Raw genomic sequence first — 57,671 nt, 5'->3', positions numbered from 1 at the left:
ACTTCGTCGCCGAATCGAAGACGGTCTGTCGAGTACTCCACGCTGTTGAGGGTAATGTTCATTGGCCAGCTCTTGCCCAGCGTGTACATCTGGCCGAGTTCGGCTTTGTCTCCGGAAAGCTGCTTCGTGCCGAGTACCACCCTCTTGGTGGGTTTGGCGGCGGGTTTTCTGGGTTTGGGCGCCGCGTAAGCACATGTTCCGACTGAAATCGCGATGAGGAGCATCGCGAACGGGACGTTACGACGTGACATCACTCTTTCTCCTTGCGAATGGGGCGCTCTACAGGCACGGGACTCCGGCGAGGTATTCGTCTATCCCGCGATGACGCGCCCGAATAGAATATGAGACCGAGGCAAACCGGCAGCCGGCCGACCAACTGAAACAGGACGATCCCTGGCCGGCCACTCTCCGGCTAACAATCACTTGACGGCGCTGGTGTCAAAGACGTAGGTTCGCGAATCGCCGCCCGACGACATGGCGACTTTGGCAACCTGCTGGTCACCGCCTACTTTCACGGGAAAACGAACCTTCACATCCTTGCCAAGCGCAAGCCGTGTGTTGAAATCCGCATCGCGGGAAGCGGCCAGCATTCTCTGCGGGAACGAGATACGCCCCCCATCCTGATCGGTGCATTTGATCGGGATGGTGTCAAACCGTAGCAGCTGCTCTCGCGGCTGCGCGTTCTTCGCCGTGACCGTGATAATGAAATTGCGCTCCCCCGCCCTGAGCTGCTGGTTCTTAAGCGCCGTGGTGGAATACTCTACGCCATCGACGGTGACGTCGAAGACGCCCATCTGGTATGTCTTGCCGATCTCCGCAGGCACTTCGGAGAGTGCCGTGGCGCCGTCGTTCGCGGCGGGATCCAATGCCGGCCCGGTGAGTGGCTTGACCTTCCCCTTCAGATCATATCGAAGGACCAAGTTGTCCCTCGATTTCACGATGAGTTTCGGGACGGTGCCTTTGGCGGGAACGCGGATAAACGTGTATGCGTCGATCTTCTGTCCGGGCTTCAGGCGGACACCGAGATCCATTTGCGTCGATTCTACACCGACCCCCTGGCGCGCCTCATGGTTGGTATCGGTATCATCCACGGCGGTGAAGGCGAACGAATCGAAGCGGACGAGCTGCTCGCTGCTCTGCGGGTTGTGATAGGTGAATCGAATGAGCAGGAGTTTTTCGGCTGCAGTCGGATAATGGATCTGCTCGCCGATGCGAACGCGGTCGGTTGTATACTCCGCGCTATTCAGTTTGAAGTTCATCGGCCACCCTTTACCGAGGGTATACTCCTGGCCGGGTACCGCCTGGTCGCCGGAGAGCTGCTTTGTGCCCAGCACGACTCTCTTTGCGGGCGGTTTGGGCTTGGGGGCCGGTTTGGGTTTCGGCGCGGCAAGCGCGACGGTGGCGGCAAGCATTGCGATGGGGGCGAATGAGATTCGGTTCAGACGGAAATACATCAACTCTTCCTCCTTGCATCTACGGCGGGTGACCGTTACGACGACGGCGTGTCGAGATGTGCCCGATCGTCCGGGAATCGCTTGCCGGCCACGAGACCTTCAGGTTACCGACCGAAATGGCGTACCGGCGTCATTTCGGTGCCCTTTCCAGTGCGCCGGCAGGTAAAGGGCTCCGGCGCGGTAATCGCTGCCACAATGACATGCGGGCCAGTCAAGAACGAGGGGTCCGCGCTAAGATTATGGGTAAGTTAGGCATGAGGGTTCAGGGTGCGGCGCTGCAGGATCGAAAAATGCCCTGAGCGTATGCTCGGTGTCACACCATAAGGACCATGGACACGCCGTTGACCAGGAGGTCTATATGAACGAGAAACAGGAAACGCCGCAGGAAACACCACCGGAAACACCGGCTAATGTGCCTATGAATCGCGCGGAACGCCGTCACATGGCGAAGAACGCGAACTCGACGGACAAGCTGAATGACTTCCGTGCCCAGCAGGCGCAGCATGCCTCGCCGATGAACGGCGCGGGGCGCGGCACGATGCAGAAACGCGGAGCCGTCCACCGAAAGACCGGGAGTTAGAACGCGGAGGCTCATCCCGGAGGCGGACATCTGTAAAAACCTCCGGGTTGAGCCGGTGCGACCGAAGTCGCGCGCGGTCGGTCCGCGCTATGCGGGCGCGTCTGGGTTCAGGAAAGTGCCTGCCTGAATCTGTTCAAACGCGTGCTGCAGTTGTTCCTGCGTGTTCATCACGACCGGCCCGTACCAGGCAACGGGCTCCTTAAGAGGCTGCCCCGAAACCAGCAGGAAACGGATACCCTCCTCCCCCGCCTGAACCACCACTTCGTCTCCGCTGTCGAATAGGATAAGAGAACGGTTATCCGCTTCAGTCGGCAGATTCGTGTCATACCACCCTATGGATTCGGTGGGCACCGCGAGCGGTTGGGACGCGTTACAGAATTTACCGGATCCGGCCACGACGTATGCGAACGCATGCCTCGTCGTCTCCACCGGGAAGCTTTTGCGTTTTCCGGACGTTACGGAAACGTCGAGGTAGATCGGGTCGGCCGCTATCCCGTTCACCGGACCCCTGGTTCCCCAGATTGAGCCACATATCACGCGCACGTGTGCTCCGTCTTCGACGGCCTCCGGGATCTCCGGCGCCTTCACGTCCTGGTAATGTGGCGCTGTCATCTTGAGTGATGCCGGGAGGTTGGCCCATAACTGGAAGCCGTGCATCCGGCCGGCAGCGTCGCCCTTGGGCATTTCCTGGTGAACGATCCCCCGCCCCGCCGTCATCCATTGGACGTCGCCGGCGCCGATGGAACCGTGGTTTCCCATGCTGTCGCCGTGTTCCACATGGCCTGCAAGCACGTAGGTGATCGTCTCAATCCCGCGGTGAGGATGCCACGGGAAGCCCGCAAGGTAGTCGTCCGGGATGTCGCTGCGAAAATCGTCAAGCAACAGGAATGGGTCGGTATCGGAAGTATCGCCAAATCCGAAAGCGCGGCGCAGGTGAACGCCTGCCCCTTCGATGGTGGGTTTGGCCCTGCTGAGGCGTTTGATCGGTCGGATAGACATGCCGTATCTCCCTTCGGGGCCGGTGGCCCGGCAATTTCGGAAGCCGTCGGTCCTGTTCCAATCTTAGCGACACCGCTGACGAGCGGCCCAACCGCTCCGGCCTTGGGCACGCATGCACGCCTGTTTGCCTGCCGTATCCGAGGAACACGGCCAACCTGGCCAGTGTTACTGGAGGGTGGGTGCGGAAACCCGCGGGTGATTCGGATCGTCCGAATCATGTGGGCAACCTCGGATATGAATAGAGTAATCGTACCAAATGGCGTGTTGATACTGGCGTTACTGCTGCCGATTTCAGGCATCGGCTGTAGTAATACCGTTTCGTCGTCGGTTTCCCCCGGCGCTTATCCGTACGGCAGCGCTGCGTTCCATCGTTTCGTTCAGGATTCCTATGAAGCCACCGGAAAAGGTGACCCGAAAGGATTTCACCAGTGGATGGACGGCGTCGCCCCCATCAGCGGCAAAGCCGTTGACAAGACTCACTCCACCTCCTGGACCGACAAACTGGAGGCCCAGCGGAAACAGCGAAGCCGCCTGCGGTCGGTACGTTTGCGGGCGGATGCCGAACGCAGGGAGACGGCGGAGCTTCACCGCTGGGAAAAGAAAGCCATCCCCCGCTTCAGCCTGGACCACGGGTTCGAATTTCCCGCCGTCGTAAGCCTGGGCGAACGGCAATGCCTGCTCCAATCGGTGCTGCTGGCTTCCATGCTGCAGAAATCCGGGATTGACGCCGGCGCTGTGATGGTCTTCCGGAACGGCGCGGGCGGGGAAAGCAATATCGGCCACGTGGTGACCATCGTGAAGCTGTCCGACGGGCGTGACGTTCTGGCGGATGCCTCCCATGGGGAGCCGTTTGTACGCCACAACGGCCTTTTCGTTTCGGTCAAAGGCGTGGGCTACAGGTTCGTGGCGCCGGTATTCGTTCCGGGCTCCTCCGAGATTAGAGCTTACCGCCTGGCGGATTCGGGGCGAATGCTGTCGGTCAAACAGGTGACGGGCCTTGATACCGGCTTCCTACGCTCGCAGTTCGCTTACTACCGGGGCGAACGCACGCCGGGCGGCATCCTGTATCGCCGCACGACGGCTTCGGGACTTCAGAGCCAATCCAAGTGGTTCCGGCAGAGCCTGGCACAGTGCCCGTCGAATCCGATTTCGGCGTACATGCTGGGGCGCGTGTGCCTGCAAACCGGCCGCATCGCGGAAGCCGATACCCTGCTGGACCGCGCGTACAACCTCTATCGCACCGCCGGATGGGTGCCCCCGGACGTGAGCCAGATCCGGCAGCACGCGCACTCGGTAGCCGTTTCCAGGACGATGCGGGGCGCCGGGTAACCGCCGGGGCTCGCCGCACAAAGGTGCGACGTGCAAAAGGCCGCGCAGCTCCCCGGGAGCAGCACGGCCTCTCTTCATCTGGTGGGCGGTACAGGATTTGAACCTGTGACCTCTTCCGTGTCAAGGAAGCGCGCTCCCACTGCGCCAACCGCCCCCGTTCTCAAGCTTGAACCGACCGCCGCCCCGCCGCCCCCCGTTTTGACACGGCGAAACCGGCGCCGGGATTTGGTCGCTCAACGGCATTATAGGGGTCAACCCCTGCTCAGGTCGAGCGATGGTTCAAAAATCTGCAGGGGCGCAGAAGGACTCACTTGGCATGTGGGGCCCGATACGCCGGGAAGAAATCTGAAGTGGCGTTCCCATCGCACAGCTCAGCATATGCCACCGAGTCGCAAACGATCTCGTGGGTGTAATAGGTTGTTGTGCGATTTGAGAAGCCGCGCTTGAACATTTCCAAGCTATCGCCGGCGTATACCCCAGCGCCGAGATGGAGAGGTAGGCTCAAATCCGAAGACAAGCTCGCCATCCCCTTGATAGTATTCTTGCCAGGTGATGTCCGTACATACGCATCCAGCGTACCCGCCAGATAATAGTGCAGATAGTCATCGCTTTGAACCGCGATTGAGGCCGATGCGATCGATCCGCCCGGAGCGTATGTTAACACGAGCCAAGCTAGCGGTGACGACAGCACTGTGCGGAAGTATTCTGACGAGAAGAAGTACCGCTGCGACGCCGAGTCCCGGATCATAGTTTCGTGGTAGGCGTGCTCAAAGCCCGCCAACTGCGTGTGTGAAACGTCCTTGCCCGGTACCGTAACAGTGTAGAATCCCTGCCGAACGTTGCGGTTGATGTTTCGGCGATGATCCTCGCGGAATCGGTTTGGTATAGCTGGGTCGATGACACAGACCTCCGCCCGATCTGTCCCACCGGGGATAGTGGGCGTGGCGCCCACTCTATCTCGAACGAATATGGAGACCAGTGGAAGGCTGCTCCAGTTGATCGTTGCATGGGTCATTCCATCATCGATAACGCGGAAACCCGGGTAGCCGTACGGTGATACAGCATCCATCTTCGAGGTTCCTGGAACAGACCGGACAACCAGAGGAGCGGCAGCAACTTCGCGGCCATCGCAATACAGAACGAGCGAATGTGTCACCGCCTCAGCAATGCAATGCTCGCGCGTCCGAAAATAGTCTTCAGACTGGGCGGCTTGTCCGCAGTCAGCTAGCAAGACTGGCTCAATCGCGCTGTGTACGATCATTCCCCATATCCCCCTACTCCCTCGTCCTTGCCCACTCATCTCTGAGTAGTCCGTAAACTGCGACGTCCAGAAGGCGGCCGTTGCGCTTGACGTGAGCACGGAGCAACCCCTCCTCACGAAATCCGATCTTCTCGTATAGCGACCGCGCGCCCGCGTTATCGGCCAAGACCGTGAGGCTGACCCGATGCGCTCCGAAGTCGTCAAACGCCATGCGGAGTGTGCCTTGCGTTGCAGCCAGCCCGATACCGCGGCCCCAACAGGCGTTATCGCCGATAAGGATGGCGAACTCCGGCGCAACATCGCCGCTAACGCCGTAAAGGGCCGTGAAGCCGATGGGATCTGATTCAGCCTGCGGTACAATTGCCCATTTGCGATCCGCCGAGGAATCGTCCATCGCGCGCTGAACCCAAGCTCGCGCATCCTCCACGGTGAATTGCTCCCGGCGCGCAACAAGCCGACTCACTGCCTCCTCGTTGTTGAACCAACGATGAACGTGGAAGCAGTCGGTCTCTACAAACGATCGCAAGACCGGCCGGGGCGATGCATCGTTTCCAGAGGCGTCAGACATGGGTTGAGACGTCGTCAATGCCATAGAGCAGTTTCCGGTCCGGCCGGACAGCCTTCGGTGTGAGAAACAGGACCTTGAGATCCAGCCACACGGACCAGTGGTCCACGTACCACACGTCCAGCTTGATCCGTTCATCCCAGGGTATGCTGTTGCGACCGTTCACCTGCGCCCAACCCGTGAGGCCGGGCCTCATCTCCAGCCGGCGGCGCTGGAAATCGGTGTAGCGCTCCACCTGGCCGGGGACCGTGGGGCGCGGGCCTACGAGGCTCATCTCACCGCGCAGCACGTTGATCAACTGGGGAAACTCATCGAGGCTGGTGTTGCGCAGCAGGTGGCCGACCCGCGTGATGCGGTCGTCATCCGGCACCACCTCCAGGCCCAGGCCCTTGTGCTCCGCGCCATCGCACATCGTGCGGAACTTGAACACGCGGAACGTCCTGCCGCCGCGCCCTACCCTGGACTGGCGGAAGAACACCGGGCCGCGCGAGGTGGCCTTGATGACGACGGCGATGACCGCGAACAGCGGTGCGCACAGGGCCAGCAGAAGCGCCGCGCAGACGCCGTCGACGATGGATTTGACGGGCCTCATACGCTTAATGCCTCTTCGGGACACGGCAGCCCCGCTGCGAGCCGAAGAACCGCGTCCAACTGCCCGACCAGTTTCGCCCGGTCGTATTGGTCTTCGGCCAGTTTCCGGGCGTTCAGGCCCATCTGCCGGCAACGTTCGGGATCATCACGAAAGGCGATGAGAGCATCCGCAAGGGTCGCCGGGTCGCTCGGGTCCACAGCAAGCCCGGCCCCGGACGACTGTAGCGCCTCCGCCTGCCACCCCCCATAGTTCACCAGCACCGGAAGCCCTGCCGCAAGAAAATCGAAGAATTTGTTGGCTGAGTTCGCCTCGAGCCCGGGGAGGCGAGCCACTGTTACGATTCCCGCGTCCGCCGCGCTGAGCAGATCCGGCATATCGCTCTTCCTGATCGATTCGTATATCTTCGCGGAATGAATGGACTCCCCAGCTATCCTGGATTCGAGATGCTGCTTCTCGACGCCATCGCCGATAATAGCAATCAGGATGTCGTTCCGCATCCGGCGGTCTAGAACCCTTGCCGCATCCAGGAGGTAGTCCAACCCGTTGATACGCCCCATCGCCCCCGGGTGCACACAAACGAACAGGTCCTGCCAGGTCCGCTCCGCCCTCACGTAATCCCGATGTGCCGCCCCACCGAAGGATTCCGTATCGCTGCAGTTGGAGATCACGTCCACGCGATCTGAGGGCACTCCCCAAGCAAGAACGCCCGCCTTCATTCCTGTCGACAATGCGACGACGCGATCCGCTGCCCGGTAAACACGCCGGGCCATCCGTCCCGCTGCCAGTCTCAGAACAGGGTTGCGGAGAGCGCCCATCACGATCGGTATCTCGGGCCATAAATCCCGCACTTCGAATACGAATTTGCACTTGTGGTGTGCGCTCACTACACGTCCCACTTCGCCAATTGTGAGCGGCGTTGAGGACGCGAAAACGACGTCGGGCCGTGGCAGCGAACACCCCCGGCGCACCGCCCACCGCATGAACCGCCGAAACGCCAAGAGGCGGGCGATGTAGGACATCCCCTGCCCATACCACACCGGCGATACGTGCATCCGAACTCCAAGCGCCTCCGCCGCCGCAACGTCTTCTTGAGCCATGCGGTCGTAGGTGCCGCAGAGCACAGTGACCTCATGGCCCATTCCGGCGAGGCGTGTAGCGTTCTCAAACGGCCGGGATCCGGAGTTGCCGGACGGGCCTGAGAAGTGCTGAACTATGTAGAGAATCTTCATGTGAGATCGCACTCTGCAGGTAAGTCGCCGTTCACAGCCATGCCGCCCTCCATACGCTTCTTGATGATCCTGCACGGATTTCCCACCGCGACACTCCACTCCGGAATATCCTTCGCAACTACCGAACCGGCCCCCACTATTGTCCCTCGTCCGATGCGTACGCCAGGCAAAATGATGACCCGCTGACCGATCCAGACGTCGTCTTCGACAATGACCGGCCGGTATTCCTCATAGCCCTGTTCGCATATGGGTATCGCGGTGTCCGAGAATTTGTGATTCCGGGTCAGGATGACAACCTCGGGCCCCATCATTACGAAATCGCCAATTGAGACATATGGCCCTATGTGTGCGCGGACACCGATGCCGGACTTTCTGCCGAGACGTACTCCCCTGCCCCTGCCATGAAATGACGCTCCATACTCGATGTTCGCACCCTCCCCGCAGTGTTCCAGAAATCCGCGGGCAACGAAACGCCGGAAGGATTGTCCAACGTTCGATGATCTGATTGGCAGGTTTGGGACATACTTTATGATCACGAAGAGGATATATGATAGTGTCCGGGTGATATGTTTCAACGAAATCACGTGATCTCCCTTGATCTAGAACACAAACCAGTGTCTGCTTTGGCGGGCGACGCGATGTAGGCGAAGTCGCATCGCATATACGCGCCTACTTGTCATGCCGGGCCTTGGCATGGCCCGCGAGAACCCGACCATAAACATCTTCCATAATCGTTACGCTGTCGCTCCACTCATACCTCTTCATCACCATTTTACGGCCAGCATCACCGAGGCGACGCCGCATGCCCTCATCGAGGACAAGCCGCTCGATAGCAGCGGAGGCATCAGCCGCGTCCTCGTTATTGACGATCAGCCCGGTCGAACCGTCCTCTACGACCTCGGGGAATCCTCCAACATCAGAAACGATCACAGGTACCGCACAGGAAGACGCCTCAAGGATTGCTACGCCGAAACTCTCCTGGCATCTGCTCAACGCGACATAGACGTCAATCTGCCCAAGGTGCTTAGGGACATCCTCGTTCGGAACGCGCCCAACGAATTCCGTGGAATCCACAATTGAGAGCTCCGCAGCCAATCCTTGCAGGGCAGTGCGCTCGCTGCCGCTGCCGACAATCTTCAGGCGGAGGTCGAGTTCCGGGCTTTTCCGAGCTATCGACGTTTTGGCTGAGGCGAATGCCTTTAACAAGATGTCGATGCCGTAAATGCTCTCCAGTTTCTTCACCGTGCCAACGGTAACCACCCGGCGGCTGGCTGCCCTCGGCGTGGGCGCAAATCGGTTCGTATCGATGCCGAATGGCGTGATGCTCAGGTTGGATATGCCGGGGCTGATCTCCAATGTCCGCCCCGCCATGGCGTTGCTTGTGGAGCATACCCAGTCCGCGGCGCGCAAGTTGGCTTTCAGCAGTCGCCGGTGCCACCGAGATCTGTCCGGAAACTCATAGACATCGCTGCCCCAGACCGAAAGCACGTATGGGTGAGCGCCGGACCACCTGCCCATGGTTCCGTAGCCGCTTGCGTAATGCGCGTGAACGACGTCGGGACGCAACAGGCGCGAGAGCGTTCGAACCCATGGCGTGTTTGCCCAGTAGCCCACCTGTGATCGTATCGGTAGGTTTATCACAGGGCACTGGTAGGACGACGCGTCTGCGTTATGGTCTAGTGTGGCAACGTGCACATTATGCCCACGTTGGGCCATCGCGTTAGCCCAATTCAGCGAGAACTGGGACTCAGCATTGACGAGGTAAAGGAGCTTCATTTGGCACCCAATACAGAATCGCGCCGGTTCACGCTGTCGCGGAACTGGGCCGGCAGACCACGCCGGACCGTGATCAATGTGTGCAGGTGCTCTCGTGCCCGTTCTGACGGCGCAAACGCGCAGACGAGACGAAGCTTAAAGACTCGGAGGATGACTTGCCAGTAGAGCAATTGGAACACCAAATCTCGCTCCAAATTGCCGGCATGCTTCTTGTAGAAGAGAATCCGGCTAGAGTACTGCTTCATGGTCACGTACGACGGGTTTGTCTTCTCACTCTGTCCTTTGATGTGCATCACCCGTGCTTTGCGGACGACGCGCACTTGATAGCCGGCTTCACGCGCCCGGACACAGAAATCGGAGTCCTCGCAACTGTGCATCTGCCCATCCAGAAGGCCGATGCTGTCAAATACAGATCGCCGGGCCACGAGGCACGCGCCGGACACCACCTGGACACGTTCGTCCGGGAAGTCTCTGCGCAAGAGACCCGTTAGCCGGAATGTATGAATGATCTCCAGGGCAAGGCTCGGTTTCCAGAGATTCACGTACACCTTACCATCCTGGTCAACCAATTCCGGCCCGCAGATTCCGCAGCCCGGGTGCTGGTCCATGTAGTCTACGATCGCCCGAAACGCGCCCGGATGGACTACTGTATCGGGATTTATGAGCATCACATACCGGCCCCCGGCTAGCCGGATCGCCTGGTTGTTCGCCCCGGGAAACCCTGCGTTGAAGTCGTTTGCGATGACATTGACCATAGGGAAATCACGCCTGATTACATCCAAAGTATCGTCGGAGGAATTGTTGTCCACAACAAAAACCTCCACACGGACTCCTACTCCGGTCTCAACAATGGAATGAAGGCAGGCGCCGATATCCGAGGACGAATTATAAGTGATAATAATGATAGAGAGGTCAATCATATTAGGGCCTTGGAAGATCGGAGACTCATGCCGATCGGTTTGCTAAGCGCCTGTCTTCCCATCAACAGGCCCAGCAAACACATAACCGAATACTCGAAACTACCGGCATAGACAGCATCGGAGAATAAGCTGATTAGGCAGAAGCAACTGACTGCCACAATCACGGTCTGGTCATCAGCATCGGGTCCTGTGCGCAAAGACCTGTGGCAGACACGAATCGCCGAAAACCACCAAAATAGGTAAGCCAACAAACCGAGAATGCCTGTCTCAGCAAGCACGCCGCTCAACACACTGTGCGTTCCTAGGCCGGCCTCCGCGGCGGAGGGTTCGGGTGCTAGACTAAACGGAATCTGGACGGCTCCGTCAATATCGCTTGGATCGAGGCGCGCAAAGGCGCCGCTCCCCACACCGGTCAGCGGGTGGCTGAGGAATATCCCCACAGCTCGGGCCCACAAGGACAACCTCACACTTGTGGTTCCAGATTCCGTATTCGTCAAGTTCTGCATTCTAGACGTCATACCGCCAGTTAACGAAGGGAGGTAGACAACAACTCCACCGATTACGACAGACAGAATAACCGCCATCGCGACGATTCGCCATCGCTTTACCCCTCGCATGGCCACCACACCCAAGGCAACGCTCAGAGCGGCTACGATTGCGGCGCTGCGAGTCTGCGACGCAGTGATTCCGCCGAGTAATGTCGAAAACACGGCAATCCGCCAGAGGGTCCATCTTCCCGCAAGCGACGAGAGCGCCACCACACAGATGAAGAGGCCCTCGAACCTGAGATTAGTTGTTGACAGAAAAATCCCGCGTTCGGCGAACTCCAGCCACAAGGCCATCCCCGATAGGCACTCGACAACGGTTCCGACTAACAGAATCCGAAGGAACAGGCGGCGGGCGAATGAGTCCCTCAGGCACTTTGAGCAGACGAAGACAATGAGTATACATTCAACGTATTTGAACACGCTGAAGGCCATTCCGATGGATGCTACATCCGAGGAAAGCACCGATATCACCCGGCTTAAGACTACCAGTAGCAGACCAAGGTACACCTTTGACTCTACGCGATTCACGGTAATGCCGTGCCTAAGAGTCATCGCAAGCGCACTGATCGCGACTGCCAGATCAAATAGCGTGATACCCCCGCCGCCCTCTATGCGGAGGACCAGATCACGGAGTGGACCCAGTGAATACGGTGGAGACACTAGGAGAGTAAGCGCCAAGAGGGCAGCAACGAGCGAGTCCATCCCAACAAGGCCAGTTTTGGAGCTTCGCCTAAGCAATTCGACACCGCAGAAGTGGGCAGCCAACACCAATTGGTGCGACGGCTGTACGGTAGGTGGACGCCGAGAGTCTATTCGGCCTCTCCTCCGAGCGTAACAAGTCCCCATTCGGCGGATTCATTGCTGACCACCAATTCCGCTGGGCGGACAAGGCGCACCAATAAAGCACTTAGCGCTTTCGCCGCTCGATCCCAAGATCCGAAACAATACCAGCGCCGCTCCGTAGAAGGCAAGTGCGGCAACGGTTCCCACCGTCAACTGGCCGAAGGCCGCCATCCGCGCTGACGGCATTGGCACCGCCCTCATCGAAGCGTAAGTGGTAAGGCCCACGGCGAACGCCACGCCCAGGCAGCGCAGCCCAATCGCGGTCGTCGCCCTCGGCAACTGCAGCACGCGATGCAATCGCCACAGGAAGAACGCCGTGCCGGATGCCAGCGCGGCGATGGTCGCCACCACGGTCCCCGTGGGGCCGATGAGAGCTGTGAGGGTCACGGTAAGAGCGATGTTGAGGGCCAGGTATACCGCCTGGTAGGCAGCTTCAATATCCACTCGGTTCACTCCCCGGCAGATCGCCGTGCCGGGGCCGGTGAGCATATGAAACGAAAAAGCGAAAACCAGACCGATAACAAGCGGAGTGGTGGCCGGATAATACCTGCCAAGCCAGGCAACCTCGATACGGGGGTGCAGGCCAACGATGAGCAGCGCAACGGCGCCGGTGGCGCTGGAAACGGCGATCACCGACCCGTGGAAGAGGCGCCGGATGCGGTCCCAGTCGCCGATCGCGCTCAACGCCGCCGCCGCCGGAACGGTGGGCCCATAGATGAAAGCGGAAAATTCCCGAACGATGCCCGCAAGTCTCACGGCGATGGCGTAAGTGGCCACCCATCGCGCGTCCGACAGGTACCCGAGAACGAGTTTGTCGGTCTGCTCGCCCAGCAGGGCCGCGGTTTGCGCCACAAACAACAGTCCGCCGTATCGATAGAGTTGCACCACATCGTCCCAGTGAGGCAGATGCGGTCGGGGCATACTGCCTCGATAAATAACGGCAACGGAGGCAAGCGTCGCCAGCGCCGCGAACGCCACGTTGGCGACCTGCCCGAGGCCCAGGCTCAAGATGCCGTGCCCCACAGACAGTGCCGCCACGGTGACCACCAGCCCCAGCGCTCCTCCGATGGCGTTCAGCACGGCAACCAGGCCGGTTCGGTGATCGGCGATGATGAGCGCGGCCACGGATGAGACGGCGGCGCGGCAGAAAGCGACAACTACCAGCAGCGTGATAAGCTGAGCTGCCTGGCGGGCGAAGGCATCCGGCACATGGAAGCGGCTGACCAGCGCTCCCGAGCCGTAGTACGCCGCCGAACCGACGACGAGCGCCATCACCCCATTGAGACAGAGGCCAAATGTGACGTAGCGTGCCGCGAGTGGTATATCGCCCTTGGCTTTCGCTTCACTCGCAAAACGGAGAATCGCGCCGCTTATCCCGACGTCGAAGACGGCAAGCCACGCGGTGAGGGCCAGCAGAATCTCCCAGACGCCGTAGGCCTGAAGGCCAAGCCGGGCGATGACAACCGGCGTGATGATGACGAAAGTGAGTATCGAGACTGCCCTGCTCGCCCCGATCACCATCGAGTTGCCAATCAGTTTCCGGCCAAACCCGGTGGGTATGCCGCTCTCAGGCTCGGTTGTGGCGGGTATATCAGCAGGCATCAGCATCCCGGGGTAAGGCCATCAGGGTTCCAGCGCGCGCGAGGCCGTGGCGCGGTTCCCGGCCGAGGGTCGGGGGGCTGCGCGCGGCGCACGGGCGAACAAAGGAGCAAAAGTCGTGCCAGCCCGCCTTCGCACGGCAGGCGCACGTGTCATTATGGTCTCCAACGCGGGCCGAACGGAAAGCCCCCGCTGCCGGCCCCCCTCAGGGGGCGGTAACGGGGGCTTTGTAAAACCCGGCGAGCGAATTCGTAACTACTGGGCGTGGCTGTTGCGAACGGTGAGGGCGCGCTGACTGGCGCGGCTCACGCGGTTGGCGCGGGCCCGGCTGTTGGCGCGGCTGTTCCGGACGGCCCGGGCGCGGCGGCTCGCGCGGCTATAGCGATACCTCGCGCGGTCGTGCCGCTGCTTAACCGCATCGTGATGCTTCTTCCAGGCGTAGGCCGCGCCGCCGGCGGCAACCACGCCCAGCCCGCGCGTGTCCTTATGCGAGAGCAGATAGGCCGCGGCGGCCGTGCTGCCGATCGCCAGGTTATGGGCGCCCTTTTCGTTCGCCCTCGCCAGCGCGGCGGGCGACAGAATACCGAACCCCATCAGAACAGCCAGAATTGTGGCAGTAAATCTCTTCATACGGTCCTCCTTCACAGTGTCATAGACGCCGCTCGCTATATCCTTGTTCCATGGTGATGCCTGGCGATCGCCATCAATCGCGGCCCGGCGTCACTGCAGAGCGGGCCACGGTTCGCCGCTGCGCTGTTGCGCGCTACGGAAGGCGGCCCGGATTTTCGCCACGGCCTCTTCGGGCAGCGGGCCGCGCGCGAGGGTCTCCACGTTTCGCCGCGCGTTGTCCGGGTTGGTGGTCCCAACGATGGCGGTGGCGATTCCGGGCTGAGCCAGCGTGAAGAGAAGCGCAACCTGGGTCCAGTCGGTAATCGAGGGGTCCAGCCCCAGTTCCTCCAGCGTCATGCCCATCGCGCCAAATCGCTCGTGATAGGCCTTCGCGTACGCCTGGTACATCCCGTCCAGGCTGTCCAACGGGCGCCACGCCGTATTTGCGACGGGCCGCTTGGCGATGACGCCGACGTGATGCTCGCGCGCCACGGCCAATGCCCGGTCGATATTGGACTGGTCGCAGATGTTGATCGACATTTCGACCACTGTCACTTCCGGCGAAGCCGCGGCGAATGCCGCGGCGTCGTTGTCGCCGGAGTATCCGGCGAATCGGATCTTCCCGGCATCGCGCGCCCCGATGAGAGCGCCCAGCGCCTCCCCCTTTTGAAGCACCTCCAGGGTACAGGAGTGAAGGAGCATCACATCGAGGTGGTCCGTTTTGAGCCGACGCAGCGCCCGATCCACCGTGGCTGAAATGACCGCGGGGGACCACGCCTCACCGGGAACGTCATCAAACGCCTGCCCGCATTTGCTGACCAGGACGTAATCCGCCCGCCGGTGGCCGACGGCTCTACCGATGGCCTCTTCCGAGCCGGCGTACGACGCCGCCGTGTCAATGACGTTCACCCCGGCGTCCAGAAGCTCGTTCAGCACAACGCTGATTCGCTGCTGGTCGGTCTCAAGGTACCCGATGGGAGCGCCCCCAAAGCCCAGGCCTGAGACCGATAAGCCTGTACGGCCGAATGCATGCTTTTCCATTTTGCTCATCCGCTGCTTCCTCGCGATTCAGATCGCGATTCTTGGATCCGTCTCGCCCATCGATACCGATGCTGGGCGCAATGCTGTGTCCTCCATGGAGTATGCCCCGGGAGTGTATGTGTCAACCCACGCATAGTGCGCGGGGCGGCGTAAGGCTAAAGCCCGGCCGCCATGAGGCCGACGAATAGAACAGGGAGTGTCGCATCGAGGCTGCAATCTCGCATCCGACAAACGGCTTCAGGTCGGCAATCTCTATCCTTCCCGGCGCAGCGGCGCCGGATCTCGACAGTCTCAGTTGGAGCGAACCAATGAACAGCGGATTTGCCAGGGGCATTCTCGTCATCGTCTGCAGCATCGGGGTATGCGGCTTTGCCGCTTCTGCCGCCGACACCGCATTGAACCCGGTGGACGCGGGCGGGTCACTCACCTCGGAAATGATCACCATCCCCGGCACTTTTCGCGGTGTGAACACTGTGCGGAGCTTGCTCGGGCAAGTCGCGGGTGATCTGAAATTCGTCGAACAGGATGGCAAGATCCTGGTGGTCGGCACGCCGGGAGACATCCGTCTGGCCCGCAAAGTCGTGGAGGCCGCCCAATCCGGCGACATCCGCGATGCGGTGACGGACAAGATGGCGGAGGTGATGTCGCTGGGTTACATCCGTCCCGAGGACGCGATGCGAACGCTGAGCCAGGTGCTTCCCGGCCTGGAGGTCAACTGGGCAACGCCGAATTCCGCGCTGACCGTCAGCAGCCCCGGCCCCTTCGCCTCAACCGACAAGAGCGTCACCCTCCTGACGGCGGATTCGGGTTCAGGCCAGGTCGTCGGGGTGGTTGAGCCGCAAGCCCCAGTGGCTCCGGAAGCGGTGACCAAGGCCGTGCGGCCTGCCGACGGCGCAAAAAGCCCCGCCCTCGCCAAGACGACGAACGCAACGGCGCAACCGTCAGCCATGACCGGAAACGCGCTGGTGCTGGTGGGAACCACACAACAACTGGATATAGCCCGAGCGCTGTTGAAGCAAATCGATACGCCGCCGGCGCAGGTGATCGTCGAGGCGCGGATGCTGGAATTGTCGCCGGAGTATTCCCAGCGGCTCGGTATCACCTGGGCGGATATCGGCGGAGTCGTGGCATCAACGACCATCAAAGAGGGCGAGGCTGAAACGGGCGTCCGATTCGGGCGCTTCACTCGCAGCCCGATGGAGATTCAGGCGACGATCAGCGCGCTGGTTCGGGATGGGCAGGCCCGCATCCTCGCCAATCCCAGCGTCTCTGTCGTCAATGAGCAAGAGGCGGTCATCTTCGTCGGCGATCAGCTGAAATACCTCGCGGCGCAGAGCCTGGATGAGCGCGGACGCCCGCTCTTCACCCTTGCCAACCAGGATGTAGGCGTCAACCTGGTCGTCAAACCTTCCATCAACCTGAGGGACAACACCGTGACGCTCAAGCTCGTACCCAGCGTCAGCACGTTTGTCCAATTCGTAGAGGCTCCGGGTGGCGGAGCGCTGCCGCAGGTTAGGACCCGCCTCGTCAATACCACAGTCCGGCTGCACGACGGGGAGTTGCTGGCCATTGGAGGCCTCATCAGCGACCAGGACATCGTCTCGATGCAGAAGGTCCCCTACCTGGCCGATCTGCCCGTCCTGGGCCAGTTCTTCCGCCATCGGCGCAAGGAGCACACGCGCACGGAACTGGCGATACTTATACGCCCGCGCATCGTCCGGGACAACGAAGCGCTGCCCACCTCCCCTTTCACCGAGAACCTCACCGTGGATTCGGTTCAACCCCTGGCCCGGACCGTCGCGCCGACAGCCCCCCTTCCCTCTCAGACCAAGCCCTGACGGACGACATCGTCGCGGCTCTGTGCGTTTCCATGCGTTGCGGGCTATCATTGCGTGCGACGCACCTCCGACCCGGCCATTTGGCACCACCAATCCACGACGGGGGGGGCCGCTGAAGGCAAACTCCGGATGGTCAGAATGAGGGCGGGTGCGCCTTCGCGATGCTCTCACACATGCCAGACGGGCTCAATCTTGAGAGGACGGTATTATGGGCGTAACCAACATGCAGACCGGAACGCGCATAGATGAGGTCGCTGAGGGGATTTACAGGATCAGCACCCCCTTCAGCGAAATCCCCGGCGGTTTCTCATTCAATCAGTATTTGCTCGTAGACGATCAGCCGCTGCTCTATCACACGGGGCCGAGGAAAATGCACGCGCTGGTCAAGGAAGCGATTTCCAGCGTCCTGGACGTCGCCAGCCTGCGCTTCATAGGGTTCTCGCATTGGGAGTCCGACGAGTGCGGCTCGCTCGCCGAGTTCCTCAGCCTCGCCCCAAATGCTGTGCCGTTGTGCAGTCGGGTCAACGCAATGATCAACGGCGACTGGTTCGACAGAACGGGTCGCGTCTTGGCCGATGGCGAAACGCTCTCACTCGGCAGTCATCGCGTCCGCTGGTTTGACACGCCGCATCTGCCCCACGCCTGGGAGTGTGGACACCTGATGGAGGAAACCACAGGCACTCTTTTCTGCGGCGATTTGTTCACCCAGGGCGGCGCTGAACTACCTCCTGTGACATCCGCGGACATCCTCGAGTCGTGTGAGGCCTTCCGAAAGCGGATGGACTACTTCTCGCACGCGAAAGACGTCCGTTCGTTGATTGCCCCGTTGGCGGCCGCGCAGCCAACGATGCTCGCATGCATGCACGGCAGCGCCTGGAAGGGTGACGGCAGCCGGCTGCTTACCGCGCTCGCCGAATCGTTGGACGCCTGAGTTCCCAGCCTTTGCGGCGGCACGTTTGCCCGCTCCGAGATGGGCCTGCAGAGTGGAGGAATGTCTGTGAGTTACCAGCCTGGAAAGAAGACCACCGCCGGCTACCTGGCACTGCCGCCATCAGGCGCCGGGCCGGGCATCCTGCTGCTACACGCCTGGTGGGGGCTAAACGAGTTCTTCGTGGAGTTGTGTGACCGTTTTGCAGCGGAAGGCTATGTCGCGCTTGCTCCGGACCTGTTCGATGGAGCCGTCGCTGCCACCGTGGAGGAAGCCACGGCGCTGAGAGATGAGGCTGAAGAGAGGAATTACGAGGCGACGCACGAGAAGGGGCTGCGGGCATTGGACTCTCTGTGCCAGCATCCCGGAGTCCAGGGGGACAGTGTCGGAGTTCTGGGCTGTTCCCTGGGAGTCTGGTGGGCATTGCAGCTTTCCGTGTTGCGGCCCGAACAGGTCGCGGCGGCCGTCCTTTTCTACGGGGTCGCCGAGGCGGATTACACCTTGTCCCGCTGCGCATACCTGGGTCACTTCGCCGAAAACGATGTCTTCGATTCCCTGGACGACGCGCGCGCGATGGTGGCGGCAATGCGCGCCGCCGGCAGAGACATCACCTTCTTTGAGTACCCAGGCGCCGGGCACTGGTTTTTCGAGTCGAATCGACCGGAGGACTACGATGCTGAATCCGCCCGTCTCGCCTGGGATCGGACGGTTTCGTTCCTGAATGGCCATCTGCGTCCGTAGCGATGGCCGACGCTCTGCCTCCGGCCGGTTCCTGCCGCGTCCACCCCTTCTTTGGCTGTCCCCGCCGGATTCGCTCAGGTTCAATTCCCGTCCATATATAGGACCGGGAAGAGGCGACCGAAATATCATCGTGGCGCACCCGCTCACCTCGTGGTGACGTTTCACCGAATTCAGTCCAGATAAACCCAAGGGGGAAGATGCATGAGACTCTTCAACTGCTTTGGCGCCGCGGTGGCGGCCGCACTGCTCGCCGGCACGACCGCGGCCCATGCCGACACTTTGGTGCTTAAGGACGGCACCACCCTAGAAAACTGCTTCGTCCGTGACGAAGGGGTTCGGTTACTGGTCTGGGAGAAGATGGCGGACGTCGGCACTCCCAGGTTCAGAATCATACCGCGCAGTCAGGTGGCGGTCGATCCCATAAAGGTCGAACGCGACGCTTCCTGGGATGCACACCCGGACCTTCCCGACCTTACGGTCGCGTTCGTCGAAATAACCCCGAAGCTCCCCGGGCTCCACTGGATGATTCAGTACGATGAACTGGGCACGCCGACCATCAAGGGCCCGGGCAAGACGCTCACCGACCTTGGCGACGAGGGCAACCGGATGCACCCGGAACAGGTCGTCGCAAGGATGAAGCTCAAATATGAGCCGGGCGAGGAACTCACGCTCACCGCCAATATCCGAAACGTCGGTTTCAAGACCGCGAAACCCTTCGAATACATTTGGCTCATTGACGGCAAGCAAATCGGCAAGGGAAAGGTCACCACCAGCCTGAAAGAGCTTGAGTGGACGAAAGTCTCCACCAGGTACAAGTGGCAGGAAGGCATGCACACAGCATCCTTCAAGATCACCACCACTCAACCCGAGATCGCGGTCATCAACAACGAAATCACGGACTCGCTCTGGGCATGGGGCATCACCTACGTCCTCAACCCGAAGCGCACCAAGCACGACCTCCGCACGGCATACGGCACTTTCTGTTTCGAGGATTACTACCGCTGGCACCTCGACATCACGAACGTCCTGTTTGCCGCGACCGTGTTCCCGACCTCGCCGGACGGCGTCAAGGCCCGCGTCCGGCTCGACCGCATCATCTACACCGATAACCCGAACGGCGACAACAACGTGAAGGTCTCCACCGGACCGGACGGATTCGGTGAACTCCAGGCCATGTGGACATGGACCGATTCTCCCGAGGAAATCGCCCACAATTGGCCCACTGGCCGCGAAATACGCGATAGCACGGAATGGTCTTTGCCACACGAACTCGCGCACCAGCTCGGAATCCCGGACTGGTATGCCCAGGACAACGGCGGGTCGCCGGAATTCGTATGGGCCGATAACGGCGAGCCGGTCCGCCACCTCATGAACCACCCGAACACGATGCAGCACAACCATGGGCCGGTCCCCTGGAACGAAGTGGACGCCATGTACTGGAACACGTCATGGGATAAGCCGAGAGGTTATTACGCGGACTACCTGTTCGCCATCCCCGACGAGAACTTCCTCAGCATCGTTGATGTGAACGGGCTCCCCGTCGAAGGGGCGAAGGTCGAGGTTTTCCAGCGCGGGATCACCGTCGATCCGAACGGCAAGACCGTGGTGGATCACGGGGTAACGCCTAATCCCGCCAATGAGGTCACCGAAGACTCCGTTAATCCGTCGAAGTATCCCGTCATGGTCACTACGACCGGCAAGGACGGGATCATGAGGATGCCGAACCGCCCCGTCCGGGAGGTCTTTACTCTGAACGGTTTCCACAGAAAGCCCAACCCGTTCGGCAACATAGACTGCGTCGGCACGCGCGGCCAGCTTCTCGTCAGAGTCACGAAGTCCGACATCCCGTGCTACTACTGGCTGGACGCATTCAACTTCAATGAGGCCTGGGTCAGGGGCTACAAGGACAAGAACACGATCGTCCTGAAGACGCCGTATCGCTCGACCGGCTCTCCGGTGCCTCCCGGCAATGTCCAGGCTGCGAAAGTGGATGCAGACCACGTCCGGATCACCTGGGCCCCGCCTATCAAGTTCCACGAACAGCAGTATGTGGACAAGGTCATCGGCTACAAGGTGTTCCGTCGTGTTGGGCCTATGGGGTTGAACGACCGGCCGTGGTTTGAAGTCGGCACGTTCAACGCGGATGCCAGAGAGTGCGTTATCGATCTGAAACAGCGGCCGATGGACAACGACGGCTACTCCGATACGGAAAGGTATGCCGTGGCGTCGCTCGGCGAGCTTACAATGGCCAGCGAGTTGATACAGGCGCCGATGGAACCGTTCAAGAAATAGGCACGCGGTTGCGGCCGGCGCCATAGCTCCGGCCGCGGCGATTCGCCTCCTGCCGCCATTTGTCGGTCTCTGCCGCCGGGGTCTATGGGTTCGCGTCCAGGCCGGCGACCTTCCGGGCGATGCTGACAGCCGTTTCGAGGGTGACCGGCGCGCCAAGTCTCGCCGCATCGCGCGGACCGCCCAGTTCGATCCCTCCCGCCAGCCCCAGCGCGCGAATGGCATCCGCGACCGTGTACGGTGGCTGACTCACGTTGAAGGCAGTGCTGTCCGCCCCGCCAAGGCCTGCCGACGCGGCATCGAGAACGTACCCGGCGCCGGCCAGGTCAACACTCAGGTCGGTGAATGCGGCCGTTCCGTTGACCACAGCCACCGACGCCGTGCCGGTGAGCGCGGCGCCCGCGCTGCCGGCGCCGGTCTTCAGGGACACGGTCACGGACCCGCTGTACCCTGGAACTGTAACTCCACCGGCGTCCTGCACCGCCACGACAGGCTGAGGGTTCAGCGGCGCGCCGGCGACCGCCCCACCCGGCGCGGTGAGGAATACCAGGCGAGAGGCGACGCGCGCCACTGTGACAGTGACCGTGGATCTCGCCGATTTCGGGTCCGGCAGCGTGCCGGTGATTCCGTTGTCGGTAACGGTGATCCGGAACGAGTCGGTCCCCGCGAAATGAAGGGGGGGCGTATAGGTGATCGTGGCATCGCCGTTCAGCACCGCGGAGCCGCCGCCGGTGGTAACGGAATCGACCGCCGTCACGAAGAGGGACTGGCCGCTCTCGTTTGGCGGTCCGGGCGCATCATTCGCCGTCAGGGAGGCCGACGCGATAATCAGCGGCGTGTCCTCTAACGCGGACACCGAGTCATTTACCAACACCGGCGGCTCATTGACCGGTGTGACCGAGATCGTCACCGTGGCGGTTGCGTTCCCACCGTGGCCGTCGTCGATCGTGTAGGTGAAGGCATCCGATCCGGTGTAGTCGGGCGCCGGGGCGTAAATAACGGAAAGGGCATCCGCCGACACCGTCGCGACGCCATGGGAGGGTGTGCCGACAGCGCTGATAGTGAGGGCGTCGCCGTCCGGGTCCGTATCATTCGCGGTGGGATGGAGCGTAGCCACGGTATCTTCCGCGACCGTAAAGCTGTCCGCGACCGCGGTCGGTGGAGAGTTGACGACCGTCGCAGAGGCCGACGCGGTAATCCCGTTCGTGTGGCCGTCGTTGGGCGTAACCTCGATGGTGATGGTATCGCCGCGGTCGCCGTTACCGCTCACCCCGAGGTCCAGGGTGTCGGTGAGAGCGGAAACACCGGCGGTCGTTTTCACGACCGTGCCGTTTCGTTTCCACACGTAGGTGAGTGTCACCGGATCTCCATCGGCGTCCACCGGGGTCGCGGTGGCGGTCAGCACGTCGGCGGTCCTCGGTGCGGCGTTATCCAGCGAAACAGTCACCACGGGTGCGGTGTTCGTCAACGTCACACTCACCGTGGCGGGGGCGCTGTCCAATGTCCCGTCAGAGGCTTTGACTGTGAATGTGATCACGCCGACCTGGTCGCCGAGCGGCGTGTAATGCACCGTCGCGCCCGAGATGATCGCGGTCCCACTCGCCGGCGGCGTCACGACGGAATAGACGAGCGCATCCCCGTCCGCGTCGGACCCGCTGAGGGCGATGTCCACGCCGGCAGTGCTGCGGTGCGGCACCGTGCCGGAGACCGGCAAAACTACGGGAGCCGTGTCCACGACGGTGACCGAAGCCGAGACCGTGGCGCCGCTTGCCTGCCCGTCGAACGGCGTGACCTGCACGGTGATGACGTCGCCACGATCGCCGTTGCCGGCAACGGAGAGGTCCAGCGTGTCGAACAGGCTGGAGGTGCCGGTGGTTGTCTTCACCGTATTGCCGTTGCGCTTCCATATATAGGAAAGGGTCACGGCGTCGCCGTTCGGGTCTGTGGCTGTCGCGTTGGCGGTGAGGATATCGGTGGTGCGCGGCGCCAACGGGACGAGCGCCACGGTGGCGGTGGGCGGGAGATTGCCACTTCTCGCGGTGATCGTGAGGATACCGGTTGCGCTCACCATCGACTGTCCGTCCGGGTTGGTCACTGCCACAAGCCGCGCGCCGGAGACCGCGCCGGGATCTACTGTGAGATTGAGGGCTATCTGCGTAGGGCTGATGTAGGTGACATTGTTCACCGTGACGCCTGTGCCGCTGACGGCCGCCGCCAGGCGCTTCGCGAAGCCGGGGCCGGGATCAAAGAAACCGGAGCCCCCGACCTGCGCGCCTGTGACGGTAACGTTCACTCCCGAAGCGCCCGCGGCCAAAGTGGCGGGGCTGCATGAGACCGGGGTGGCCGGCTTTGGAGCAAGCAGCTTGATTGCGCGAACTCCATAGGAATTCGTCGCGTCGCAGAACTCCTGTATCGTCCACATCGTCATGTCATCATCCGGGTCCAGGCTCGTAAATGAATAGTCGCCCCATCGCCGGCCGCTCGCGCCGCCTGTGTCATAGGTCGGGTTATAGCCGGTTGTGCTGTTCGTGTAGAGAACAGGTGTTTGCATCGTGCCGAGCGGGTCACTTGCCAGTCGTCCCGTAAACGCTGCGTTGATATGCTCCTGGGATCCCGCGACGCTGCACCCCAGTGCAACGTGTCCCTGGCCTGACACCATCACCGTGCCCATCCAATAGCTGCGCTGGTCCGTCGTGTTGGCGGCCGATGGCTGGAACACGATTCCAGACTGCACGAGGCTGAACGTTGAGCCGGTGGCGACGCCCTGGAGTTCGTACCAGCGCACTCCGTCGCGGGTGGCCGTAGTGGCAGTTGTTCCGTTGTTATCCACTCCGGTATTCAGAGCCGTCCAGAGGCGCCCATTGCGCAGGTGTGCTGCGAGGAGGCGGTGGTCGAGGCCGTCCAGGTAGCCGTTGGTGCCACCGGTGTTGTCCAGGTGCGGAACGGTAATGGGTGCGGTGTTTGCGGGCGTGGAAAGTGCGATATTGCCGGAAATGGTCGGCGCGCCGCCGGGATTTGACACACGCAGAAGGATGAGGTTCCCATAGGACCGGCTGTTGGCCGCGATGAAATAGCCTTCCGTGGCAGCCGGGTCATAGTTATCAACGCCCTGCGGTGTATACGGGCCACCGCTATTTCCCTTTGGTATCAGGCCCCGAAATGCCGTCACGTGGATAGGCCCGGCGCCGAGCATGGAGCTCTTCCTCACCACGAAAGCGGTCGTGTTGACAAATGTGCGCTGGCTGAACATGTTGACGCCGATGTAGAGGGCATTGGCGTCGATGCCCAGCGTCGGGTAATCGGCGAACAGCCCGGTATCGCCCGTCGGGGACACCTGATCCTGCTGGAAATAGAAGAACGACCACACGGTCCCCGCAGCGAGGACCGCTGTGCTGCTTACCGCAAGGAGCACCCGGTTCGGCCCGGCTCCGGTGCCCCCCGGCACATCGATGATAGTGACAAACCACCGGCCGCTCAGACGGTCATAGCGGACCCGCGGATCACTGGTGAACGTGCTCGTCTGGGTGGACTTCACAGAAGCGAAGAAAACATCCATATCCGCATTCAAAACGCCATCTGCCAGGCCGGTCGTCTTGTCGAACGTCCGAATCCGGCCGTTGCAGGCAACCGTGAATTGCGATGGCCCGACCGCGCCCATGGTGTCCGGCGGGAAGGACCGCGTGTCCGCGAGCGTTGCGCCGGTGAAGCTCAGGCTTCCCGTCTGCGCGGCCTTGGGCGTGACCCCATAGTTAACAGGGGTATTCCCTGCGGGCGGCCACTGAACCGAGTCGATGGAATCGGCGGGCCGGATCGGGAGCTCGGTCTCCGGCATGCGACCGATCGGAAGCATGCGCCGCATTGCGCTCGTCGCGGCGCCTCGCCCCTGGGACCGGGCCATGATCTGCGCCGTCGTCTCCATCACGGCCCCTCCGGTCGCGGGCGTGGCCTGCGACCTTAGGGGGACCAGCGCGAGGACCGCGGCGGCGGCAAGCGCCAGTATATGAAATTGCCTCATGGCGTTCGGTTCTCCTTGTGAACGTGCCCGAATGCGACTATGCAGCGCCGCCGGGGTCGCGGGCCCGGTTTGTTTCATCGTTTGGGGGTGAAGCGGATGACCTGTCCGCCCGCAGGCGCCATCGCGACCTGCAAAATGTCCGCGGACGTGACGCTCCGCTTGCGGTAAAGCAGGCTGGTGGGCTGGTTCGGGCGAATTACATCATCCGACCAGATCTCCGCCGTGTACCTACCGGTCCCGAGAAAGCGGAGCGGTACGTTCAGTACCGTGGCTTCACTGCCTCCCATGGCGCCCACGTACCACTGCCTCCCGCTGCGGCGGGCCATCGTGATGTACTTTCCGATCTCTCCGTTCAGCGTCCTTGTCTGGTCCCATGTCGTCGGGATGGCTGTCAGCAGGTCCAGGCCGGGCTGACCGCGGTAGGCGTCCGGAGAGTCGGCCATCATCGGAAGCCCGCCGTCGTAGACGACGTAGCGCGCAAGCTGCCTCGCGCGCGTCCCAATGGTCACCGGCGCAACGTTGCGCGGCTTGAACTGCGCCTCGGTGACGTTCCGGAAAGACCCGGAGTGGAAATCGACCGGACCGGCGAGCATACGAGTGAACGGTATGGTCAACTCATGTTCGGGCCGGACACCGACCGGGTCCCACTTGTTGTATTCCAGGTTCCAGGAAGACTCCACGGTCAGCAGGTTCGGGTAGGTGCGGCTCAGGCCGGTCGGTTTCGAAATGTTGTGAAGCGTCACCGTGAGGTGGTGCTTCGCTGCGAGGGCGACGAGGTCGTGGATGAAATTGACCGTTTCCTGGTCGTCCCGCTCCACGAAATCGACCATCACACCTTCGATGCCCCATTTTTCGTACAGCGGGAACGCCGTCTTCATATGCGCACGGGGGGCGCCGGAGTGCATCCACAGCCTCAGGCGCACTCCCTTCTGGCGGGCATACGCGATCACGCCCTGAAGATCCAGACCGGGAAGGCTTTCCGTGATGCCCTGCCCCACGTAGGGCACAATCGTGCCGCCGTACCATGCGATGTTGTCCAGTCCGTCCAGCGAATGATACGGAATCCCGTGGGCCGCGCAGAAGTCGATGTAGTACTTCATCGTCTCCGTATTCAGGCCGCCCTTGAACGGTTGCCCTTCCACGTCGTATCCGTTCCACCACGGGAATGTCGTCTTGCCCGGGTGAATCCACGACGTGTCCGCCAACGCGCACGGCGGACTCAGAATGCTCACCAGGTTTGATTCGACCAGCCGCGCAGGCTCCTTCGCAATCATCAACACGCGCCACGGCGTGAGGTGCGGGAGCCGCGTCCTGACCTTTATGCCGGGTGCGTCCAAACGCGGCGAAAGCCGGCTGACGAGCACTCCTGGCGATGCGGTTCCGCCCAGGTACAGCCCTGCGTAATCGTCCAGGTCGGCCTCCGTGATGGCGAGGCAAGTATTGTCGGCGTATCTCAGGGTCAACGGCAGCGCCAGGAGCGCCCCGTCCGGGATCGCTTCCACAGGGCGAGCCTGGTAGTGGAATTCGTACGGCGTTGTGTACGATGGAACAGGCAAAGTGTAGGCCGTCGGATTCCCGCTGATGGCGAACGTGGTCTGCTCGTCGGTAACGACCAGGTCCGCCAGCCCGACCTGACTCGGGACGCGGTATCGGAAGGCCACGCCGTCGTCGCATGCCCGGACGATAAGCTCGAAGCGGCGATGAGGCGGGCCCTGCTCCGAAAGCGAGATGACGGCTTCCTCACAGTGATCACGCACGCGGGCGTTCTTCCCGGCGACAAGGCTGAAACTACCGTCTATAGAGCGGCGCGTGACGCGCGTCACTTTGAGGTGGGAGCGCATCGGGCCGGAAGGCGCGAGGTCGATGCCCAGGCCGCCCGCGTGGACCAACTCCCTGTTCCGGTAGTCGACGCTGTAGGCGGGTGCGGACGGTTCCCCGGGCCGGTCGAGGAGTGAGAACACCGCCCGGATCCTGCCATCCGGCGACCTGATCTCGACGGCGCCTGTCGGCAATTGGCGAGCGGCCTGTGCTGCGCCACCGATGGCGCAGCACAGACCCAGTATCACGATTCCGGTCAAATGCACAAACGGCTCCTCGTTAAGCGGCATCCGGTTCAGGGTGAAATTGCACGTCGCGCCGGTACATTCGGGGCGATGCTTAAGTATACACCAGCACGACGGTCTACCGCGACATCGCCACCGCAGGGCGCGGCCGCCGACGACGGTTGCTTCGGCGCGCTCCACGGCACGATAATCCTTGAAACGGACCGGGGTGAGGGCGATCCCCTGTCCAGATCCGGTGGAGGTAGCACGAACGATGGGCTCACACGACGCGGGAGCGATGACTCGCCGCAAGTTTCTCCATTCCGCAGCGGCATCCGCGGCCGTCACAGCAGTGGGAGTCACCTCCTCGGCCAATCCGGCAGGGGCAGCACCCGCGGAAAGCCGACGCACCAGCGCATCGACCGCGTCCACCGCGAGCGCTTCGCCTCCCATCCACGCGGCAACAGACCACGTGAGCGGCATCCCGCTGGGCGGTCTCGGTACGGGTTCGATCGAGATCCGGCCGGATGGCTACTTCCACGACTGGCTTATCTTCAACCAGGGCCAATGGGCGCCGCACCAGCCGGACCATGAACGCAACGCCGGTCCCGATATGCCGCTCTCCGCCCTCGCCTTCTTCCTCCGCACACGCCAGGGACAGTCCGAGCCACAGCTCCGCCGCCTCGGGCTGAACAGCGACGAAAACGATCTCTACGCGGCTGGCTGGGCCAAGAACGTGCAGGGCATCGTCTACACCGGCGAATTCCCCGTCGCCACTCTGGATTACCTGGACGACAGCCTGCCCGTCGCCATTACCGGCGCTTTCTTCTCGCCATTCTTCCCGCACGACGCCCGCGTCAGCGGCACACCCGGCTTCCACGCGGTCTTTACCGTGAGGAATACAACCAACCGGCGGGTGGAAGTTTCGCTGATGGGTCATCTTAAGGACCCGCTCGCGTGGGGCGCCTCCGACCGCCGACTCGAGAACAGCATCACTCAGACGGGCGGGACAACCTGCCTGACTATGCGCACCAAGGCCGAAATGGACCGGAAGGCGACGCTCGGCAGCCTCGGCCTGTCCGTTACCGGCGGGAAATCCAGCTGGATACTCGGCGAATTCGCAGACTACCTGTCCAGCACCACCCGCGTTAATGGCCGTTTCGGCCTCTCGGCGATCACGTACCTGCGGGCGTTCCGCGAGGCTGGCCGCCTGCCCAGCCTTCCCGGAGCCGCCTCCCCCGCCCGCCTTCTGATGCTGTCGGATGACGAGATCGGTGCGCTTTCCCACACGGAAAAGGCGGAGCTGTGGGCGAAGCTGACGCAGTTCGCCGTCTTCGACGACCTTCGCCGACTGGCGCAACGGGTGGACCCAAGCCTGATCACCACGGATAAAGGGCTGGCCTCCGTGCTCTCAGAAGCCCGATCGTACCTTAACGACTTGGCGGGAGATGATCGCAGCCGTCAGGACTGGGGTGACGCCGCCCTCTGCTCCACGCTGACTCTGGCGCCCGGCGAGGAGAGGGAGATTCGCTTCACCTTGGGATGGCACTTCCCGCATCACTTCAGCGCGAATGGGCCGGAGATGGGGCACAAATATGAGGAGTGGTTCCAGGATGCCGAGGATGTGAACCGATTTCTGGCGAGCCATTTCGACGACCACCGGCGGAAGACGGCAGCCTTCTCCGCGGCGCTGCACGATACGACGCTCGGCTCGGAAATGGCGACGGCCTGGTCCAGCCAATTGAGCACGCTTTCGAAATGTACGTGGTGGACCCGGGACGGCAAGTTCGCGGTCTGGGAGGGGCTGGGCTGTTGCGGATTCCAGACAATGGATATCACCTACCAGGGCTCGTTCAACATCATCGCCCTCTTCCCCGAGCTTCAGCAGGGGCAGATGTTGATGGGAGCGGAGTTCCAGCGGCAGGACGGCCGCGTGGCCCATTTCTTCACGCCTGATTTCTTCCACGTGGACAACGGTTTCGACCGCGTGGACATGAACCCCCAGTTCGTCATGCTGGCGGCCCGCGACTACCTCTGGACCGGCGACAAGGGATACCTCCGCGCCCTCTGGCCCCACATTCAGCGGGCCATGGCCAGCACGGCGCTCCTCGACGGCGACGGCGACGGCCTCCCGGACCGCGATACGCGCCGCAACACCTATGACGGCTGGGACTTTTCCGGAACCCCGGCTTATATCGCCAGCCTCTGGCTCGGCGCCCTGCGCGCGGCGGTGCATATCGCGACGGAGCTTGGGGAGAAAGACCAGGCCAGCCTCTACGCGGCGATCCTCGCAAAGGCGGTTCCGGCATTCGACAAGAGATTGTGGAACGGCGAATACTACAGCCTGCTCGTCGATACAAACCGCCGCGACGATGCCTGCATGTCGGATCAACTGAGCGGCGAATGGTTCACGAACCTCGCCGGCCTCGGCCACGGCCTGCCCAGGGAACGCGTGATCGCCGCCCTCGAAGCTATCGCGAAGCACAATTACTCGCCCGAAATGGGTTTGCAGAACGCCTCCTACCCAGCCGATCGGCAGGCCCATTTCCCGGCGCTCGGAAACGTGAACACCACAGCGAACTGGACCGGCATCGAATACGCCGTCGCCTCGATGATGATCGACTTCGGGTTGGTCGAAGCCGGGATGAACGTCGTTCACAGCGTGCACGATCGATACCAGCGCGCCGGCCGCGTATGGAACCACATCGAGTGCGGCGACCACTACTACCGCGCGATGTCCAGTTGGGCGCTCCTCCTGGCGGCGACCGGTTTCAAGGTGGACGCGCCCAAAGCCACACTCACCATCGCCCCGACGGTCCGCCAGAAACTGCTGCGCGCGCCATGGTTTGCTTCCACGGCTTGGGGGAGCATGGCCATCGGGCCACGCCGCTTCGAGCTGCGCTGCGCCTCCGGTGAGATAACGCTCAAAGCCTTGCGCCTCTCGCCGGGCGCCTCACCATGGAAGCCGAAACTGAACGGCAGGTCCATCGCCGCGGAGGTTCGCTCCGCGGACGGCCTCGCGGTGATCGAGTTTACCGAACCGCTGCGCCTCGCCGCCCGAGACGCCATTACGGCCTCCGCGTAACATCGCGTCAGGTGACTGGGTCGCTTCGGAAGAACTCGAGACGAGGACCGCGCCGGCTCCCCTTATGCTACGCGGCGGTTTTGTCACGGCTGTCCGGGAAGCGGGCCTCCAGGGCCTCGGCCGTCTTGTGTATTCCCTGCAACCTGTAGAGGTCGCGGAGCCGGCGCGCCGTCGCAATGGTATCCGGATGCGTCGGGCCAATCCCCTCTTCCCGCGCATTCAAGGCCCGTTCATAGAACTCCCGGGCCTCATCAAATCGCGCGCCCTCAAAACAGAGGATTCCCAGGTTATGCAGCGCCAGGGTCGTGTAGGGATGCTGCGTACCCAGCGTCTTCTCCCATATGGCGAGGGCGCGCCGAAAAACGGGCTCCGCCTCCCCGGGGCGATGCTGCAGGTGGTAGTGGACGGCCAGGTTGTTGAGGCTCAGTGCCGTATCCGGGTGCTCCGGCCCGAGAGCCTTCTCCTGGACAGAGACAGCCCGCAAGTGCATCGCCTCTGCCTCGGGATGCCGGTCAAGGTGCGCGTAAACGGAGGCGATATTGCTGAGGCTTTCGGCCACCTTGGGATGGTCCGGCCCGAGCGCTGCTTCCCGGATGTCCAGCGCCCGCCTCAACAGGGCTTCCGCCCCATCATTGTCACTCCTCTTGAAGCAATTCACCGCCAGCGATGTCAGGCAATCGGCGGTCCCCGGATCCTCGGGGCCCAGGTTCTTTTCGCGGATGCTAAGGGCGCGCTCCAGGAGAGGCTTGGCCTCGAGGTCTCGCGCGCGGTCACCTATGTAGGTGGCGGCATAGAGCAGCAGGTCCGCGGATTCCGCATCCTCGAACCCCTGCTCCTCCACCCACCGCACTCCGACCAGAGCGTGCGGAAGGAGGCGCTCGCAGAGCCCCCAAAGAGAGAAGTCCGGGTCCGGGAAGGCGAGCGCCAGGGCGTGTACACAGCGCTCCTTCCACATCCGCTGCGCGGCGCTGGACATTCCCTCCTGCAGGACGCTCTGGACCAGCCGGTGCAGGGAGAGAGTGTGGGCGTCGGCGTCCCGATGCAGAAGCGAGAACCGCGTGGCTTCTGCAACGGCATCGTCCCAGACATCCTCGTCATCGCCCATCTCGCAGAATCGGCCTCCAAGCGCCCGGGCGCCTGTACGGAAGAGTTCGTCAGGGATCGCGTCCGGAGCGAGAAACGCACAGGCGCGGACAAGGTCCGCCCCCGCGCTCTCCGGATCGAGCCGGCTGAAGGCGAGAGAGAAGGTGATCGTCACGGGATCGTGCTGACCGGCGCCCTGCCTGCCCGGCTTTCCCAACAGTTTCATGCGCTCACGCGTATACCGATCGCGATAATCTGCGGGCGTCCGTTGGCGGTTCAGGATATAGGCGCCCGCCTGGTCGAGCGCCAGGGGGAGGCCTCCAACAATTTCGCTGAGCGCAAGCGCCGCAACCCTGTCATTCTCGGATGCATCCTCGAGAGACTCATTCGACTCGATGCGTCCTGCGCGCCGAAGCAGCAAGATCGCCCCGTCCTCCACGCCCATGGTCTCCACTCGCGTGACTTTCATCCCCGGGCTGATCACCCCGGCGCGCGTGGTCAGCAGAACATGCCCTCTCCCGCCCGCCGGTATGAAATGGCGAGCGGACTCCACTTCATCGGCGTTGTCAAGGATGAGGAGCCAATCATCGTTCTCCTCGAACCACCGCTGCACAGCCTGGACTGTCCACCCCTGATCCGGAGCGTCCTTCTCCGGCAGATCCATACGGAGCGCGATCGCAGCATAGCCTTCACGGAGCGAGGTTTCGGTATCAGCGAGCACCCAGAAAGCCTGCCGGTATGCTGCCCGGTTGCGGCAGGCATACTCGAGGGCTATTTGCGTCTTTCCGACACCGCCCATTCCGCTGAGCGCCGCGACCCGCGGCCACCTGTCGTCGCGGCATTCCCATAGGGCGGACCGGATACTTTCCAGCACGTCCTCGCGCCCGGTGAATACCGCGTTCCGCTCGAACGAGACGCCGAAAACCGCCTTCCGGGGCCCGTTCGCTCCGGGTGGCGAGGCGGTCTCCTCCGGGTGCAATGCGCCGGGTCCGAGACTGGGCGCCTCCGGCGGCAGATGGCGTATAACTTCGTCAGTCAGGCGCGCCCAGACGGCTTCCTGCTCGATGGCGGGCATGCTGAGAACGGGCGTCGCGGGATCATTCACAGCCTGAAAGCGGGAAAGGCCTCGGTCCCGTAGAAACCCGCATGGGCTCAGAATGACACACAGGACAACGATCCCGTCGCGGTCGGCCGCATCGAGCACAGCGGGGACCTCCACTCCTGTGATGTAGTCCGACGCATAGAAATCGGCGCTGACGAGGAGAACCACGATACGGGCGGCGGCCAGAGCGGATCGGATCTCGAGATTGAATTGCTGACCGGGGCGCAACCGGGTGTCCGCCCAGAGGTCCAGTGAGCCGGCTCGCACGTAGGGCTTCAGGTGGACCTGAAGGCGTTCAAGAGCGGCCACATCTCTGTGGCTGTAACTTACAAAGATCTTGGCGCGGGCCGGGTATGTCCCTTCCACGTTGTGCCTCCCGATGAGCCGCGATTATAATTGTGATTATACACCCTCGGCCTCCGGCGCGCGCCGAACTGCTATGCGCTTGATACAACTTGGCAGCAAGACCGAACCTTTCGCGGCAAACACGAGGCAAAGCGCTTCCCGGGCTCCGGCCGCCGGACCCGATTACCAGGGGGGTGCTTGAGCCCGATGCGCGGCCGTTTGAGGGATCGAGCGTCACGTTCTCAAAAGGAAGTTATCGGCGTCATGGCGCGAAGGCCGCGTGCGTCAGACGAAGCATCCGGCCGTGGCGGCCAGGTGATTCCTGGCCGCCACAGCCGAAACATTCATGAAGGATATCCCGGAAGCCAGCCCCCTCTCTTATCCCAAGCCCACCACCTTGCGGGCGATGGCGACGGCATCCTGCAGGGTGATCTTTCCCGCGGAAGCACCGAGGTCCACGAGGTTCAGGCGCGTTTTGTCGTCTGCGCCGGCAGTGGCGATACCTGCCGAGAAGGCCAGGGCGCGCCTGACATCGACGAACGTGTAAGGCACCGAGCCACCCAGCACAAACCACCGCGCGTTATAGACGGGGAACTCGGTTCCATTGTTCAGCAGGCTCAGGGCGGTCAGATTGTTAGCCGCCAGGTCGTAGAAGCACAGACGGTTCCTCTGCGGCGCGGCGAAGCACACCTTGGTGTCATCCGGCGAGAAAGTGGCACGCTGACCGTCGTTGACGTATGTCCCATCGTTCAGGAGGATTTGGTCGATATTGAGCGTCGTCTCTATCCCTCCCCGAATGATGACGGTGTCGATGTAGGTTCCGGCGAAGGTGGTGGTGAAGGTGTTGTAGGCGATCAGGTCAGGGTTTGTGTTGCCGTAGGTTGGATTGCCGACGCTCACACCAATCGGCTGGCCGGGCTCCAGGTCGTAGATGCGGTTCGTCGTGAAATTGATTTCGCCCATTCCCCAGTACTCGACCGTATTCCCGTTGATGCTGGTCCGGTGCAGGCCGTCGAAACCGATCTTCGGGAAACCCATATTGGGCGACCACGAGAGAACGTCCGCGTACTGGATGGTCTTATCCACAGCCCCACCATCGGAGGCCTGCAGGTCCAGCGTGATGGGATAGAGCTGGGCGCCGTCGAAGATGTACACCGATCGGTCGGCTGACGTTGGAGCGGCATCCATGACCGCGAAGCGGCCGTCCGGCGAGATGACCGCGTTCCAGAGGTCGCCATCCTTCGCGATGTACAGATTCGGGAAGTAACGTACCTCGCCGGTTTGAACGTCAACGAAGGAAAGGTGCCCGGTTTGACTGATGTACCAGATGGCGCTGCCGTCCAACGGCGTTGAGAGTTGCGACGCGTCATCCATCTGCGCCGTCGTGCGGGCTTTGGTGGCGCCTCCGAACAATGTGTATGTCTGCGCCGCCGGATCGTAGAGGCCGATGGAGCCGTCTTGGGTGATGAACGTGACGTACGGTGTGCCGCCGGTGACCGGCGGGATGATGCTGCCCGGGGGCGGTACGGTCGGTATTCGGATTCCAACGGCATCGAACGCGTTGTTGACGGCGGTGACCTCCGCGCCGGCGGCCCCGAAGAGGTCCTTCGCAGATTGCACCAGCGCGTTTCGGCAGTCGGCGAACTGGCTGGTGCGGGTCAGGTACTTTGTCAGCGCCCGGTAGTATATCTGCTGCGCTTTGGTGCGGCCGATCGCGGTGATGATAAGCGCGGCGGCGTGGTTCGGAATGCCGCTGTTGGTATGGACTCCGCCGTTGTCGGACGTTGTGTTAACATAAGCCGCCATTGTCGCGGGCTGCACCGCGTACACCTGCGGGTTGTCCGGCTGTCCCATATCCCGCAAAGCGATGCCCTGCCCAGGCTGCATGACGGTCGAACCGATGAGGAAATTGGCCGGGTTTCCGATCATCAAGCCGAAGAAATCGGCGAACGATTCGTTGAGCGCTCCGGCCTGCGTTTCATACACGAGGTTGGCCGAATGCTGAACCACCCCATGGGTCATCTCGTGTCCCGCCACATCGAGGCCACCCGCCAGAGGCTTGAAGACGGTGGCCCCGTCCCCGTAGAACATCGCTCTTCCGTTCCAGTAGGCGTTGTCCAACCCGCCGCCGCCCGTGTCTGCAACGTGCACAACGGAAAGAATGGTGCCATCGGCATCGTCAATCGCTTTGCGGCTGAACGTGTTGTGGTAGTAATCGTACGCGGTTTTGGCGTTGAAATCGGCGGATACTGACGCCTTGTCCGCCCACTGGTTGTTCGGAGACGTCGTGTAGTAGTAGGTGGGTGCCGGGCTTGCGCCGGGGGCCTGGCCGCGCAGGTCCAGTATCTGGCTGCCACCAAGCATGGAGTCGGGCAGCTGAGATTTCGCCGCGTCGTAGTTCGGGAGATCCCAGAAGAGGAAATACTCGCCGCCGGCGTTCTGCCAGGATCGGAAGGTCTGCGTCTGGCCGTTCAGGTCCACGCCGCTTGCGTCGGCGAATCCGACGGAGCAATACTCCGGTACGCGGTGCAGGATGCCTCCCGCGATGGCATCCACCAGATAAGTCCACTTCTCGAGGAGGTTGGCCTGAACCGTCACCGCGTAGGCAAGCGCCGCGGCGCCGCCGCTGATGTATATTACCAGCTCGGCTTGCGGGGCGGTGTAGCCGAACTTCGCCGCGACGCTGTTGGACACGGGCGACCAGCGGAATTCGGTCCGCAAGTTGGTGATGGCGGCGCCCACGGCATCATCTGCCGAAATGACAGGCGCCGTCGCCACGCCCACAGGGGTCGGATCGTACTCACCGTTCAGGACACGCAACTGGCCGGAACCGTCAACGTGCACATACAGGTCCCGCGCCCAGACCGGGATGCCTGCATATATTTGCTGGAAGCGCACATGCTGGAAGCCCATGTCGTCCGTTTGGACGTTCATCGGGCGGAGTTCGGCGGCCGGATCCCGCAGGCGGAGGATGGGAGCAAGCGGTTGAAGCGCAGCCAGGATGCGGGCCGGCAGGTCGGTCGGTGGCGGGGTGATGGCGGCGTTCGATATGGGTCCCGTTGCCATCAGGCTTGTCGTGCCGGATACCGCGCCAAAATTACCGTCCATCCAGCGGACGGTGCCCGCCTGGGACCTCTGGATGTGGGCGATGCCCGGCGCTTTCGCCGCGACGGCGTCCGACAATGAGCCGGCGGATTCGGGTGTACCGACGCCGCTCGTACGGGTCGCCGGGCCGGCGGGCACAGAGTACGCGAGAAGGCCCTGCGCCGGAGCGGTGCCCGGGTTGGGTCTGAGGGAAAAAAGTTCGGCGATGGAGCCGAGGGAAACAGGATGCCCCGCCGGGAGCGAGGTGGCGCTCGCGGGTGTCGTTGAAGGAGACGCCAGGAGCATAGCCGCGATGGCCGCGAGCCACAGGGGATGAGACAGTTGGAGCCGAGACATGGTTGCTTACCTTTCTGTCGGCCTGTGAGGTTGGGTCGCTATAGATTACAGCATGAGGGGCTTCACCTTCGGTGCTTCAGGAGAGGCGGGTGCTCCACGACGCCGCTCCGGGACCAGAGCCCCTTTGCCCCTTCTCGGCCCCGGCGGATGCCGCCGGGATATCACCTTTCGGGGGCGGATGAACGCATTTTATCCCATTCATCGAGATAAATCCACAGCGAACTCCTTATATATGCCCGATCTTGGAGTTCATCCCATCGGGGCACAGCGAGTTCCGGGTCTGGGTGGCCCGCCAAACCAAGCTGCGACGCCTGCGTGATACCCGGGCGCTCCTCCATCGTGTTAAAGCGGGTCATGTTTGGTAACACCGCCGCACATGCCTGAGGAGACGCTCCGCATGGCCCGATACAAACGATGGTGATGCGCAGTGTACGCGAAAGGACCCGTCTCTTGCCTCGTTACAGCTCGGTATTGTTTGACCTTGGTGGCACGCTGGTGTACCGCATCGTTTCCCAGGAGCGCATATTGCGGATCCTGTGCGACGAAATGCAGTTGCCCGTATCCGACGCTACCGATTGGAAAGGCGCCGCGACGATGTGGCGCGCTTACCACGCCGGGCATTCATTGGGCTGCCGTTCGGTCCCCGCCGAGCAGGCATTGCTTCGCACGGAAGCGCGTATGGTCCTCAACCACCTGACGAACGGACACGCCACCGAGGAATTGGTGGACCGGCTGCAGTCGGGCATCTGCCGTTCTTCGCGCTGGTGGGGAATCTATGACGACGCGATGCCCCTTCTCAACAGCCTGAAAGCATCGGGCCTCCCGTTGGCGATCGTGAGCAACTGGGAGCCCTCGCTGCCCGATTTCTGCCGCGAAATGGGCCTCGCCCACCTCTTCCCCGTTCTGGTATCCTCGATGGCGGAAGGGATCGAGAAGCCGTCACGCCGCATTTTCGAAATTGCGCTCGAGCGGATGGGCGCGTCCCCCGATGACTGCATTTATATTGGCGACGACTACCGGTCCGATGTGATTGGAGCGCGCGCCGCCGGTCTCACCCCGGTGCTGCTGGACCGGAACGAGCGCCACGCTGAGACCGACTGCATCAAAGTGAACGGGCTGGACCGCGTCCTCGACGTTCTTGATGGGACGCTTGAGGCTCCAACGGAACCGGTCGTCTGCGTTGGCGGCTACTCCTTGTAGTCACTGGACTCGCAGGCGCACACGATTGAAGGGCCCCGCCGCCGCGTCCATGCCTCAACTGGAGACTGGAGACGCGAAGGCGGGGCCCTCTTGTGTTTGGATCAGTCGGTAACCCGCTACTTCTTTGGAGCGCGGCCCAACGTGCGGATGTACGCCTCGACGGTGGTGATCTGCTTATCCGTCAGCTTGTCTTTCCAGACCGGCATCCGGCCCTTGCCGTTGCGGATGATGCCGATCAGCTCCGCATCGTCCTGCCCCTTCTGCCACGCCGGATCGGCGAACTTCGGAGCGCCGGCCAGACGGCCTTCGCCCTTGGCCCCGTGGCATCCCGCGCAGTTCTTGGCGAATATGTCTTTCCCGCTTGTACCGGATGCGGTGGCCGCTGCGGGAGCGCCCGGCATTGGCGGGCCCGCCGGCATCGGCGGTCCGGCCGGCATCGGCGGCCCGCCCGGCGCTCCTGGGGCTGCCGGGGGCGTCGCCGGGGGAGTGGTCACTGGGGCCGGTTTACAGCCCGCAATCATGGCTGAAGTGATGGCCACGACGGGCAGGAGATGGATAATGCGCATGTCTTCCCTCCTCGGTGGTAATACGCGCCGCCGCATCGGCAACGGCTCGTGTGTCTCCTCGAAACTGGGTGGGCGTCGCTGCCGGCGCACCGCCGATCACAATCTCTATGGCTGAAAGTCGAGAATGCGGGCCGCCACATACTCGATGTCGTCGCTCTTGAGCTCAGGGTACACGGGCAGGCTCAGTACCTCGCGCGCCGCGGCCTCGGCCTGCGGCATGCTGCCGGGGAGATATCCCAGGTTCGCGTATACTTCCTGCAGGTGCAGGGCCTGGGGATAGTAGATGCCGCTGTCAACTCCGCACTCAGCAAGGTGCTGTTTGAGCGCGTCGCGGTGCCTGCTGCGGATGGTGTACTGGTGGTAAATGTGCTTGCAGCCCGGCGCTTCGACCGGGGAAGTGACGACACTTGCCGCGAGGCGCGCGCTGTAGATGGCTGCGTGGCTTCGCCGGAGAGCGTTCCACTCATCGAGATGGCGCAGTTTCACACGCAAAAACGCCGCCTGCATTTCATCGAGGCGGCTGCAGTACCCGACGCGCTTATAGAAGTAGGACCCGCCGCTCCCGTGGAAGCGCAACAGTCGGGCCTGTTCCGCCAATTCGGCGTTATCGGTGACGATCATACCGCCGTCGCCGAAAGCGCCCAGATTCTTTGTGGGATAGAAACTGAACGCCGCAATGTCTCCCAGCGACCCTGCCGGCCGGCCCTTGTAGGACCCACCAATTATCTGGGCGGCGTCCTCGATTACCTTGAGGCCGTTCCTCTCCGCGATAGCGGAAAGGGAATCCATATCGGCCGCCTGGCCATAGAGATGAACGGGCAGAATGGCGCGTGTCTTCGATGTGACGGCCGCTTCGACTGCGGTGGGATCGATGGTGAAGGTAGCCGGGTCGATGTCCGCGAATACCGGCCGCGCGCCGGTGAGGCTGATCGTTTCGGCGGTGGCGAAGAATGTGAACGGCGTGGTGATGACTTCATCGCCTTCGCCGATGCCCAGCGCGAGAAGGCTGATCAGCAGCGCGTCCGTGCCGGAATTGACCCCTATGCCGTGCTCAACTCCGCAAAGAGCCGCGATCTCCGACTCGAGTTGCTTGAGCTCCGGCCCCAGGATGAACGCGCCCCTGGACATGACCTCCGCGTAGGCGCTGTCGATCTCGGCGCGGATGGCCTGATACTGCCCTGTCAAATTGCCAAGCCGGACCCGGCGGCGATCTTCTTCATTCGCAACCGCGGCGGAGCCAATCGGCGTCTCTTTCCGCGGGTTGTTGTCTAGCGACAAAGGGCTACTCCTTCATCCAGGAAACGCTGAACCTTTTCACAGGAAGAGCTTTCAGAATATACTCGGACCACCGGCTCGGTGCCGGACGGGCGCACCAGCAGCCACGATCCGTCATCGAACTCGAACCGCGTGCCGTCGCGCCGGTTGATGTTCCTGACTTCGACACCGGCAACCTGAGTGGGAGCCGCTGCCTTCACGGCTTCACGTGTCCGCTGTATGGACTCGGCGGATAGATGCAGGTCGCGGCGGTCGTAGCAGTGGAATCCTACGATCGGCCAGAGGTCTTCCTCAACCAGTTGCTTGAGGGATTTTCCGCGGTGGGCCATCATTTCGAGGAGAAGGAGGGCGTTCAGCTGGGCGTCACGCTCGGGAATATGCCCCCGGATACCGATCCCGCCGCTCTCCTCGCCCCCGATGAGCATCTGGGGATCCTTCATAAACTCGTCCGCGATCCATTTGAACCCAACGGAGCATTCCATCAGCGGCAGGCTGTACTTCGCGCACAGCGCGTCAATCATCGTCGTGCTGCTGATGCTTCGAGCCACCGGACCGCGCAAACCCTTGTCTTCGACCATGTGCATCAGCATGAGGGCGAACATCTCGTGCGGGCTCACGAAGCGGCCGGTCTCGTCCATCGCGGCGATGCGGTCGGCGTCACCGTCCGCGATCACAACGGCCTTGCCGCCGATGGCGACGACTTGTTTGGCGGTCGGCACCAGGTTCTGGGGGAGCGGCTCCGGGTTGATCCCGCCAAAGTAGGTATTTCGCTCACCGCGAAACTCGGTCGCGTCCACGCCGAGTCCCTGGAGGAAGGGCGCTAGATAACCGGCGCCCGAGCCGTACATCACATCGACGAGGATCGGACCGTGTATCTTGCGGATGACGTCGAGGTCAACGAACGCCTCGACGGCATCCATATACGGCGTCTTGAAGTCCATTGTCTGGATGCGGCCCTCAAAGTCGGCGGGCTGCGGGATCGGCGCTTTTTGCATTGCCTGCGCGAGTTTCTCGATGGGGCCTGTCAGATCGGCGTTGGCGCTGCCTCCGTAGGAAGCCTTCAATTTGTACCCGTTGTAGCGGGGCGGATTGTGGCTGGCGGTGATCATCACGCCAACCGAGGCATTCCGATGCTTGGTAACGTAACTCACGGCGGGGCTGGGGCACTCGGCGTCCGATAGAAGGACTTTGAAGCCGGCTGCCGCTATCTGCCGGGCGCAGAGGAGGGCAAAATCCTCGGACGAGAAGCGGCGGTCATAGCCAACGGCGACCGGTCCGGTTGCGCCGATGGACTTGAGGTGGTCGGCCGTGGCCTGCGCCACGATGCGGACGTTGTCGTACGTATAGGTGTCACCGATAACGCCACGCCAACCGTCGGTACCAAACTGAATAGGCGACAAGGGCTATCTCCTTGGAGAATACTAGGGTGTTCAAAGGGCAGGATAGCCCTGCTCCGAAAACCTTGTCAAACGTGGAGCGCGCTTGGGCAAGCGCTTGCCCGGTCGATTTCAGACATGCTGAACGGCAAACGGGGGACCGGCCACGTCTGTGGCGGTCCCCCATTATGTATCTATACAGTGCGTTTCGCCGAAAGCCCACGCCCGTGTTATGGGGCTGTCGGGGCTGTCGGGGCTGCAGCCGGTTTGTGGACGATCTTCTGGTGGTACGTGGCGAAGTCGAAGGCCGGGCTGTTGTCTTTGGTGTGGCACGTGACGCAGACGGTTTGTCCCGGGTTGGCGATCATCTTGGAGGGGTCGGCCAACTGGCGCAATCGGGCATCGACGTGTGCGGCGGCGGGACCGTGGCAAGCCTCGCACCCCACACCCTTCAGATCCCACCTCGGCATGGCAACGGAATATCCGCCCGGTTTGTCATTGGCCACCACATGGCAGCCGACGCAGTCGGCGCGCTTGGCGGCCTGGCCTCCGTCTTTCTGTTCCAGGGTAACCATCGCGGCGAAATGCTTCGTGGTCTTCCACTGATTGAACTCAACGGAGTGGCAGGAGGCGCACATATAGGAGCCTGCCCAATCGCTCTTCTTGACTGGAACGCTCGGCTGAGCGGCGACCATCGGGGGCACGATTTTGGTCTGCTTCTCGTGGAAATCCTTCACCATGGCGGCCATCGCCGGATCGTCCGCAAAGGTCGCATCCATCGTATAATTGCGGAGGTCATAGGAAGCAGGCTTCAAGTCCTTGTCCAGCGTGATGCCCAACTGCCCTGCATAACGCCCGCGATCGGCATTCTGGACGAGCATGCTCTTTCCAACCGGCAGCATGTTATGCTCGAGAGCGCCTTCGAGCCCCACGACCATCACGTCCACCCCGGGGTTGGCTTCAAGCAGTTTGCGGCCGCTTTCCCTTTGACCGGCAAACATGACGACGACTACCGTCGCCTTGCGCCGCGCTGTGGGAACAAGCTGCTTGAGCGCTTCGTCCGGGCTGCTGACTTTCCACGGCTTGTCCGTCGGCGAATTCGCCGGCGATGGCAGCGCGAGATATGGATCATCGCCCAGGAGGCCGATGATGGCGACCACCACGGTCTTTCCCTCCGACGTTTTGAGCCGTTTGTAGAGGATCGGCGGCGCAATCGGCTTTCCGTCCTTGGGCCCGCCCTGGTAGGTCACGTTGGCGGAGACGAGGATCGGCCTTGCCGCAGGGGGGAGGCGATCCAGGTCCGGCAGGTCGCTGGAACACAGCGTTGCGGCGTCGAATTTCATGCGCGTGTACGCGTCCCACAGGGTTGAAACCTGCAGATCGTTCACGGGTCCACCGCTGAGACGCATGCCCCCCGCGAAGAGCGCGAGTTCGGCAGGGTGGTCCTTACGGGATTTATTGATGTAGGTCGCCCAACGGGCGATACCGCCGTACTGGCCGGAGTGTCACCCACAGGGTTCGACATACCCGCGTACACCACCAAGAAAGTCGATCACCAGGTCCCCTTTCACGGGGGACACGGCCTCGGCGGCGAGCACGCGAGGCGTCGTGGCGCAGTCGCGGCATCTTGCCAGCGCGACCAACGCGAGACAGCCCACCATGGCGTAGAACAGGAGTTTTTTCATATGTCTCGTTTCGCGTTCAATCACGAGCGCCACTCTCCCCAGGCACTATACCCCTGAGCGCGCTCAACGTTACTAACGTTATAACACACTTTTCGCGGTTGCGACGACCCGGCACTGTAAACTGGACCGCTATTGTGCCTGCGTGCTATACATTTCTCCAACGTTGGCTCCGCTGGAGGTTGGCATGCCGCCTTTGTCAAAGTGGCACGTCTGGTGGGTAATTGGCCTGTCTCTTGTCTGTGTCCTGTTTTCCGCAACCGTGTGGCGTCGGAACTCGGCGACTCCAGGGCGGGTGACCTTCACGGAAGCGCCCGCCCCCAACCGCGATGCGTCGGGTGCGGCAGTGGCGCCGGTGGACGGGCCGATATTCGTTCACGTGACGGGCGATGTGGCAAAGCCGGGCCTCTATCGCGTGCCGGCGGGTTGCCGGGTGATGGACGCAATATCGTACGCCGGGGGCGCCAAAGAGACCGCCAACCTCGACGCTCTCAACCTGGCATCGCCATTGCGGGACGGGCAGAAACTGATGGTCCCCTCCGTGGCAGACGTCCCCGCTTCCGATCCGGGAGCGTACCTTACAGACTCCCCTGCCCCCGCGCCTCCTCCACCGGTGCTGGTTCGACCGGACCCACCCCAACCCGTACAAAAAGTCGAATCGGAAAGCGCACTGGCCGTGACGGACGCCGAGGGGGCAAGTTCGGCTCCGCGGAGAGGATCCGTGGCCAAGCTGAGGCGGCCTGGCGACGGGACCGTGGACATCAACAACGCCACTGAGACGGAATTGCAGAGGCTGCCCGGTGTCGGACCGGCCACCGCTGCAAAGATACTTGCATACCGTCAGGAGCACGGCAGCTTCAGCACTGTTGAGGAGTTGATGGAAGTAAAGGGCATCGGGCCGGCTAAACTGCGTAAGATGCAGCCGTTCGTTGTGCTGCAGGAACCTCATTAGACGACGGGTGGAGGCGGCATGGCGAAACATCTGGTGTTGACGGCAATCGGACGGGACAGGCCGGGCCTCGTTGCGGGAGTAACGGACGCGCTGCTCTCCAGCGGCTGTAATGTAGAAGACTCGTCCATGACGCGGCTGCGCGGCGAATTCGCGATGATTCTGCTGGTGCGGCACCCGGATGCGCCGGTCGAGCCGTTGCGAAGGCGCCTTGACACGGTTCGGGATGGGCTGAAACTTGTCATCAACCTCCGCGAACTCAAATCGGCTGAGGTGAACCCGCCAGAACAAGAGGGAGACTCCTATCATATCTCGGTTTACGGCGCCGACACGGTGGGCATCGTCCACGCCATTGCCGAGACGCTGGCGGACCGCAATGCCGACATAACCGACCTTCGCACGGCCCTCGCGGGAACGCAGGATCAGCCGGTCTACATTATGCAAATAGAGGCGCTCGCAGCTCCGGACGAGGATTTTGAGGGGCTCCGGTCGGCGTTGAGTGAAGCCGGCCGCCAACTGGGAGTCGACGTGTCGGTCCAGCGCCTCGATGCGGTGACGCTGTAGATGGCCGTCCGTGACATTCTACGCCTGCCCGATTCACGCCTGAGAGAGAAGTGCCTGGATGTCAATCCGGGGACACTCACCCAGGAGATCGCGCGGGATCTGCTCGACACGATGAACAGCGTCCCGGGCGTGGGAGTCGCGGCGCCGCAGATCGGGTGTGGATACCGGGTAGTGCTGGTTGACGCGGGCCGAAACGCCAAATGCGAGGAACACCACGGGCTGTTGATACTAGTGAACCCGGTGATCAGCGCATCGTCCGGTTCGCAGGTATTCAAAGAGGGGTGCCTGAGCGTTCCGCAATATCTCGCGCGAATCAAACGGGCATGGAGCGTGACCGTGGAGGCCGTCTCCCCCTCGGGCGAGCCTGTGCACATTGAAGCCCGGGGATTCGAAGCGGTGGTCCTGCAGCACGAGATCGACCACCTTGACGGAATTCTGTTTCTCGATCGCGTCCGCGACATGAAACGCGATCTGTTTGACCGCGTCACGCGATAGGCCCGCTCAGGCCGGGGTGCGTGAGGCGGTGTCGGTTGCGAAGCGATGAAGCGCCGTGCCCTGCCACCTCTCGCGATTGCGTTCTGCCTTGGCGCCGCGATGCGCCTGGCCTTTGCCACGCCGGCCTGGGTAACTGTGACGGTCTTCATCGCAGGCGTCGTTGCCGCATTGTTCCTCCAAACCTCCCGGGGCGCAATGGTGGCGCTGGCGGCGGTCGTCTTCAGCGCCGGCACGCTTCGAACGGCGGATTGGGCGGCGCTTCCCACCGATTCGGTCTCGCGGTTGACCGAACACAAGCTGGTGAGATTGCACGGTGTGGTGGCCTCGGATCCCGCGGTGCGGCCGTGGGGCGTCTCATTCGACCTGGATGTTTCGCGCGCCGATTTGTTTACCGGAAAAATGCCGGCATCCGGGCACGTGCGGATACTGGCGCCCCCCGCGGTGCGGGGCCTGCCGGAGTACGGCGACCGGTTGGCGGTCATGGGACGGGTCCGCTTGCCGGACGACGCCGCGAACCCGGGTGAACTCCCGCCTGCGCAATACCTCCGGCGGGACGGCGTATGTGCCGTCGTGACCGCCAGAGGGATGACTCCGGACGGTTCCAACGTGGGAAATCCCGTTGTCCGCGCGGCCGTCCGCACGCACCACGCCCTCGCTCGCGGAATACGCGCCACGCTTACAGCTGACGAGGCGGCCCTTCTGGCCGGCCTCCTCTTCAGCGATACGGGCGCCTTGCCGGAAAACGTCCAGCAGAATTTCGCGCGGGCGGGGACAGTTCATATTCTGTCCACTTCGGGGCTTCATGTGGTGTTGCTGGCGGGCATCCTGTCTCTCTTTATGCCTGCGAGGCGGCCGCGGGCGAGGCGGTGGCGTGCGGCGCTGCTCCTCGGCGCCCTGCTCTTCTTCGCATTGATGACGGGGCTGAGGCCGGCGGTGGTGCGGGCGGTGCTGATGACCGGCGCGGCACTGGCCGCTCCGCTATTCGACCGCGAGCCGGATGTCTGGAGCGCGATCGCCTTCTCTGCTCTCGCGCTGATCGTTGCCTCCCCCGGCAATCTGCTAGATCCGGGCTTCCAGCTCTCGTTTGCGGCGGCCCTCTCGCTGGCTCTGTGGTACGACGGTCGTCGGTTCGCCAAACGCAGCCGAGCCCTTTCCATCGTTATACAGTCCGTGCAAACCTCCGTCGTTGCCTCCCTGGCGACGGCGCCGCTGGCCGTCCGGTATTTCGGAACTTTCTCCGTTGCTTCTCCGCTCTCCAACCTCCTGATCGTTCCGCTGGTTGGCCCGGCGATGGCGCTGGGTCTCCTTCAGGGTATGCTGTGCAGCCGCTGGCCGGCGGTCGCGGCGGCCCTTGGCGCAGTCAATGGATGGATACTGCACTGCATGCTCTGGAGCACCGACAGGATCGGCGGCGCAGGCTGGTCAGCCATTGACGTCGGGATGATCTCCGCAGCCGGCGTCTGCGCGTCGTGGTGCGTCCTTCTGTTCATATGGGCTTGGCTGCGCCGCTGGCCCGATCAAGGCGCGGCCGCCGGCTGGAAGATGCCGGTTGGGTTCTCCGTGGCCGGGCTGGGCGCATGCGGCTGCCTTGCCTGGATAATCTGGGGCCCGGCGCCGCCGCTCCGGGTCGCGTTCCTCGACGTCGGACAGGGAGACTGTACGCTGATTCAAACCCCGCAGGGACACAACATCTTGGTGGATGCAGGTGGTCGGTACGAGGCGGAGTCGGCCCAGGCTTCTGATACAGGGACGAGGATCGTCCTCCCTGCGCTCAGGCGCGCCGGGGTCCGACGGCTCGACGCCGTGATTCTCACCCACCCGCACGAGGACCACGCAGGCGGCTTGCCGGCAGTGTTTGCAGCCATTCCGACGGATCTCTGGTTGGATAGCGGCCAGCCACACGCGGCGCCCGGATATCGCGGGTCGCTCGAAGAGGCACTTCGGAGGCATATCCCCTACCGGCTCGGGCGCGCCGGACAGGTGTTGAACATCGAGCCGCGCGTCTCCATGCAGGTGCTGCGTCCAACACGGCCCCTGCTCGCGGGGACGCCGGACGATCTGAACAACAACAGCATCGTCTGCCGCCTGGAATACGGCCGGACGTCGTTCCTCCTGTCCGGCGATGCGGCGAACGACGCGGAGGCCGAGATGCTGAGCCGGGCAGTGAGGCTCCGGTCGGATGTATTGAAGGTCGGACACCATGGGAGCGCGACTTCCAGCGGCTCGGAATACCTGAAGGCTGTCGGACCGCGATGGGCGGTCATCTCGTGCGGCAGGGGCAATCTCTATGGGCATCCGCGGACGGAGACGCTGGAGCGCCTGCAGGATGCAGGCGCTCGCGTGCTGCGAACAGATATCGACGGGGCCGTGATCGTGGAGTCCGACGGTGCCGATCTTCGCGTATCCACATCCCGTTGGCAGCTTCCCTGAACGGCGCCTAAGTCAATTGTTGAAGCGTATCTCCACACGGTCCACGTCCTTGGGATACGTGAACGCGCTCTTTACGACCGGCACGGGTTGTGTTTGTCCGGACGAAAGGATGGCGCTCACCGTGCCAGCGCCGGGAACCACGACCCGGATGCCCGGCGTATCGCAGGCGAACCGCCCGAGGTTCCCGTTACGTTCCAGTTCCCATGTGCCGTTAATCATGTCGACTTCCAGCGTCCGCTCCTCCATCTGGCCCTCACCGACGAAGGGGACCCGCGTCGGTTTGTCCTCGCTTGCCTGGCCATTGGTGAGCACCGGCGCCGCACCCAGACTCTTCAGGGCATACCGGCCCGGATAGAATGGGCCGTCGGACGGCTGGAACTCTTCGCCGGTGTTCTTCGCTATCGAAACCATCTTGATCAGGTAGTGGTCCGAGTCATCGAGGCGCTTTCCATCAAGCGAGGCGAGCCATAGGCAGCCGTACGGCGTTCCGGTGGCGAAGCCGGGGTAGATCGTGGCGAAATCGGACAGGCGCCCGGCCAATGCGACGGACTGCGCGCTGAACACGTTCAGCGCCTGCAACTGGGTATCCATACCGAGGATCTGGGTGCTTCCCGTTACGCCGAATCGATCCAGGTTGTCGGCAATAGTGCGGGCTGGGCTCTTGCGCAGCGTTTCAATGGCCGGTGCAAGCGCTTCCGCGGGGGACGGCGGTTGGGCATCGACGACGATTTCGTTGGGCGCCTTTCCAGCGTCGGCGGCGTCCACCGATTCGAGGCGGACGACAAACGCGAGGCGGTAGAGCGCGTTCAGGTAGTCCCGGTAGGTGAACAGGGCTTTATCCGAATAGGACAACTGGAGCACGTCGGAACTGGGCTTCACGTCGCCGCGAAGAAACATCAACGCTCCCATCCCCATGAGCCCCCAGCGGACGGGGTCACGTTCGTAGTCGAAGTCACCAAGCCGGCCGCGCCCGTTGAACTGGTAGCCGAACGCCAGCATGCCGTCCAGGTCCTGAAACGCCGCATAGGCCGCCGCAAGGGGGACGCTGGAAGCACGGTATTCATTGGGCCAGACGGATGCCCATTCGCGGATAATGACCGGCTTGCCCTTCCATTTCAGGAATGACATGTATGGAGGCGCGTTCCATGGACCGGTGTTCGCGAGGGGGTCCTTGTTGGCGTAGTAAAATGGCTTCTGCCACTCCTTGCCCGGCTCAAACGCCGGGTGATCCCAATACCAGTTTTCGGCGGTGCAATCCAGCGTATCCGCGGCGGATTTTACATCGGGCGCGATCCATGCGGAAACGACGGCGGTTACCGGGATTTTCACCCCGATGCCGTGAAGGTAGGTTCGCATTTCACGGAAATAGTTGCATTGAACCTCATATGCAAATCGCGCGCCATCGTCTACACGGGCGGGCGACCGGGCGACGTCGGTCCAGTCTGCTGCGGCGCGCTCGTCGGAGTCCATCGCGGACATATCAGGGACTTCCACGGCGCCGGATTCCAGCGACTCCATGGCGTGGAGCGCGTGCTTGCCGTCGGGGCTCGTCCATGCCTTGTCCAAGCACGCAGTCGTCGAGTAGCGCTTCTTCAGCCAGTCGTTCCACAGCCCCTGGAACTGCTTGTCATATGGCGCCGGCATCTTGCGCCATATATCGCCCTTCATGAAAAGGCCGTGCTCGTTCGCCAGCTCGATGACCGCCACTCCCGGGTCGGCGATCGGGCGCGTTTTCGTAAACGGGTTCGGCGTGAGGAGTATCTGCCGCGCGAACTCCTTCTGGAGCATGATCAGCGTAGGATCGAAAAAGGCGTACGGCTTTGCCGCCCGGCCAAGCGCGTCTGCATTGACGACTCCGTCGCCGGATTTGAAGGTGCGGAAATCGAGCAACTGAAGGTAGACGTAGAGCCCCTGTTTCTTCGCCTGCCACATCCAGCGATGCATCTTGCGGAGGTAGGCGGCATTGAGGTTGCGCGAAGAGTTCTTCACGGGGGTGTCCAGCAGCATCCCGCCGTTGTCCGCCGCCTCCAGGCGCAGCATGTTGCAGCCGGCGTGCCGGAAGCGTTCGACCGCAGCGTCGATATCCAGATCCGGTATATTGATGCTGGCGCTGGATACGTTGACTCCCCAGAACTTCGCCCGCTTACCGTCCTCGAAATAGAAATGCCCATCCGGGTGGGTGGTCACAAATCCGTGCGTTCCCGCCGGTGCGGGCACGAGGAACGAGAAATCGACGATGCTGCTGTCCGGATAGGCGGGACGATTCACGTCCACCATTCCGACGCGCCCGAGCGCGGGCAGGCAGTTGAGGGCAAGCAGGGCCATGGTAATTCGGCGCATAGGGACCTTTCCATTCCGCGCGGGCGCGGCCGTCCGTAGTGATACGTCATTGTAGGAAGGCGCACCGCAGAGCGGTAAAGCCGCCGCGCGGGCGCCCCCTCAACCGCCGGGAAGCGCGCGGTTTCCCATTCCCGGCCGTGCGCGATACCATAAACACGGGAGCACACACATGCAGTACAAACTGGTTATCAACATCCGCTACGTCGGAGATGTTATAGACGGCGAATTCGTGACACACCTGAAGGAAATGGACCACCTCTGGGCGTACCTTGACAAGTGGAAGGACAAACCGGTGACCGTCGGCGACCACGAAGAGCCGATGGACTGGGGCGATCCGATCAAAGTCTGGTACAAGCTCATGGGCGACATGCGTCGCGACACGATGGTCCGCGCGATTCCCAAGGATCCCCCACCCCCCGGGCTGCCGGAAGACGCCCCGTTCGCCCGAAACGTACCCAATGTGTGAGCTTCTCGTCACAGGCGCGTCGGGCTTCCTCGGCGCCCATATCATGCGGCTCTGCGCGGAGCAGGGGCGGGACGCGGTAGGAATCGTCCACTCCCACCAGATGCCGGTCCCAGGCCGCACCATTGAACTCAATCTGGCGGACAACCGCCGCTTGATGGAGCTCATCCGCGAGCTGAAACCCGGGGCTGTGATCCACGCCGGGGCACTCACCTCGCCGGATTACTGCGAGGCCCATCGGGAGGAAGCCGACGCGGTCAATTTCACCGCCACGGGCGCCATCGCGATGGCCGCTTTCGCCGTGAACGCCCATCTGCTCTTCGTGTCCACCGATCTTGTCTTCGACGGTGAAGCCGGCATGTACACTGAGGCCGATGCGCCGTCGCCTCTCAACCATTACGCTCGCACGAAAGCACAGGCGGAGCATATCGTGCGCAGCGCTTGCCCGGATTTCGCGGTGGTACGGCCGTCATTCATCTACGGCAGACCGATGGCGGAGCACCACGGGTCGTATTCGGAGACACTCTACCGAAACCTGCGCGAGGGCATCCCAACCCCGGTGTTCACCGACCAATATCGCTCCCCCATCGAGGCCGGCGTTCTGGCGGCGGCAATTCTGGAGGTATCGGACGAACGCCTGAGCGGGATATGGCATGTCGCGGGGCCTGAACGTGTCAACCGCGCGCAGTTTGCCCGCCTCCTGGCGGATATCGCCGGGCTGGACCCGGGCCTTCTACGGGAGACTTCCATGGACGACGTTGTGCTGCCTGCCGCCCGCCCGCGCGACGTTTCACTGGATATCTCGAAGGCCCGTCAGCGGCTGAAGACGTCCCTGCCTGGGACCAAAGCCAGCCTGGAAGCGCTTTATCACGCCGCCGCCTGATATCAACGGTGAGGGACGAAGAGCGGTGCGCGATCGTGATCGATGCATCACGCAGGCGAGAGGATGACTTTCCAGGCCTTCGGGGTGGTGATACGCGCCGCGACCGGGAAGGTATAGGTCAGCGCATGACCTGTTTCCGCAGAGTGCTGAGTTCCTGCTCCATCTCTTCCCGCATGGCTTCCATGCGGTCCAGGAGGTCCAAGATGACTTCCACGCCGGCCAGGTTGACGCCCAGATCCCGGGTCAATCTCTGGATCTGGCGCAGGCGCTCGATGTCGGCCTCACTGTACAACCGGTTGTGGCTGTCCGAGCGCTTCGGCTGCACAAGACCCTGACGCTCATAGGCGCGCAGCGTCTGCGGGTGCATCTCGCAGAGTTTCGCTGCCACGCTGATTACGTATACAGGTTCGTATGCTTTTTCCGCCATCATCCGTCTCCGAGGGCGCTATGCGCCCTTCAGAACCACACTCAGATTCTCGATCGCCGAACGCTGTTCGTCCGTGAGGGCCTTCGGGACGAGAACCTTTATCCGCACATACAGATCGCCGAATTTATCCGGTTGTCCGGGCACCGGCATCCCCTGCCCTTTCAGGCGCAGTTTCTGTCCGCTCTGCACACCCGCCGGAATAGTCAGCGTCTGAGGCGTTCCGACCAGCAACGGTACTTTTCGCGACACGCCAAGCGCCGCCTCGGGGAAGGTGAGGGCCACGTCCGTGTACAAGTCGTTACCCTTCCGTTCCCATCCGGGAACGCCGGACACCAGCACTGTGAGGATGAGGTCTCCCGGATGCCCGCCGCCCGGGGCCTCGTCGCCCTGCTTCGCCAGGCGCAGTTTGGAGCCGTCCGCAACGCCGCGAGGAATGGTAATCGTGAGCGTCTTCTTGGCGCCGCCCGGGGTTGTAATGGTAATCTTGCGTTCCGTGCCGGTAAAAGCCTCGCGCATGGAGACGATGACCTCGCCGGAAAGGTCTGTCCCTCGCTTCGGCGGCCGGGGCCGGGCGTGGGGACGTTCGTAGGAATCCTGCATACGGCCGCCGAAGATGGAGTTCAGAAGGTCGCCCAGGCCGCCGCCGCCACCGCCAAAATGGAAACCGCTATCCGGATCCGCGCCGGGAAAGCCGCCCGGGCCTCCGGCCGTGTATGTGAAGCCGCCGCCCGGAGATCCGAAGCCGCCATACCCCGCCGCGCCCGGGGCCTGGCCTGATTCACTGATGTGCTTCCACTGGTCACCATACAGATCGTACTTCTGTCGTTTGTCCTTGTCGGACAGAACGGAATACGCCTCGGACACATCCTTGAATTTGTCTTCCGCCGATTTGTCGCCCGGGTTGACGTCCGGGTGGTGCTTGCGGGCGAGTTTGCGGTAGGCGGCCTTGATCTCCTTGTCGGAGGCCGTCTTACCTACGCCCAGAATGGCGTAATAGTCCTTGTATGCCTGGTTAAGATCCATGGGAAGTGATGAATGATGAATGATGAATGATGAATCCGGAGACTCACCATTCACCAATCATCACTCAGCAATCATCACTCTGATTTGAACTCGGCGTCGATCACGTCGTCCTGCGTTTCAGTGTGCGGAGTCGGTTCCGGACCCGGATCGGGCTGCGTGTAATCCTGCGGGGGCGTTTCCGCTCCGGGCTGGCCGGCGGATGCCTGCTGATACAGGATTTCGCTCAGCTTGTACGATGCCTGCTGGAGCTCACCGGATTTGGCCTTGATCGCGTCAAGATCCTGGCCGTTGAGCGCGGTCCTCAGTTCGGACACGCCATTCTCGATGGATACCTTCTGGTCTGACGGCACCTTTTCGCCGAGGTCCTTGAGCAGTTTTTCGGTCTGGTAGATGAGGCTCTCGGCCTTGTTGCGCTCGTCCGCGATTTCCTTGAGGCGACGGTCCTCGGCGGCGTGCGCCTCGGCGTCCTTCATCATCTTGTCGATCTCGTCCTTGTTGAGCTGGCCGGCGCCGGTAATGGTGATGCGCTGCTCGTTGCCGGTTGCCTTGTCCTTCGCGCTGACGTTGACGATGCCGTTCGCGTCGATGTCGAAGGTGACCTCCACCTGCGGAACGCCCCGCGGTGCCGGCGGGATCCCGGTGAGGTGGAACTTGCCGAGCGTGCGGTTGGCCGAAGCCATATCCCGCTCGCCCTGCAGCACATGAATCTCGACCTCGCTTTGGCTGTCCGCAGCCGTGGTGAACGTTTCGGACTTGCGCGTCGGGATCGTAGTGTTGCGCTCAATGAGCTTGGTCATCACACCGCCCAGGGTTTCGATTCCGAGGGTCAGTGGTGTCACATCGAGCAGAACGATGCCTTTCACTTCGCCGCCCAAAACGCCGGCCTGGATCGCCGCGCCCATCGCGACCACTTCGTCCGGGTTAACCGTCCGGTTTGGCTCTTTACCCCCGCCGAGTTTCTTCACTTCCTCCTGGATGTGCGGCATACGGGTGGAGCCGCCTACGAGGATGATCTCGTTCAGGTCGCTCGGCTTGATATTGGCGTCACCGATGGCGGCCTGGAACGGCTTGATTGTGCGATCGGCGAGATCGCGCGTCAGTTCCTCGAACTTGGCGCGCGTGAGCGTCACGTCCAGGTGAACCGGCCCGTCCTGGGTAGCCGTGATGAACGGAAGGCTGATCTGGGTCTGTGCGGAGCCGCTGAGCTCGACCTTCCCCTTTTCCGCCGCTTCGCGAAGCCGCTGGAGTGCCTGCCGATCGTTGCGCAGATCCACGCCGGTGTCCTTCTTGAACTCGTCGGCCAGCCACTGAACGATGCGGTTGTCCCAGTCATCGCCGCCCAGGTGGGTATCGCCGTTGGTGGAATTGACCTCCACAACGCCGTCGCCGACTTCCAGGACGGAGATGTCGTACGTGCCGCCGCCCAGGTCGTAGACAGCGATGCGCTCGTTATGCTTCTTGTCTTCGCCGTAAGCCAGCGATGCGGCCGTCGGCTCGTTCACGATACGCAGCACTTCCAGACCGGCGATGGCGCCGGCATTTTTCGTTGCGGTGCGCTGGGCGTCATTGAAGTAGGCAGGAACCGTGATAACGGCCTTGTCTACCTTGTCGCCCAGGTACGCCTCGGCGTCCGTCTTCAACTTGCCGAGGATCATCGCGGAAATCTCCTCGGGCGAGTACATCTTGCCGTCGATGTCCACGCGGACATCGCCGTTGGGGCCTTCGACAACCTTGTACGAGACGTTCTTGATCTCGTCTCGCACTTCGTTGTACTTGCGGCCCATAAAGCGCTTGATACTGTTGATCGTTCGTTCCGGGTTAAGGACCGCCTGGCGCTTGGCCGTCTGGCCAACGCGGCGCTCACCGGACTTGTCAAAACTGACGACGCTGGGCGTGGTGCGACTTCCTTCCGCATTGGCGATCACCACCGGCTCACCGCCCTCGATCACCGCCACCACGGAGTTCGTGGTCCCCAGGTCGATCCCTACTGTCCTCGGCATAATCTATTTTCCTCCGCTGTGTTTTGCCCGTACGGGCAGGATATCATGGGCCCCGGGTACGGGGCGCAATAACTCACACCTTAACAACAACTGTATTATGGCCCTTTAGTCTGTACTTGTCAAGGTTAGTATTCAACGGTGGGATTGCGCTACGCGATCGGACCGACGAAAATCCGGCCAAAGGCCGTTCGGACGGGCTAACAGGAGTAACTGACATGTCAACACACGATATCGGTGTTCGTTGGATGGGGCACGCCACTTTCGTCCTCACATCGCCGGAAGGCTACCGGATTTTGATCGATCCGTGGCTCGACGGGAATCCCGCGTGTCCGCCGGACGCGAAAGACCCCGGGCGCATTGACCTGATCCTGGTCACCCATGGCCACCAGGATCACATGGGGGATGCCGTCCCGGTCGCGGCTCGAACCGGGGCGCCCATTGTGGCCACGCCCGAGATATGCGATTTCCTCACATCCAAAGGGGTTCGGCATACCCACGAGATGAACAAGGGCGGAACGCAAACCATCGGCCCGGTGGACGTCACCATGGTTCACGCCGACCACACGTCGATGATCACCGATGGAGACAGGCGCATCCCGGGCGGCGAAGCGACCGGTTACATCGTCGGCTTTTCGAACGGCTACAGCATCTGGCACATGGGCGACACCGCGCTGTTTGGCGACATGGTACTGATCGCGCACACTTACCATCCGGACACAGCCCTCGTCCCCATCGGAGGGCATTACACAATGTCGCCGCAAGAGGCCGCCCACGCGATTCGGATGACCGGCATCAAAACGGTTGTGCCTATCCATTTCGGCACGTTCCCGGTGCTCAACGGAACTCCGAAAGAACTATCGGAGCGATGCAGCGATATCAATGGCCTGCAAATCGTGGAACTGAAACCCGGCGAGAGTGTGTGTCTTTAGTGGCGGCGCGCTGCGCCGCCACTATCCACGCTCAGGAGACAACGCATGCGCATACGTCGGTTCGGCAACACAGATTTGACGGCTTCTGAAGTCGGCTTCGGTCTCTGGACCCTCACCACCGGCTGGTGGGGCGATCGTTCTGAAGACGAGGCGATTGCTCTCGTTCGCAAGGCATACGACCTTGGAGTGACGTTTTTCGATACCGCCGATACCTACGGAGAAGGCTACGGAGAGACATTCCTCGCCACGGCGCTTGGCGCTCATCGCGATGATATCACCATCGCCACGAAGTTCGGGTACGATTTCTACAACAACACTGAACGACGGGGGCAGCAGGAGCGCCCGCACGACTGGTCGCCCAAGTTCGTCCGGTTTGCCCTGGAACAGAGCCTGATGCGCCTGAATACCGATCACATCGACCTCTGGCAACTCCACAACGCACGCCTGGACGCGGCCCACAACGATGAGTTGTGGGAAACGCTTGACGCCATCGTTCAGGAAGGCAAGGTGCGGTATATTGGCGCGGCGATGGGGCCGGCAAACGGCTGGCTCGAAGACGGACTGGCCTTTCTGCAGATGCGCCCGATCACGGCGATCCACATCATTTACAACATCCTGGAACAGCACCCCGGCGAGGATTTCCTGCTGCATTGCCCGGACACGTGCGGCGCCATGGTCCGAGTCCCCCACTCTTCGGGAATGCTTGAAGGCCATTACACGGCGGAGACGACCTTCCCGCCCAACGACCACCGGCTTCACCGGCCGAAATGGTGGCTCACCGAGGGGATCAAGAAGGTCGAGACGCTGCGTTTCCTGGAACAAGAGCACGATCTGACGATGGCTCAGGCAAGCATCAAGTGGCTGCTCGCCCACCCCCGCATCACGACAGTGCTCCCCAATATATACGACGAAGCACAGTTAGTGGAGTTCACCGAAGCCCCGGCGCGCGAAGACCTGTCCCCAGCCGACCTCGTGCGCATCCGGGATCTCTATCGCCAGGATTTTTGCGCGAGCCAAGCCTGATTGCTGACTACCCTGGGCCGGACAGACAGGAACGTAAGGTTGCGCGGCAATCCGCTGAATTGCCAGCCTGAATCAAGTGGCAAACTTATTGCACATATCCAATCTGCCGTAACATCACGGCACTTAACGTCCTGGATTGGAGGTGCGACATGCGTATTCTGCACTTGGTGGCCATCAGTGCGGTCACTACAGTCCTTTCTGTGCCGGCCTTCGCCGGTTCCATTTTCATCACCGGGCACGACCCGGATTTCCACGCCGCCATTGGGTCAAACGCCACCGGAGCTTCAAACCTGCTCACGACGGGCGTGAACTACGCCAAGAACGGTTCCGCTCTGCCACTGCTCTATCTCCACGATGAGTCAACGCCTGTATTGGCCGGCCACGTCAACTCCACCCTGGGCCTCAACGCTGCAGGGATCACCTATGTCGAGAAAAACGCGGCGCAGTTTACCACCGAGAATCTCGCAAACTACTCGGCAATCCTGGTACCGTCTTCGTTTGGCGGCAATCTCACCCAGGCGGAACTGGATGCGGTGAACGCTCGCAGCGCCGATCTCATCAATTACATCAATGCGGGCGGTGGACTGGTAGCCCTGGCCGAGACTCCGAATGACGCCAGCCTGGCTACAACCAACCTTTTCGGCTTCCTGCCGTTCCTGGTCATCTCCAACCCAGTAGACCAGTCCGAGGTCGGCAACACGGTAACGCCGTTCGGCGCCAGCCTGGGCCTGACAAATACAGACATCAATGGCAATGCGTCTCACTGCGTCTTCACTGCAACGGGTGGGATGGATGTCGTCGATAACGATGCCGCGGGACGGATCCTCTCGCTCGCGTATCGCGGGCAGATCGGCACTAAGGGCGTCGTTCCTGAACCCGGGACACTGGCATTCCTGCTTGCGGGCGGATTGCCTCTTCTGGCGCTGAAGCGCCGGGTGCGCGGCTGATCACACGCGAACTTGAACTCAGGAAGTAACCATCATGAACAAACTCGTACAGACGATATCCGCTTCCAGTGCGGCCTTGTGTTTGCTTCTACTCGGAACCGGGATGGCCGCGAACGCGGCAGACGCAATTCCGTATCCAAACGTCGGGACGTACAACGCGACCTCCTACTCGTTCACGGCCGCCAATACGGGCGACGTGATCGCCTATTTCGTCGGCGGCGGCACCGCCGGCTATACCAACGAGATGGGCCTGCTCGTTAACGGCGTCCAAACCGCCGCGGGGTTTGGCCTGAACAACCACGCCACAGCGGTGGGGACCTCGTTCGATCTTGGCCCTGTAACCGCGGGAGATTCTCTGGTTTTCGTTCTGAATAACCTCAGTCTCGGCAAAAAGGCATATTCGGATCCCGGTATGAATGTCACCTACGATGACCCCGGTGTGACGGGCCACAACCACGTCTACTCAACGGCCTACACCGCCACATCTCCGGTTTTCGGCACCGTGCCCGCCGGCGCATATGTGGCGTTCGAGGATCTCGTATTCCCAAACAGCGATTTCAACTACAACGACGAGAGTTTCGTCTTCACCAACGTTGGAACCACCTCAGTGCCCGAACCGGCATCAATTGCACTCCTTCTTTCCGGAGGGCTGCCTCTTCTGGCGCTGAAGCGCCGCGCGCGTGGTTGAGATTGTCTCACCTGTCGAATCGGGTAGGCGGGGTCGTTACCGGCCCCGCCTCCCACACCACCCGGCATGCGGGTCCGCACCGGGCGGTTCACTCAGACTTAAGCGCGTGGTATCTCTCCGCGAGAGACGAGAATCCCATCTGGATGAGCTTGGCGTT

The 57,671-nt window shown here is 62.2% G+C and carries 46 protein-coding genes and 1 tRNA gene (1 of these 47 running past the window's edge); 19 read left to right on the top strand and 28 right to left on the bottom strand.

Translation table 11 applies throughout. From position 1 onward, the window contains the following. Both VGM51_15775 and VGM51_15770 read right to left on the bottom strand, forming a co-directional pair. On the bottom strand, positions 1-251 hold the beginning of the coding sequence (locus tag VGM51_15775) for a hypothetical protein (GenBank protein HEY3414497.1). It extends 778 nt beyond the left edge of the window; only the first 251 of its 1,029 coding nucleotides appear in the window; the start codon lies at positions 249-251; its stop codon lies off the left edge, out of view. A gap of 168 nt (positions 252-419) precedes the next feature. Next, positions 420-1,454 (bottom strand): hypothetical protein, encoded by a 1,035-nt coding sequence (locus tag VGM51_15770; protein HEY3414496.1) that lies wholly within the window; start codon positions 1,452-1,454, stop codon positions 420-422. Between the two features lie 358 nt (positions 1,455-1,812). Between VGM51_15770 and VGM51_15765 the strand changes: the two genes are divergently transcribed. Beyond that, positions 1,813-2,034, top strand: a complete 222-nt coding sequence (locus tag VGM51_15765) for a hypothetical protein (GenBank protein HEY3414495.1) — start codon at positions 1,813-1,815, stop codon at positions 2,032-2,034. 87 nt (positions 2,035-2,121) lie between these two features. Here the strand turns inward: VGM51_15765 and VGM51_15760 are convergent, their stop codons facing one another. Beyond that, positions 2,122-3,033, bottom strand: coding sequence for a pirin family protein (locus VGM51_15760; GenBank protein ID HEY3414494.1), 912 nt, complete (start codon positions 3,031-3,033; stop codon positions 2,122-2,124). Between the two features lie 234 nt (positions 3,034-3,267). On the opposite strand from VGM51_15760, the gene VGM51_15755 reads away from it, so the two are divergent. Next, positions 3,268-4,362, top strand: a complete 1,095-nt coding sequence (locus VGM51_15755) for a hypothetical protein (GenBank protein ID HEY3414493.1) — start codon at positions 3,268-3,270, stop codon at positions 4,360-4,362. 79 nt (positions 4,363-4,441) lie between these two features. On the opposite strand, the gene VGM51_15750 is transcribed toward VGM51_15755, so the two are convergent. The 12 genes from VGM51_15750 to VGM51_15695 all read right to left on the bottom strand — a co-directional run bounded on the left by VGM51_15750 (position 4,442) and on the right by VGM51_15695 (position 15,354). Beyond that, a tRNA-Val gene (locus VGM51_15750) sits at positions 4,442-4,516 on the bottom strand. Between the two features lie 153 nt (positions 4,517-4,669). Continuing rightward, on the bottom strand, positions 4,670-5,431 hold the full coding sequence (locus VGM51_15745) for a GNAT family N-acetyltransferase (GenBank protein HEY3414492.1): 762 nt from the start codon (positions 5,429-5,431) through the stop codon (positions 4,670-4,672). A gap of 205 nt (positions 5,432-5,636) precedes the next feature. Next, on the bottom strand, positions 5,637-6,191 hold the full coding sequence (locus VGM51_15740) for a GNAT family protein (protein HEY3414491.1): 555 nt from the start codon (positions 6,189-6,191) through the stop codon (positions 5,637-5,639). Further along, a complete protein-coding gene (locus VGM51_15735) occupies positions 6,184-6,780 on the bottom strand; it encodes a sugar transferase (GenBank protein ID HEY3414490.1) in 597 nt (198 codons plus the stop codon). Before VGM51_15735 ends, VGM51_15740 begins: the two co-directional genes overlap by 8 nt. Then, complete coding sequence (locus tag VGM51_15730) at positions 6,777-8,009, bottom strand: glycosyltransferase family 4 protein (GenBank protein HEY3414489.1); 1,233 nt, start codon at positions 8,007-8,009, stop codon at positions 6,777-6,779. The genes VGM51_15735 and VGM51_15730 overlap by 4 nt, the downstream gene beginning before the upstream one ends. Further along, a complete protein-coding gene (locus tag VGM51_15725; protein ID HEY3414488.1) occupies positions 8,006-8,584 on the bottom strand; it encodes a DapH/DapD/GlmU-related protein in 579 nt (192 codons plus the stop codon). The genes VGM51_15730 and VGM51_15725 overlap by 4 nt, the downstream gene beginning before the upstream one ends. Before the next feature lie 94 nt (positions 8,585-8,678). Next, on the bottom strand, positions 8,679-9,785 hold the full coding sequence (locus VGM51_15720; GenBank protein HEY3414487.1) for a glycosyltransferase: 1,107 nt from the start codon (positions 9,783-9,785) through the stop codon (positions 8,679-8,681). Beyond that, positions 9,782-10,705: a glycosyltransferase family 2 protein gene (locus tag VGM51_15715; GenBank protein HEY3414486.1), complete on the bottom strand. Its 924-nt coding sequence runs from the start codon at positions 10,703-10,705 to the stop codon at positions 9,782-9,784. Before VGM51_15715 ends, VGM51_15720 begins: the two co-directional genes overlap by 4 nt. Further along, the gene (locus tag VGM51_15710; GenBank protein HEY3414485.1) at positions 10,702-11,955 is read right to left on the bottom strand and encodes an O-antigen ligase family protein; all 1,254 of its coding nucleotides are present in this window, start codon (positions 11,953-11,955) and stop codon (positions 10,702-10,704) included. Before VGM51_15710 ends, VGM51_15715 begins: the two co-directional genes overlap by 4 nt. Positions 11,956-12,108: 153 nt before the next feature. After that, the gene (locus VGM51_15705; GenBank protein HEY3414484.1) at positions 12,109-13,698 is read right to left on the bottom strand and encodes a lipopolysaccharide biosynthesis protein; all 1,590 of its coding nucleotides are present in this window, start codon (positions 13,696-13,698) and stop codon (positions 12,109-12,111) included. A 252-nt stretch (positions 13,699-13,950) separates the two neighbouring features. Next, entirely contained in the window at positions 13,951-14,325 is a 375-nt protein-coding gene (locus tag VGM51_15700; protein ID HEY3414483.1) for a hypothetical protein, read from the bottom strand. A 90-nt stretch (positions 14,326-14,415) separates the two neighbouring features. After that, a complete protein-coding gene (locus tag VGM51_15695) occupies positions 14,416-15,354 on the bottom strand; it encodes an aldo/keto reductase (GenBank protein ID HEY3414482.1) in 939 nt (312 codons plus the stop codon). Positions 15,355-15,653: 299 nt separating this feature from the next. On the opposite strand from VGM51_15695, the gene VGM51_15690 reads away from it, so the two are divergent. The 4 genes from VGM51_15690 to VGM51_15675 all read left to right on the top strand — a co-directional run bounded on the left by VGM51_15690 (position 15,654) and on the right by VGM51_15675 (position 21,144). Further along, positions 15,654-17,183: a hypothetical protein gene (locus VGM51_15690; GenBank protein ID HEY3414481.1), complete on the top strand. Its 1,530-nt coding sequence runs from the start codon at positions 15,654-15,656 to the stop codon at positions 17,181-17,183. A 208-nt stretch (positions 17,184-17,391) separates the two neighbouring features. Beyond that, positions 17,392-18,114, top strand: a complete 723-nt coding sequence (locus VGM51_15685; GenBank protein HEY3414480.1) for an MBL fold metallo-hydrolase — start codon at positions 17,392-17,394, stop codon at positions 18,112-18,114. 66 nt (positions 18,115-18,180) lie between these two features. Continuing rightward, the gene (locus VGM51_15680; GenBank protein HEY3414479.1) at positions 18,181-18,852 is read left to right on the top strand and encodes a dienelactone hydrolase family protein; all 672 of its coding nucleotides are present in this window, start codon (positions 18,181-18,183) and stop codon (positions 18,850-18,852) included. Between the two features lie 201 nt (positions 18,853-19,053). Continuing rightward, a complete protein-coding gene (locus VGM51_15675; GenBank protein ID HEY3414478.1) occupies positions 19,054-21,144 on the top strand; it encodes a fibronectin type III domain-containing protein in 2,091 nt (696 codons plus the stop codon). Between the two features lie 82 nt (positions 21,145-21,226). Here the strand turns inward: VGM51_15675 and VGM51_15670 are convergent, their stop codons facing one another. Both VGM51_15670 and VGM51_15665 read right to left on the bottom strand, forming a co-directional pair. After that, positions 21,227-25,156, bottom strand: coding sequence for an Ig-like domain-containing protein (locus VGM51_15670; protein ID HEY3414477.1), 3,930 nt, complete (start codon positions 25,154-25,156; stop codon positions 21,227-21,229). A gap of 74 nt (positions 25,157-25,230) precedes the next feature. Continuing rightward, the gene (locus VGM51_15665) at positions 25,231-27,240 is read right to left on the bottom strand and encodes a glycoside hydrolase family 97 protein (protein ID HEY3414476.1); all 2,010 of its coding nucleotides are present in this window, start codon (positions 27,238-27,240) and stop codon (positions 25,231-25,233) included. Between the two features lie 232 nt (positions 27,241-27,472). Between VGM51_15665 and VGM51_15660 the strand changes: the two genes are divergently transcribed. Beyond that, a complete protein-coding gene (locus VGM51_15660; protein HEY3414475.1) occupies positions 27,473-30,283 on the top strand; it encodes a GH116 family glycosyl hydrolase in 2,811 nt (936 codons plus the stop codon). A 67-nt stretch (positions 30,284-30,350) separates the two neighbouring features. Here VGM51_15660 and VGM51_15655 read toward each other — a convergent pair whose 3' ends face one another. Further along, positions 30,351-32,834 carry a tetratricopeptide repeat protein gene (locus VGM51_15655; GenBank protein ID HEY3414474.1) on the bottom strand — a complete coding sequence of 828 codons (2,484 nt, stop codon included), beginning with the start codon at positions 32,832-32,834 and terminating at the stop codon, positions 30,351-30,353. A 357-nt stretch (positions 32,835-33,191) separates the two neighbouring features. Next, positions 33,192-36,254 (bottom strand): M4 family metallopeptidase, encoded by a 3,063-nt coding sequence (locus VGM51_15650; protein ID HEY3414473.1) that lies wholly within the window; start codon positions 36,252-36,254, stop codon positions 33,192-33,194. A 450-nt stretch (positions 36,255-36,704) separates the two neighbouring features. Between VGM51_15650 and VGM51_15645 the strand changes: the two genes are divergently transcribed. Beyond that, positions 36,705-37,454: an HAD-IA family hydrolase gene (locus tag VGM51_15645; GenBank protein ID HEY3414472.1), complete on the top strand. Its 750-nt coding sequence runs from the start codon at positions 36,705-36,707 to the stop codon at positions 37,452-37,454. 116 nt (positions 37,455-37,570) lie between these two features. Here the strand turns inward: VGM51_15645 and VGM51_15640 are convergent, their stop codons facing one another. Then, positions 37,571-38,020 (bottom strand): c-type cytochrome, encoded by a 450-nt coding sequence (locus VGM51_15640; protein HEY3414471.1) that lies wholly within the window; start codon positions 38,018-38,020, stop codon positions 37,571-37,573. Here VGM51_15640 and VGM51_15635 point away from each other — a divergent pair. Next, positions 38,013-38,135, top strand: coding sequence for a hypothetical protein (locus VGM51_15635; GenBank protein HEY3414470.1), 123 nt, complete (start codon positions 38,013-38,015; stop codon positions 38,133-38,135). The two genes, VGM51_15640 and VGM51_15635, sit on opposite strands and share 8 nt — an antisense overlap. Here VGM51_15635 and VGM51_15630 read toward each other — a convergent pair. The 4 genes from VGM51_15630 to VGM51_15615 form a co-directional block, all read right to left on the bottom strand. Next, positions 38,126-39,262: a DegT/DnrJ/EryC1/StrS family aminotransferase gene (locus VGM51_15630; GenBank protein HEY3414469.1), complete on the bottom strand. Its 1,137-nt coding sequence runs from the start codon at positions 39,260-39,262 to the stop codon at positions 38,126-38,128. The two genes, VGM51_15635 and VGM51_15630, sit on opposite strands and share 10 nt — an antisense overlap. Before the next feature lie 26 nt (positions 39,263-39,288). Continuing rightward, positions 39,289-40,695, bottom strand: a complete 1,407-nt coding sequence (locus VGM51_15625) for a phosphoglucomutase/phosphomannomutase family protein (GenBank protein ID HEY3414468.1) — start codon at positions 40,693-40,695, stop codon at positions 39,289-39,291. Between the two features lie 206 nt (positions 40,696-40,901). After that, complete coding sequence (locus VGM51_15620; GenBank protein HEY3414467.1) at positions 40,902-42,059, bottom strand: multiheme c-type cytochrome; 1,158 nt, start codon at positions 42,057-42,059, stop codon at positions 40,902-40,904. A 117-nt stretch (positions 42,060-42,176) separates the two neighbouring features. After that, complete coding sequence (locus VGM51_15615; protein ID HEY3414466.1) at positions 42,177-42,356, bottom strand: hypothetical protein; 180 nt, start codon at positions 42,354-42,356, stop codon at positions 42,177-42,179. Positions 42,357-42,540: 184 nt separating this feature from the next. On the opposite strand from VGM51_15615, the gene VGM51_15610 reads away from it, so the two are divergent. Genes VGM51_15610 through VGM51_15595 form a run of 4 tightly spaced genes read left to right on the top strand, consistent with a single transcriptional unit; the run spans position 42,541 to position 46,791 of the window. Then, the gene (locus VGM51_15610; protein HEY3414465.1) at positions 42,541-43,305 is read left to right on the top strand and encodes a helix-hairpin-helix domain-containing protein; all 765 of its coding nucleotides are present in this window, start codon (positions 42,541-42,543) and stop codon (positions 43,303-43,305) included. Between the two features lie 18 nt (positions 43,306-43,323). Beyond that, positions 43,324-43,866 (top strand): ACT domain-containing protein, encoded by a 543-nt coding sequence (locus tag VGM51_15605; GenBank protein ID HEY3414464.1) that lies wholly within the window; start codon positions 43,324-43,326, stop codon positions 43,864-43,866. Beyond that, positions 43,867-44,361: a peptide deformylase gene (gene def / locus VGM51_15600; GenBank protein HEY3414463.1), complete on the top strand. Its 495-nt coding sequence runs from the start codon at positions 43,867-43,869 to the stop codon at positions 44,359-44,361. It abuts the gene before it with no gap. Positions 44,362-44,406: 45 nt separating this feature from the next. Further along, entirely contained in the window at positions 44,407-46,791 is a 2,385-nt protein-coding gene (locus VGM51_15595; GenBank protein HEY3414462.1) for a DNA internalization-related competence protein ComEC/Rec2, read from the top strand. Positions 46,792-46,803: 12 nt separating this feature from the next. On the opposite strand, the gene VGM51_15590 is transcribed toward VGM51_15595, so the two are convergent. Then, the gene (locus tag VGM51_15590; GenBank protein ID HEY3414461.1) at positions 46,804-49,131 is read right to left on the bottom strand and encodes a hypothetical protein; all 2,328 of its coding nucleotides are present in this window, start codon (positions 49,129-49,131) and stop codon (positions 46,804-46,806) included. Positions 49,132-49,300: 169 nt separating this feature from the next. Here VGM51_15590 and VGM51_15585 point away from each other — a divergent pair, with 169 nt between their 5' ends. Beyond that, positions 49,301-49,597: a hypothetical protein gene (locus tag VGM51_15585; protein HEY3414460.1), complete on the top strand. Its 297-nt coding sequence runs from the start codon at positions 49,301-49,303 to the stop codon at positions 49,595-49,597. Further along, positions 49,590-50,477 (top strand): SDR family oxidoreductase, encoded by an 888-nt coding sequence (locus VGM51_15580; protein HEY3414459.1) that lies wholly within the window; start codon positions 49,590-49,592, stop codon positions 50,475-50,477. Before VGM51_15585 ends, VGM51_15580 begins: the two co-directional genes overlap by 8 nt. Positions 50,478-50,595: 118 nt before the next feature. On the opposite strand, the gene VGM51_15575 is transcribed toward VGM51_15580, so the two are convergent. The 3 genes from VGM51_15575 to dnaK all read right to left on the bottom strand — a co-directional run bounded on the left by VGM51_15575 (position 50,596) and on the right by dnaK (position 53,927). After that, positions 50,596-50,904 carry a helix-turn-helix transcriptional regulator gene (locus VGM51_15575; GenBank protein ID HEY3414458.1) on the bottom strand — a complete coding sequence of 103 codons (309 nt, stop codon included), beginning with the start codon at positions 50,902-50,904 and terminating at the stop codon, positions 50,596-50,598. An 18-nt stretch (positions 50,905-50,922) separates the two neighbouring features. Further along, positions 50,923-51,927, bottom strand: a complete 1,005-nt coding sequence (locus VGM51_15570; protein ID HEY3414457.1) for a J domain-containing protein — start codon at positions 51,925-51,927, stop codon at positions 50,923-50,925. A gap of 74 nt (positions 51,928-52,001) precedes the next feature. Continuing rightward, the gene (dnaK, locus tag VGM51_15565) at positions 52,002-53,927 is read right to left on the bottom strand and encodes a molecular chaperone DnaK (GenBank protein HEY3414456.1); all 1,926 of its coding nucleotides are present in this window, start codon (positions 53,925-53,927) and stop codon (positions 52,002-52,004) included. A 215-nt stretch (positions 53,928-54,142) separates the two neighbouring features. Here dnaK and VGM51_15560 point away from each other — a divergent pair, with 215 nt between their 5' ends. From VGM51_15560 to VGM51_15545, 4 genes are all read left to right on the top strand, one after another. Continuing rightward, positions 54,143-54,856 (top strand): metal-dependent hydrolase, encoded by a 714-nt coding sequence (locus VGM51_15560; protein ID HEY3414455.1) that lies wholly within the window; start codon positions 54,143-54,145, stop codon positions 54,854-54,856. 45 nt (positions 54,857-54,901) lie between these two features. After that, the gene (locus VGM51_15555) at positions 54,902-55,879 is read left to right on the top strand and encodes an aldo/keto reductase (GenBank protein ID HEY3414454.1); all 978 of its coding nucleotides are present in this window, start codon (positions 54,902-54,904) and stop codon (positions 55,877-55,879) included. 149 nt (positions 55,880-56,028) lie between these two features. Further along, on the top strand, positions 56,029-56,826 hold the full coding sequence (locus VGM51_15550; GenBank protein HEY3414453.1) for a PEP-CTERM sorting domain-containing protein: 798 nt from the start codon (positions 56,029-56,031) through the stop codon (positions 56,824-56,826). A gap of 34 nt (positions 56,827-56,860) precedes the next feature. Next, positions 56,861-57,514: a PEP-CTERM sorting domain-containing protein gene (locus VGM51_15545; protein HEY3414452.1), complete on the top strand. Its 654-nt coding sequence runs from the start codon at positions 56,861-56,863 to the stop codon at positions 57,512-57,514. Positions 57,515-57,671: the final 157 nt, after the last annotated feature.

It is taken from the genome of Armatimonadota bacterium, assembly GCA_036504095.1.
GTDB lineage: Bacteria > Armatimonadota > DTGP01 > JAKQQT01 > JAKQQT01 > DASXUL01.
Note: the sequence above shows the minus strand (reverse complement) of the source record. Positions and strands in the feature narration are given on the sequence as shown.

Coding starts and splice junctions, on each gene's coding strand:
- VGM51_15770 (HEY3414496.1), bottom strand. CDS start 1,454: ATGTATTTCCGTCTGAACCGAATCTCATTCGCCCCCATCGCAATGCTT.
- VGM51_15765 (HEY3414495.1), top strand. CDS start 1,813: ATGAACGAGAAACAGGAAACGCCGCAGGAAACACCACCGGAAACACCG.
- VGM51_15760 (HEY3414494.1), bottom strand. CDS start 3,033: ATGTCTATCCGACCGATCAAACGCCTCAGCAGGGCCAAACCCACCATC.
- VGM51_15755 (HEY3414493.1), top strand. CDS start 3,268: ATGAATAGAGTAATCGTACCAAATGGCGTGTTGATACTGGCGTTACTG.
- VGM51_15745 (HEY3414492.1), bottom strand. CDS start 5,431: ATGGATGCTGTATCACCGTACGGCTACCCGGGTTTCCGCGTTATCGAT.
- VGM51_15740 (HEY3414491.1), bottom strand. CDS start 6,191: ATGTCTGACGCCTCTGGAAACGATGCATCGCCCCGGCCGGTCTTGCGA.
- VGM51_15735 (HEY3414490.1), bottom strand. CDS start 6,780: ATGAGGCCCGTCAAATCCATCGTCGACGGCGTCTGCGCGGCGCTTCTG.
- VGM51_15730 (HEY3414489.1), bottom strand. CDS start 8,009: ATGAAGATTCTCTACATAGTTCAGCACTTCTCAGGCCCGTCCGGCAAC.
- VGM51_15720 (HEY3414487.1), bottom strand. CDS start 9,785: ATGAAGCTCCTTTACCTCGTCAATGCTGAGTCCCAGTTCTCGCTGAAT.
- VGM51_15715 (HEY3414486.1), bottom strand. CDS start 10,705: ATGATTGACCTCTCTATCATTATTATCACTTATAATTCGTCCTCGGAT.
- VGM51_15710 (HEY3414485.1), bottom strand. CDS start 11,955: ATGGACTCGCTCGTTGCTGCCCTCTTGGCGCTTACTCTCCTAGTGTCT.
- VGM51_15705 (HEY3414484.1), bottom strand. CDS start 13,698: ATGCCTGCTGATATACCCGCCACAACCGAGCCTGAGAGCGGCATACCC.
- VGM51_15700 (HEY3414483.1), bottom strand. CDS start 14,325: ATGAAGAGATTTACTGCCACAATTCTGGCTGTTCTGATGGGGTTCGGT.
- VGM51_15695 (HEY3414482.1), bottom strand. CDS start 15,354: ATGAGCAAAATGGAAAAGCATGCATTCGGCCGTACAGGCTTATCGGTC.
- VGM51_15690 (HEY3414481.1), top strand. CDS start 15,654: ATGAACAGCGGATTTGCCAGGGGCATTCTCGTCATCGTCTGCAGCATC.
- VGM51_15685 (HEY3414480.1), top strand. CDS start 17,392: ATGGGCGTAACCAACATGCAGACCGGAACGCGCATAGATGAGGTCGCT.
- VGM51_15675 (HEY3414478.1), top strand. CDS start 19,054: ATGAGACTCTTCAACTGCTTTGGCGCCGCGGTGGCGGCCGCACTGCTC.
- VGM51_15670 (HEY3414477.1), bottom strand. CDS start 25,156: ATGAGGCAATTTCATATACTGGCGCTTGCCGCCGCCGCGGTCCTCGCG.
- VGM51_15660 (HEY3414475.1), top strand. CDS start 27,473: ATGGGCTCACACGACGCGGGAGCGATGACTCGCCGCAAGTTTCTCCAT.
- VGM51_15650 (HEY3414473.1), bottom strand. CDS start 36,254: ATGTCTCGGCTCCAACTGTCTCATCCCCTGTGGCTCGCGGCCATCGCG.
- VGM51_15635 (HEY3414470.1), top strand. CDS start 38,013: ATGCGCATGTCTTCCCTCCTCGGTGGTAATACGCGCCGCCGCATCGGC.
- VGM51_15640 (HEY3414471.1), bottom strand. CDS start 38,020: ATGCGCATTATCCATCTCCTGCCCGTCGTGGCCATCACTTCAGCCATG.
- VGM51_15615 (HEY3414466.1), bottom strand. CDS start 42,356: ATGAAAAAACTCCTGTTCTACGCCATGGTGGGCTGTCTCGCGTTGGTC.
- VGM51_15610 (HEY3414465.1), top strand. CDS start 42,541: ATGCCGCCTTTGTCAAAGTGGCACGTCTGGTGGGTAATTGGCCTGTCT.
- VGM51_15605 (HEY3414464.1), top strand. CDS start 43,324: ATGGCGAAACATCTGGTGTTGACGGCAATCGGACGGGACAGGCCGGGC.
- def (HEY3414463.1), top strand. CDS start 43,867: ATGGCCGTCCGTGACATTCTACGCCTGCCCGATTCACGCCTGAGAGAG.
- VGM51_15595 (HEY3414462.1), top strand. CDS start 44,407: ATGAAGCGCCGTGCCCTGCCACCTCTCGCGATTGCGTTCTGCCTTGGC.
- VGM51_15590 (HEY3414461.1), bottom strand. CDS start 49,131: ATGCGCCGAATTACCATGGCCCTGCTTGCCCTCAACTGCCTGCCCGCG.
- VGM51_15585 (HEY3414460.1), top strand. CDS start 49,301: ATGCAGTACAAACTGGTTATCAACATCCGCTACGTCGGAGATGTTATA.
- VGM51_15580 (HEY3414459.1), top strand. CDS start 49,590: ATGTGTGAGCTTCTCGTCACAGGCGCGTCGGGCTTCCTCGGCGCCCAT.
- VGM51_15575 (HEY3414458.1), bottom strand. CDS start 50,904: ATGGCGGAAAAAGCATACGAACCTGTATACGTAATCAGCGTGGCAGCG.
- VGM51_15570 (HEY3414457.1), bottom strand. CDS start 51,927: ATGGATCTTAACCAGGCATACAAGGACTATTACGCCATTCTGGGCGTA.
- dnaK (HEY3414456.1), bottom strand. CDS start 53,927: ATGCCGAGGACAGTAGGGATCGACCTGGGGACCACGAACTCCGTGGTG.
- VGM51_15560 (HEY3414455.1), top strand. CDS start 54,143: ATGTCAACACACGATATCGGTGTTCGTTGGATGGGGCACGCCACTTTC.
- VGM51_15555 (HEY3414454.1), top strand. CDS start 54,902: ATGCGCATACGTCGGTTCGGCAACACAGATTTGACGGCTTCTGAAGTC.
- VGM51_15550 (HEY3414453.1), top strand. CDS start 56,029: ATGCGTATTCTGCACTTGGTGGCCATCAGTGCGGTCACTACAGTCCTT.
- VGM51_15545 (HEY3414452.1), top strand. CDS start 56,861: ATGAACAAACTCGTACAGACGATATCCGCTTCCAGTGCGGCCTTGTGT.